Source organism: Blastococcus sp. SYSU D00695 (assembly GCF_054050555.1).
Map to the genome: position 1 here is coordinate 57424 of NZ_JBJGZP010000011.1, position 56527 is coordinate 113950.

Annotated in this window: 53 protein-coding genes, 1 tRNA gene and 3 pseudogenes (1 of these 57 cut by a window edge); 35 read left to right on the forward strand and 22 right to left on the reverse strand. The window is 77.3% G+C overall.

Features of this window, described 5'->3' with window-relative positions:
• A protein-coding gene (locus ACI781_RS09495) for a CynX/NimT family MFS transporter (protein ID WP_456565843.1) crosses the window boundary here: on the forward strand, nucleotides 1–543 show its final stretch. 783 nt of this gene lie to the left of the window's left edge; the window shows 543 of its 1326 coding nt (coding positions 784–1326); its start codon lies off the left edge, out of view; its stop codon occupies nucleotides 541–543.
• Here ACI781_RS09495 and dcd read toward each other — a convergent pair.
• A complete protein-coding gene (gene dcd / locus ACI781_RS09500) occupies nucleotides 509–1099 on the reverse strand; it encodes a dCTP deaminase (protein ID WP_456565844.1) in 591 nt (196 codons plus the stop codon). The genes ACI781_RS09495 and dcd overlap by 35 nt on opposite strands.
• Nucleotides 1100–1257: 158 nt before the next feature.
• Here dcd and ACI781_RS09505 point away from each other — a divergent pair, with 158 nt between their 5' ends.
• From ACI781_RS09505 to ACI781_RS09560, 12 genes and pseudogenes are all read left to right on the forward strand, one after another.
• Nucleotides 1258–4026, forward strand: coding sequence for a S8 family serine peptidase (locus ACI781_RS09505; protein WP_456565845.1), 2769 nt, complete (start codon nucleotides 1258–1260; stop codon nucleotides 4024–4026).
• A 192-nt stretch (nucleotides 4027–4218) separates the two neighbouring features.
• Nucleotides 4219–4797, forward strand: coding sequence for a PAS domain-containing protein (locus ACI781_RS09510; protein ID WP_456565846.1), 579 nt, complete (start codon nucleotides 4219–4221; stop codon nucleotides 4795–4797).
• 1 nt (nucleotide 4798) lies between these two features.
• Complete coding sequence (locus ACI781_RS09515) at nucleotides 4799–5755, forward strand: methyl-accepting chemotaxis protein (protein ID WP_456565847.1); 957 nt, start codon at nucleotides 4799–4801, stop codon at nucleotides 5753–5755.
• Between the two features lie 799 nt (nucleotides 5756–6554).
• A pseudogene (locus ACI781_RS09520) lies at nucleotides 6555–7631 on the forward strand (sensor histidine kinase); the annotation flags it as partial.
• Nucleotides 7632–7790: 159 nt separating this feature from the next.
• Nucleotides 7791–8129 (forward strand): annotated as a pseudogene (locus ACI781_RS09525) (response regulator transcription factor); the annotation flags it as partial.
• 186 nt (nucleotides 8130–8315) lie between these two features.
• Nucleotides 8316–8654: pseudogene (locus ACI781_RS09530) on the forward strand (ATP-binding protein); the annotation flags it as partial.
• Between the two features lie 93 nt (nucleotides 8655–8747).
• Nucleotides 8748–9668: a hypothetical protein gene (locus tag ACI781_RS09535; protein WP_456565848.1), complete on the forward strand. Its 921-nt coding sequence runs from the start codon at nucleotides 8748–8750 to the stop codon at nucleotides 9666–9668.
• On the forward strand, nucleotides 9665–10054 hold the full coding sequence (locus ACI781_RS09540; protein ID WP_456565849.1) for a GntR family transcriptional regulator: 390 nt from the start codon (nucleotides 9665–9667) through the stop codon (nucleotides 10052–10054). The genes ACI781_RS09535 and ACI781_RS09540 overlap by 4 nt, the downstream gene beginning before the upstream one ends.
• A gap of 186 nt (nucleotides 10055–10240) precedes the next feature.
• Nucleotides 10241–10311: transfer RNA gene (locus ACI781_RS09545), tRNA-Gly, on the forward strand.
• Between the two features lie 62 nt (nucleotides 10312–10373).
• Nucleotides 10374–11180: a putative protein N(5)-glutamine methyltransferase gene (locus tag ACI781_RS09550; RefSeq protein ID WP_456565850.1), complete on the forward strand. Its 807-nt coding sequence runs from the start codon at nucleotides 10374–10376 to the stop codon at nucleotides 11178–11180.
• 100 nt (nucleotides 11181–11280) lie between these two features.
• Nucleotides 11281–11703, forward strand: a complete 423-nt coding sequence (locus ACI781_RS09555) for a universal stress protein (protein WP_456565851.1) — start codon at nucleotides 11281–11283, stop codon at nucleotides 11701–11703.
• Nucleotides 11704–11748: 45 nt separating this feature from the next.
• Nucleotides 11749–13413: a sensor histidine kinase gene (locus tag ACI781_RS09560; protein ID WP_456565852.1), complete on the forward strand. Its 1665-nt coding sequence runs from the start codon at nucleotides 11749–11751 to the stop codon at nucleotides 13411–13413.
• A gap of 3 nt (nucleotides 13414–13416) precedes the next feature.
• Here the strand turns inward: ACI781_RS09560 and ACI781_RS09565 are convergent, their stop codons facing one another.
• The 4 genes from ACI781_RS09565 to ACI781_RS09580 all read right to left on the reverse strand — a co-directional run bounded on the left by ACI781_RS09565 (nucleotide 13417) and on the right by ACI781_RS09580 (nucleotide 16366).
• Nucleotides 13417–14070 (reverse strand): response regulator transcription factor, encoded by a 654-nt coding sequence (locus tag ACI781_RS09565; RefSeq protein ID WP_456565853.1) that lies wholly within the window; start codon nucleotides 14068–14070, stop codon nucleotides 13417–13419.
• Between the two features lie 89 nt (nucleotides 14071–14159).
• Entirely contained in the window at nucleotides 14160–15185 is a 1026-nt protein-coding gene (locus ACI781_RS09570; RefSeq protein WP_456565854.1) for a type III polyketide synthase, read from the reverse strand.
• A gap of 40 nt (nucleotides 15186–15225) precedes the next feature.
• Nucleotides 15226–16014 (reverse strand): methyltransferase domain-containing protein, encoded by a 789-nt coding sequence (locus ACI781_RS09575; RefSeq protein ID WP_456565855.1) that lies wholly within the window; start codon nucleotides 16012–16014, stop codon nucleotides 15226–15228.
• Between the two features lie 7 nt (nucleotides 16015–16021).
• Nucleotides 16022–16366: a DUF3140 domain-containing protein gene (locus tag ACI781_RS09580; protein WP_456565856.1), complete on the reverse strand. Its 345-nt coding sequence runs from the start codon at nucleotides 16364–16366 to the stop codon at nucleotides 16022–16024.
• An 82-nt stretch (nucleotides 16367–16448) separates the two neighbouring features.
• Between ACI781_RS09580 and ACI781_RS09585 the strand changes: the two genes are divergently transcribed.
• The 3 genes from ACI781_RS09585 (at nucleotide 16449) to ACI781_RS09595 (ending at nucleotide 18280) form a co-directional block, all read left to right on the forward strand.
• A complete protein-coding gene (locus tag ACI781_RS09585; RefSeq protein WP_456565857.1) occupies nucleotides 16449–17012 on the forward strand; it encodes a DUF6328 family protein in 564 nt (187 codons plus the stop codon).
• On the forward strand, nucleotides 17009–17185 hold the full coding sequence (locus ACI781_RS09590; protein ID WP_456565858.1) for a hypothetical protein: 177 nt from the start codon (nucleotides 17009–17011) through the stop codon (nucleotides 17183–17185). The genes ACI781_RS09585 and ACI781_RS09590 overlap by 4 nt, the downstream gene beginning before the upstream one ends.
• Before the next feature lie 138 nt (nucleotides 17186–17323).
• Complete coding sequence (locus ACI781_RS09595; RefSeq protein WP_456565859.1) at nucleotides 17324–18280, forward strand: ribokinase; 957 nt, start codon at nucleotides 17324–17326, stop codon at nucleotides 18278–18280.
• 12 nt (nucleotides 18281–18292) lie between these two features.
• On the opposite strand, the gene ACI781_RS09600 is transcribed toward ACI781_RS09595, so the two are convergent.
• Complete coding sequence (locus ACI781_RS09600; protein WP_456565860.1) at nucleotides 18293–19105, reverse strand: aldolase/citrate lyase family protein; 813 nt, start codon at nucleotides 19103–19105, stop codon at nucleotides 18293–18295.
• Between the two features lie 199 nt (nucleotides 19106–19304).
• Between ACI781_RS09600 and ACI781_RS09605 the strand changes: the two genes are divergently transcribed.
• The 10 genes from ACI781_RS09605 (at nucleotide 19305) to ACI781_RS09650 (ending at nucleotide 27000) form a co-directional block, all read left to right on the forward strand.
• Entirely contained in the window at nucleotides 19305–20234 is a 930-nt protein-coding gene (locus ACI781_RS09605) for a metal ABC transporter solute-binding protein, Zn/Mn family (protein ID WP_456565861.1), read from the forward strand.
• Nucleotides 20231–21049: a metal ABC transporter ATP-binding protein gene (locus ACI781_RS09610; protein WP_456565862.1), complete on the forward strand. Its 819-nt coding sequence runs from the start codon at nucleotides 20231–20233 to the stop codon at nucleotides 21047–21049. The genes ACI781_RS09605 and ACI781_RS09610 overlap by 4 nt, the downstream gene beginning before the upstream one ends.
• A complete protein-coding gene (locus ACI781_RS09615; RefSeq protein ID WP_456565863.1) occupies nucleotides 21046–21966 on the forward strand; it encodes a metal ABC transporter permease in 921 nt (306 codons plus the stop codon). The genes ACI781_RS09610 and ACI781_RS09615 overlap by 4 nt, the downstream gene beginning before the upstream one ends.
• Nucleotides 21967–22045: 79 nt before the next feature.
• Nucleotides 22046–22186, forward strand: coding sequence for a hypothetical protein (locus ACI781_RS09620; protein WP_456565864.1), 141 nt, complete (start codon nucleotides 22046–22048; stop codon nucleotides 22184–22186).
• A gap of 222 nt (nucleotides 22187–22408) precedes the next feature.
• Nucleotides 22409–23056 (forward strand): TetR/AcrR family transcriptional regulator, encoded by a 648-nt coding sequence (locus tag ACI781_RS09625; RefSeq protein WP_456565865.1) that lies wholly within the window; start codon nucleotides 22409–22411, stop codon nucleotides 23054–23056.
• A gap of 55 nt (nucleotides 23057–23111) precedes the next feature.
• The gene (locus ACI781_RS09630) at nucleotides 23112–23537 is read left to right on the forward strand and encodes a hypothetical protein (protein WP_456565866.1); all 426 of its coding nucleotides are present in this window, start codon (nucleotides 23112–23114) and stop codon (nucleotides 23535–23537) included.
• A 98-nt stretch (nucleotides 23538–23635) separates the two neighbouring features.
• The gene (locus ACI781_RS09635) at nucleotides 23636–23806 is read left to right on the forward strand and encodes a hypothetical protein (RefSeq protein ID WP_456565867.1); all 171 of its coding nucleotides are present in this window, start codon (nucleotides 23636–23638) and stop codon (nucleotides 23804–23806) included.
• A 106-nt stretch (nucleotides 23807–23912) separates the two neighbouring features.
• Nucleotides 23913–24353, forward strand: a complete 441-nt coding sequence (locus tag ACI781_RS09640; protein WP_456565868.1) for a lipopolysaccharide assembly protein LapA domain-containing protein — start codon at nucleotides 23913–23915, stop codon at nucleotides 24351–24353.
• A gap of 375 nt (nucleotides 24354–24728) precedes the next feature.
• Nucleotides 24729–26573 (forward strand): acyl-CoA dehydrogenase, encoded by a 1845-nt coding sequence (locus ACI781_RS09645; RefSeq protein WP_456565869.1) that lies wholly within the window; start codon nucleotides 24729–24731, stop codon nucleotides 26571–26573.
• Nucleotides 26574–26814: 241 nt separating this feature from the next.
• The gene (locus ACI781_RS09650; RefSeq protein WP_456565870.1) at nucleotides 26815–27000 is read left to right on the forward strand and encodes a hypothetical protein; all 186 of its coding nucleotides are present in this window, start codon (nucleotides 26815–26817) and stop codon (nucleotides 26998–27000) included.
• 21 nt (nucleotides 27001–27021) lie between these two features.
• On the opposite strand, the gene ACI781_RS09655 is transcribed toward ACI781_RS09650, so the two are convergent.
• From ACI781_RS09655 to ACI781_RS09670, 4 genes are read right to left on the reverse strand one after another with little or no spacing between them, the layout of a single operon-like run.
• Nucleotides 27022–27627, reverse strand: a complete 606-nt coding sequence (locus ACI781_RS09655) for a response regulator transcription factor (protein ID WP_456565871.1) — start codon at nucleotides 27625–27627, stop codon at nucleotides 27022–27024.
• On the reverse strand, nucleotides 27624–28826 hold the full coding sequence (locus tag ACI781_RS09660) for a sensor histidine kinase (RefSeq protein WP_456565872.1): 1203 nt from the start codon (nucleotides 28824–28826) through the stop codon (nucleotides 27624–27626). Before ACI781_RS09660 ends, ACI781_RS09655 begins: the two co-directional genes overlap by 4 nt.
• Before the next feature lie 44 nt (nucleotides 28827–28870).
• Nucleotides 28871–29674: an ABC transporter permease gene (locus ACI781_RS09665; protein ID WP_456565873.1), complete on the reverse strand. Its 804-nt coding sequence runs from the start codon at nucleotides 29672–29674 to the stop codon at nucleotides 28871–28873.
• 44 nt (nucleotides 29675–29718) lie between these two features.
• A complete protein-coding gene (locus tag ACI781_RS09670; protein WP_456565874.1) occupies nucleotides 29719–30714 on the reverse strand; it encodes an ABC transporter ATP-binding protein in 996 nt (331 codons plus the stop codon).
• Nucleotides 30715–30931: 217 nt separating this feature from the next.
• Between ACI781_RS09670 and ACI781_RS09675 the strand changes: the two genes are divergently transcribed.
• Complete coding sequence (locus tag ACI781_RS09675; RefSeq protein ID WP_456565875.1) at nucleotides 30932–31918, forward strand: 3-methyladenine DNA glycosylase; 987 nt, start codon at nucleotides 30932–30934, stop codon at nucleotides 31916–31918.
• Here ACI781_RS09675 and ACI781_RS09680 read toward each other — a convergent pair.
• Nucleotides 31828–34830, reverse strand: a complete 3003-nt coding sequence (locus tag ACI781_RS09680; RefSeq protein ID WP_456565876.1) for a glycosyltransferase family 2 protein — start codon at nucleotides 34828–34830, stop codon at nucleotides 31828–31830. The genes ACI781_RS09675 and ACI781_RS09680 overlap by 91 nt on opposite strands.
• Before the next feature lie 347 nt (nucleotides 34831–35177).
• Between ACI781_RS09680 and ACI781_RS09685 the strand changes: the two genes are divergently transcribed.
• Nucleotides 35178–36758 (forward strand): chitinase, encoded by a 1581-nt coding sequence (locus ACI781_RS09685; RefSeq protein ID WP_456565877.1) that lies wholly within the window; start codon nucleotides 35178–35180, stop codon nucleotides 36756–36758.
• Between the two features lie 70 nt (nucleotides 36759–36828).
• On the forward strand, nucleotides 36829–37662 hold the full coding sequence (locus ACI781_RS09690) for a tyrosine-protein phosphatase (RefSeq protein ID WP_456565878.1): 834 nt from the start codon (nucleotides 36829–36831) through the stop codon (nucleotides 37660–37662).
• 24 nt (nucleotides 37663–37686) lie between these two features.
• On the opposite strand, the gene ACI781_RS09695 is transcribed toward ACI781_RS09690, so the two are convergent.
• The gene (locus ACI781_RS09695) at nucleotides 37687–39051 is read right to left on the reverse strand and encodes a diguanylate cyclase domain-containing protein (RefSeq protein ID WP_456565879.1); all 1365 of its coding nucleotides are present in this window, start codon (nucleotides 39049–39051) and stop codon (nucleotides 37687–37689) included.
• A gap of 245 nt (nucleotides 39052–39296) precedes the next feature.
• Here ACI781_RS09695 and ACI781_RS09700 point away from each other — a divergent pair, with 245 nt between their 5' ends.
• Nucleotides 39297–39770 carry a DUF4396 domain-containing protein gene (locus tag ACI781_RS09700; RefSeq protein WP_456565880.1) on the forward strand — a complete coding sequence of 158 codons (474 nt, stop codon included), beginning with the start codon at nucleotides 39297–39299 and terminating at the stop codon, nucleotides 39768–39770.
• Nucleotides 39771–39791: 21 nt separating this feature from the next.
• Here ACI781_RS09700 and ACI781_RS09705 read toward each other — a convergent pair whose 3' ends face one another.
• The 3 genes from ACI781_RS09705 to ACI781_RS09715 all read right to left on the reverse strand — a co-directional run bounded on the left by ACI781_RS09705 (nucleotide 39792) and on the right by ACI781_RS09715 (nucleotide 44026).
• Nucleotides 39792–41852 carry a diguanylate cyclase domain-containing protein gene (locus ACI781_RS09705; RefSeq protein WP_456565881.1) on the reverse strand — a complete coding sequence of 687 codons (2061 nt, stop codon included), beginning with the start codon at nucleotides 41850–41852 and terminating at the stop codon, nucleotides 39792–39794.
• A gap of 221 nt (nucleotides 41853–42073) precedes the next feature.
• Nucleotides 42074–42205, reverse strand: a complete 132-nt coding sequence (locus ACI781_RS09710) for a hypothetical protein (protein WP_456565882.1) — start codon at nucleotides 42203–42205, stop codon at nucleotides 42074–42076.
• A gap of 129 nt (nucleotides 42206–42334) precedes the next feature.
• Nucleotides 42335–44026 carry a putative PEP-binding protein gene (locus ACI781_RS09715; RefSeq protein WP_456565883.1) on the reverse strand — a complete coding sequence of 564 codons (1692 nt, stop codon included), beginning with the start codon at nucleotides 44024–44026 and terminating at the stop codon, nucleotides 42335–42337.
• A 178-nt stretch (nucleotides 44027–44204) separates the two neighbouring features.
• Between ACI781_RS09715 and ACI781_RS09720 the strand changes: the two genes are divergently transcribed.
• The 4 genes from ACI781_RS09720 to ACI781_RS09735 all read left to right on the forward strand — a co-directional run bounded on the left by ACI781_RS09720 (nucleotide 44205) and on the right by ACI781_RS09735 (nucleotide 48523).
• Entirely contained in the window at nucleotides 44205–44972 is a 768-nt protein-coding gene (locus ACI781_RS09720) for a DeoR/GlpR family DNA-binding transcription regulator (protein ID WP_456565884.1), read from the forward strand.
• Nucleotides 44969–45985 carry a 1-phosphofructokinase family hexose kinase gene (locus tag ACI781_RS09725; RefSeq protein ID WP_456565885.1) on the forward strand — a complete coding sequence of 339 codons (1017 nt, stop codon included), beginning with the start codon at nucleotides 44969–44971 and terminating at the stop codon, nucleotides 45983–45985. The genes ACI781_RS09720 and ACI781_RS09725 overlap by 4 nt, the downstream gene beginning before the upstream one ends.
• A gap of 20 nt (nucleotides 45986–46005) precedes the next feature.
• Nucleotides 46006–48162 (forward strand): PTS fructose transporter subunit IIABC, encoded by a 2157-nt coding sequence (locus ACI781_RS09730; RefSeq protein WP_456565886.1) that lies wholly within the window; start codon nucleotides 46006–46008, stop codon nucleotides 48160–48162.
• Between the two features lie 100 nt (nucleotides 48163–48262).
• On the forward strand, nucleotides 48263–48523 hold the full coding sequence (locus tag ACI781_RS09735; RefSeq protein ID WP_456565887.1) for an HPr family phosphocarrier protein: 261 nt from the start codon (nucleotides 48263–48265) through the stop codon (nucleotides 48521–48523).
• 75 nt (nucleotides 48524–48598) lie between these two features.
• On the opposite strand, the gene ACI781_RS09740 is transcribed toward ACI781_RS09735, so the two are convergent.
• The 6 genes from ACI781_RS09740 to pdhA all read right to left on the reverse strand — a co-directional run bounded on the left by ACI781_RS09740 (nucleotide 48599) and on the right by pdhA (nucleotide 55419).
• Complete coding sequence (locus tag ACI781_RS09740; RefSeq protein WP_456565888.1) at nucleotides 48599–49066, reverse strand: SRPBCC family protein; 468 nt, start codon at nucleotides 49064–49066, stop codon at nucleotides 48599–48601.
• Nucleotides 49067–49156: 90 nt separating this feature from the next.
• The gene (locus tag ACI781_RS09745; protein WP_456565889.1) at nucleotides 49157–50656 is read right to left on the reverse strand and encodes a diguanylate cyclase domain-containing protein; all 1500 of its coding nucleotides are present in this window, start codon (nucleotides 50654–50656) and stop codon (nucleotides 49157–49159) included.
• Between the two features lie 55 nt (nucleotides 50657–50711).
• Nucleotides 50712–51917 carry an AGE family epimerase/isomerase gene (locus ACI781_RS09750; protein WP_456565890.1) on the reverse strand — a complete coding sequence of 402 codons (1206 nt, stop codon included), beginning with the start codon at nucleotides 51915–51917 and terminating at the stop codon, nucleotides 50712–50714.
• A 19-nt stretch (nucleotides 51918–51936) separates the two neighbouring features.
• Entirely contained in the window at nucleotides 51937–53301 is a 1365-nt protein-coding gene (locus tag ACI781_RS09755) for a dihydrolipoamide acetyltransferase family protein (RefSeq protein ID WP_456565891.1), read from the reverse strand.
• A 4-nt stretch (nucleotides 53302–53305) separates the two neighbouring features.
• Nucleotides 53306–54286 carry an alpha-ketoacid dehydrogenase subunit beta gene (locus ACI781_RS09760; RefSeq protein ID WP_456565892.1) on the reverse strand — a complete coding sequence of 327 codons (981 nt, stop codon included), beginning with the start codon at nucleotides 54284–54286 and terminating at the stop codon, nucleotides 53306–53308.
• A complete protein-coding gene (gene pdhA / locus ACI781_RS09765; RefSeq protein WP_456565893.1) occupies nucleotides 54286–55419 on the reverse strand; it encodes a pyruvate dehydrogenase (acetyl-transferring) E1 component subunit alpha in 1134 nt (377 codons plus the stop codon). Before pdhA ends, ACI781_RS09760 begins: the two co-directional genes overlap by 1 nt.
• 218 nt (nucleotides 55420–55637) lie before the next feature.
• On the opposite strand from pdhA, the gene ACI781_RS09770 reads away from it, so the two are divergent.
• Nucleotides 55638–56117: an Lrp/AsnC family transcriptional regulator gene (locus ACI781_RS09770; RefSeq protein ID WP_456565894.1), complete on the forward strand. Its 480-nt coding sequence runs from the start codon at nucleotides 55638–55640 to the stop codon at nucleotides 56115–56117.
• 71 nt (nucleotides 56118–56188) lie between these two features.
• On the opposite strand, the gene ACI781_RS09775 is transcribed toward ACI781_RS09770, so the two are convergent.
• A complete protein-coding gene (locus tag ACI781_RS09775) occupies nucleotides 56189–56482 on the reverse strand; it encodes a DUF3253 domain-containing protein (protein ID WP_456565895.1) in 294 nt (97 codons plus the stop codon).
• Nucleotides 56483–56527 lie beyond the last annotated feature (45 nt).

Genomic DNA, 56527 nt, shown 5'->3' on the forward strand with positions numbered 1-56527 from the left:
GCCCTCAACACGGCGGTCGTCATCCCGGTCAACGCCCTCGTGCCGGCGCTGACGGTGCGCCCGCGGCTGCAGCGACCGATGCTGCTGGCCTTCATGGCCTGCTACGTCGCGGGCTGGGGAGGGCTGTGGGCCGCGCCGACGGCCGCGCCGTGGCTGTGGATGTCACTGCTGGCGCTGGGCATGGGCACCTTCGCGATGGTCCTCACGCTGATGGGCCTGCGCGCCCGCACGCCCGAGACCACGGCCGCGCTGTCGACCGTCGCCCAGGGCTGGGGTTACCTGCTGGCGGGGGCCGGCCCGCTGCTGGTCGGCGTGCTGCGCGGTTCGTCGGGCAGCTACACCGGCATGTTCCTCGTCGTCCTCGCCGGCGTGGCGGGGCTGACGGCGACCGGCTGGCTGGTGACGCGGCAGCGCTACGTCGACGACGAGGTGCCCGGCTGGGCGCGGGCCGGGCACTGCGACGACGTGCTGGAGGTGGCCGGCGCGGAGCCGCCGGTCACCGCGCACGTCAGGGAGCCGGACGGCGGGTCTCGGCCCGCGTGAAGTTGCGGAACGAGCGCGACGGCGTGGGGCCGCGCTGGTCCTGGTAGCGGGAGCCGTAGACCGCCGAGCCGTAGGGGTGCTCGGCGGGGCTGGTCAGCCGGAACAGGCACAGCTGTCCGATCTTCATGCCGGGCCACAGCGTGATCGGCAGGTTCGCCACGTTGGACAGCTCCAGCGTGATGTGCCCGGAGAAGCCGGGGTCGACGAAGCCGGCCGTCGAGTGGGTCAGCAGGCCCAGCCGCCCCAGCGAGCTCTTCCCCTCCAGCCGCGCGGCCAGGTCGTCGGGGATGGTCACGACCTCCAGCGTCGAGCCCAGCACGAACTCCCCCGGGTGCAGCACGAACGGCTCGTCGCCCTCGGGCTCCACCAGCGTGGTCAGGTCGTCCTGCTGCTGCGCCGGGTCGATGTGGGTGTACCGGGCGTTGTTGAAGACGCGGAAGAACCGGTCCAGCCGGACGTCGATGCTCGACGGTTGCACCAGGGCCGGGTCGTGGGGCTCGATGCCCAGGCGCCCCCCGGCGATGGCCGCGGTGATGTCGCGGTCGGACAGCAGCATGGCCGGAGTCTAGGGACGGCGCCCCTCACCCCTTCGGGCCGTTCTCCCCGCCGGCCTCTCAAGCAGCCGCGCGGGGACGCCGTTCCGCTCGGGCCGGCCCATCCGCGGACCGGTCGCCGTCCGGGGAGCCGCCCCGGCCCCGAGGGGGAGAACCACTCGTGCCACGACCCACCCGACGGGTGCAGGCCGCCGTCCTCGTGACAGCCGCCGTCGCCGGCTACGCCGGAGCAGCCGCCTACACGGCGCTCGCCGCACCCGGCCTGCCCGAGGTGCCGATCGCCACCGACTTCGGCCCCGGGGACGGGCTGACCCGCTACGTGGTGACCGCCGCCGCGGGCGACACCACCCCGCTGCTGCCCGCGCTGCAGGGCGTGCCGGGCGTCGCCTCCGCGCAGCGGCTCGCCGACGGCAGCGCCCTCGTCGCCACCGAGGGGCTGACGCCCGACTCGCTGCGCACCGTCACCGGTGTCGGCGACGTGGCGCCCTCGCCCACCGTGCCCGTGCTCGGCACGGTGACCGACCCGTACTGGTCGGCCTACGGGTGGAACCTGGAGAACACCGGCGACAACGCCTACCAGCAGAGCGCGGTCGCCGACGCCGACGCCGACGCCACCGACGGCTGGGCGGCCGGCACCGGGGACGGCGTCGTCGTGGCCGTCGTCGACACCGGGTACGACTCCGACCACGCCGACCTGGCCGGCGCGCTGTGGACCAACCCCGCCGAGTCCTGCGGGACGGTGGACACCGACGGCAACGGCAAGGCCGGCGACTGCCACGGCTGGAACTTCACGACGAACTCCCCCGACGTCGACAACGGCGCCAACGGCACGCACGGCGCGAGCGTCGCCGGCGCCGTGGGCGCCCGCGCCGGCAACGGCCTGGGGACGGCGGGCATCGCGCCCGAGGTCACGATCATGCCGCTGGTGATCGGCAGCGGCAGCGGCGTCGACGTCATGCTCGGCGCCGAGGCCATCCGCTACGCCGCCGACCACGGGGCCGACGTCGTCAACGCCTCCTGGGGCGGCCCGGTCACCGGCTACCCGCTCACCGTGCTGCGCTCGGCGGTCACCTACGCCGCGTCCAAGGGCACGCTGGTGGTGGCCGCGGCCGGCAACGACGCGGCCGACCGCGACGCCGCCCCGCTGTACCCGGCGAGCCTCACCGAGGACACCGTGCTGACCGTCGGCGCCACCACCGCGTCCGACACCGTCAGCGACTTCTCCGCCTACGGCGCGACGTCGGTCGACGTCTTCGCCCCCGGCACGCTGGTGTTCAGCACCTGGAACGACGGCGGCTACCGGCTGACCAGCGGCACCTCGATCGCCGCGCCGCAGGTCGCCGGCGCGCTCGCGCTGTACCGCGCGGCCATGCCGACCGCCACGCCGCAGCGGGTGCGCCAGGCGCTGCTGGACGACGCCCAGCGCCTGCCCTCCCTCACCGGCAGGGCGGTGACCGGCGCCCGGCTGACCCTCGACGGGCTGGCCGCCCGCGGGTCGGGCACGGTCCAGTACGACTTCGCCGGGCTGCGCACCACCACCCCCGGGGCGGTGTCGCCGACCGTGACGGTGACCGGGGTGACGTCCCCGGGCACGTTCACCGTCACGCTGGGCCTGGGCATGGCCCAGGACGGCGAGGTGTGGGCGCTGGCCGACGAGCCGATCGGGCTCGCCGGCGCGACCGTGACCACCGACGACGCCGGCGAGGCCACCTTCACGCTGGGCAGCCGCACCTCGCTCGACGGGCTGGTCCTCGCCCCCGGGCTGGACCTGGCCGAGGGGCGCTACGTGCTGACGGTGCAGCTGCACCGCGACGGCGACCCGCTGGGCCGCACCACCGCGGCGCCGGTCCTCGTGGGCCGGCCGGCGGCCGAGGCCCCCGCACCCGACCCGGGCACCGGCGGCGGCAGCACCCCGCCCGGCACCGGCGGCGGCAGCACGCCGGGCGACGGCGGCTCCGGCGGCGGGAGCACCCCGCCCGGCACCGGCGGCGGCAGCACCCCCGGCGGGGGCAGCACGCCCGGCGACGGCGGGGGCAGCACGCCCGGCGGCGGCGGCACCGGCGGCGGCAGCACCCCCGGCGGCGGCAGCACCCCCGGTGACGGCAGCACGCCCGGTGACGGCGGCTCCGGCGACGGCGGGAGCACCCCCGGCGGCGGCAGCACGCCCGGCGACGGTGGCTCCGGCGGCGGGAGCACCCAGCCCGGCACCGGCGGCGGCAGCACCCCCGGCGGCGGCAGCACGCCCGGCGGCGGCGGGGGCAGCACGCCCGGCGACGGCGGCTCCGGCGGCGGGAGCACCCCGCCCGGCACCGGCGGCGGCAGCACCCCCGGCGACGGCGGCAGCGGCAACGGCCCCGGCGGCGTGATCACCTACCCGGGGACCGGTGCCTTCCGGATCACCTCGATCAGCCCGACCCAGGTCCCGGCGGCGGGCGGCACGAGCGTGACCGTCACCGGCCTGGCGCTGCCCGCGGGCGTGCGGGTCCGGATCGGCGACGCGGCCCCGGCCACCGTCGTCACCGCCTCGACGACGCAGGTGGTGTTCCGCACCCCGGCCCGGACGGTGGGCACCTACGACGTCCACCTGTTCGCCCCCGACGGCACCACGCAGGTGCTCGCCGGCGCCCTGGAGTACGTGGTCGGCTCGTCCGACACCGCTCCGCCCGGCACCGGCGGCGGCAGCACGCCGCCCGGCACGGACGACGGCAGCACGCCGCCGGGCACCGGTGGGGGGACGACCCCGCCGGGCACCGGGGGCGGCACGACCCCGCCGGGCACGGGCACCACGCCCGGCGGCGGCTCGGCCGGCCCGTCCACCGCGACCGGGCCGAACGGCGAGCGGCTGGTCCGCTCGACCCGCTTCGCCGGGCTGGGTGCCGCGTTCTGGGCGATGGACTGCTCGTCGTCCTGCTCGGGCACCGTGATCTGAGGCACCGTGTTCTGAGGCACCGTGGTCTGAGGCACCGCGCCCTCCCGGAGCGCCCGTCCCGCACCCGCGGGGCGGGCGCTCCGGCACGTCCGGGCAGGGTCGGAGGTCCCGGATCCGGGCACTCGGGTCCCGGCGGGGCCGGCGGCTGCCGATAGCGGACGCGACTGTTCCGACCGCTGCCCTGGAGTGCCCGTGCCCGCCACCACCGCGCCGACCCGCGCGGCCCGGACCGCGCCCCGCGCCGTCCGGCCCACCGGCGAGGAGCGCACGTTCTCCGCCGACGAGCTCATCGTCTCCAAGACCGACCGCCGGGGCGTGATCACCTACGCCAACGACGTCTTCCTCCGGGTGGGCGCGTACTCGCTGGACGAGGTCATCGGGCAGCCGCACAACCTGATCCGCCACCCCGAGATGCCGCGGGCGGTCTTCAAGCTGCTGTGGGACACCCTGGGCACCGGCCGCGAGCTGTTCGCCTACATCGTCAACCTCGCCGCCGACGGCGCCTCGTACTGGGTGCTGGCCCACGTCACGCCCTCCTACGACGAGGCCGGCCGGGTGGTCGGCTACCACTCCAACCGCCGCCGGCCCGCGCCGCGCGCGGTCGAGCGGGTGCAACCGCTGTACCGGCAGCTGCTGACCGAGGAGCGCCGGCACCCCAACGCGCGGGCCGCCGTCGCGGCCTCCTCGGCGCTGCTCGCCGAGCTGGTCGCGGCGCAGGCGGACTCCTACGAGGAGTTCGTCTGGTCCGTCATCGACGCCGAGGAGCGCTGAGGTGGGCAAGCGGGCGGCCGGGCGGCGCAGCGACGCCGAGGAGCTGGCCCTCTACCGGGCCTTCGTGGCCGGCCTGACGGCGACGTGCGCCGCCGCGGCCCGCGGGGACCTGGAGGCCCGGGCGACCGCGGTGGACGCGTCGGACGACGTGCCGGAGCTGCGGGCGCTGCGCGAGGGCGTCAACCGGGCGCTCGACGTCAGCGACGCGTTCGTCCGGGAGTCCTCCGCCGCGCTGGCGGCGGCCGCGGAGGGCCGCTACCACCGCAAGGTCCTGCTCACCGGCCTCGCCGGGGCCTATCGCAAGGCCGCCACCGACATCAACACCGCCCGCGAGGCGATGCGCGCCACCGACGGCCGGGTCAGCGAGGCCCACCAGGCCCGCCTGGCGCTGGCCGACGGCTTCGAGTCGGTGGTGCTGGCCATGTCCGAGCAGGTCGCCGCAGCGGCCACCGAGCTCAGCGCGACCGCGTCCGGGCTCACCTCGGCCGGCACCGCCGCCACGGCCGAGGTCGAGGCGGCGCGGGACACGATCGGCTCGCTGACCCGCTCCTCCGCCGAGATCGTGGAGATCATCGCCCTGATCGACGCCATCGCCGCGCAGACCCGGCTGCTGGCGCTCAACGCCACCATCGAGGCCGCCCGGGCCGGGGAGGCGGGCAAGGGCTTCGCCGTGGTCGCCTCGGAGGTCAAGGACCTCGCCGACCAGACCGCCCGGGCCACCGAGCGGGTGGCCGCGCAGGTCGAGCAGATCGGCCGCGCCTGCGAGGACGTCGCCGCGGTGATGAGCGGCATCGGCGGCACGGTCGGCGAGATGAACGGGCTCGGGGACGGCATCGCCGAGGCCGTGGACGGCACGCTGTCGGCCGGCCTGGCGGGCACGGCCGGCGCGGGCCTGTCGCGGATGGCCGAGCAGCTGCGGGCGGAGGCGATCTCCTTCCTGGGCGCGATGCGCCGCTGAGGCCGGCGCGCCCGGGGACGGCGGTCCCCGGGCACGCCGGCCGGGAGGGGCCGGCGGGCCGGAATCGGGGAGCGGCGGGCCGGGATCGGGGAGCGGCGGCGCCCGGTCCCCGCATGTACCGTGCGGAGGTCACGGAGCGGCCCCTCGGGCCGGTCACCGGTGGGCGCGTGACGGCTCCGCGTCCGCTCGAACGGGTCACGGCGCGAACCGGGGAGGGGTGTGCGTGTCTGCGGCGGACGCGGGAGCCCCCACGGGGGACGACCTCTTCTCCGGCGGGGGCCGCAACGGCCGCCTGATGGCCGCGCTCGACTGGTCCCGCACGCCGATCGGCCCGGTGTCCACCTGGCCGGCGAGCCTGCGCTTCGCCGTCCGGACCGTGCTCGCCTCGCGGTTCCCGATGATCCTCACCTGGGGTCCCGAGTACACCCAGATCTACAACGACGCGTACGCCGAGCTGATCGGCGCCAAGCACCCCGGCGCCATCGGCGACGACCTGCGGGTCACCCTCGCCGAGGGCTGGTCGGCCCTGCAGGGCCCGGTCGAGCACGCGATCGCCACGCGGGAGCCGAGCTGGATCCCGCAGCTGCTGCTGCCGCTGGAGCGCGCCGGCTACCGCGAGGAGGCGTACTTCACCGTCTCGCACGCGCCTGCGTTCGGCGACGACGGCGAGGTCGCCGGCATGCACGCGGTCTGCACCGAGGTGACCCGCCAGGTGCTCGCCGAGCGCCGGCAGGAGCTGCTGCGCCGCGTGGCCAGCTCGGGGACGCGGCTGGACGACGACGTCGCCGTCGCCCGCGCCATGTGCACCGCGATCGACGAGGACCTCGGCGACGTCCCGTTCGCGGCGGTGTGGCTGGCGCGGCCCGACGGCGGCGCGCTGGACCTGGTCGCCTCGTGCGGCTGCACCCCCGGCCGGCTGCCGGACGTCGCCGCCGGCCTCGACGAGCTGTCGGCGCTCCCGGCGGACGGGCTGGCCACCCGCCCCGGGCCGCTGGGCGACCCGGTCACCGGGTCGGTGCTGCTGCCGCTGACCGGCGGCGCGGACGGCGGGCCGGTGGGCGCGCTGCTGGTCGGGGTCAACCCCAACCGCGCGCTGGACGCGGAGTACCACTCGTTCCACGAGCTGCTGGCCGGGCAGGTCACCGCCGCGGTGGTCAACGCCCGCGCCTACGCCGCCGAGCGCTCCCGCGCCGAGGCCCTGGCCGAGCTGGACCGGGCGAAGACGGCCTTCTTCTCCGACGTCAGCCACGAGCTGCGCACGCCGGTCACCCTGCTGCTCGGCTCGATCGCCGACGTGCTCGCCGACAGCGCCGAGCAGCTCCCCGCCGACGTCCACCAGCGCCTGGTGGTGGCGCTGCGCAACGGGCAGCGGCTGCGCCGGCTGGTCGACGACCTGCTGGAGTTCGCCAGCATCGAGGCCGGGCGCTCCAGCGCCGTGCGGGTCCCGGTGGACCTCGCCGCGCTGACCGCGGAGCTGGCCGGAGTGCTGCGTGCCGCCGCCGAGCGCGCCGGGCTGCGGCTGACCGTCGACTGCCCGCCGCTGCCGCGGGCCGCGGCCGTCGACCCGCGGATGTGGGAGAAGATCGTCCTCAACCTGGTCGGCAACGCGGTCAAGTACACGTTCGTCGGCGGCATCGACGTCGCCCTGCGCGGCGACGGGGACCGGGTCGTGCTGACCGTGTCCGACACCGGCGTCGGCATCCCCGCCGACGAGCTGCCGTCGGTCTTCGAGCGCTTCCACCGCGGCGCCGACACCCGGTCCCGCAGCCGCGAGGGCACCGGCCTGGGGCTGGCGCTGGTGGCCGAGCTGGCGGGGCTGCACGGCGGCGCCGCGACCGTCACCAGCCGGCCGGGCGCCGGCAGCGCCTTCACGGTGACGCTGCCCTACGGGGAGCCGGACGCCGAGGCCGGGGAGGCGCCCGCGCCGATGGAGGCGATGTCGGCGGGGGCGCTGACGCCCTGGGACGACGACCCGGCCTCCACGCCGGCGCCCTCGCCGGCCGCGGACGGGGCGCTCGGCAGCGTGCTGGTCGTCGACGACAACGCCGACATGCGCGCCTACCTCACCCGGCTGCTGGCCCCGCACCACGTCGTGCGGACGGCGAACGACGGCCGGCAGGCCCTCGAGCAGATCGCCCGCGCCCGCCCGGACCTGGTGCTGACCGACGTGATGATGCCGGTGCTGGACGGCTTCGAGCTGCTGCGCGCCCTGCGCACCGACGAGGCCACCCGGACCATCCCGGTCGTCATGCTCACGGCGCGCGCCGGCCAGGAGGCCGCCGTCGAGGGGCTGGAGGCCGGCGCCGACGACTACCTGCCCAAGCCGTTCGAGTCCGCCGAGCTGCTGGCCCGCGTGCGCGCCGTGCTGGACCGGACGGCCGGCGGCGCCGGGGCCGGCACCCACCACCAGCCCGGTGGCGGCCCGCCCCCGCCGGTGGACACCGCGCCGGTGGTCCCGCCGCGGCCGCGCGCCGCCGTCCCGGCCGCCGTCCCCTCGCCGGTCGCGCCGCCGGCCGCCCGGACGGGGGCGCACGGCGAGCGCTGGCGGCTGCCCTCGGCCCCGGCGTCGATCCCGGTGCTGCGCCGGCGGCTGCGGGCCGTGCTCGCCGACGCCGGCCTCGACGAGGACCTCGCCTACGACCTGCTGCTGGCCGCCTGCGAGGCGGCGACGAACGCCGTCGAGCACGCGCAGCGGCCCACCGAGCCGTTCGTCGACGTCACGGTGCGGGTCGAGGAGGACGAGGTGGTCGTCTCCGTGCGCGACCACGGTCACTGGCGCGAGCGGGTGCCGAGCATGGACCGCGGCCGCGGGTCGATGCTGATGAGCGCCTTCGCCGAGGTGACCGCCACCCCCAGCGCCGAGGGCACCACCGTGGTCATCCGCACCCGCCGCGCCTGACGCCGGCCTTCCCGCGGGTGGGCCCCGGGCGGCGCTTGACACCCGGGTCGGCACGGGTGTTCTGTGTTGACACAACAACACGAGGAGCGATCCGTGCTGGTCCCCGCGCTGCTGGTGCTCGCCCTGATCGCCACCGCCTGCCTGATGGGGACGGTGACACGGCGCCCCACCGGCCTGCCCCCGGACGCCGACCGCGGCCTGCGGCACGAGCGCCGGGTCCACGCAGCAGCCCTGGCCGGGGCCGGGGCGGCAGCGCTCGTCGCCGGGCTGGCGGCGATGGACCACCCGCTCGTCCGCGGCGAGCTGGCGGTCCCCCTCGCCGTGACGTTCGGGGCCGGCATCGGCTACCTCGGCGTGACGGCGGTCGGTCAGCTGGCCTGGCCCCGAGCGGCCGTGGGCCGGCTCCGGCGCGCGGCGCTGGTCACCCGCGATGTGTCCGACGTGGCCGGCCGGCGGACCCGCCGGCAGGTCGGACTCCCGCTGGCGGTGCTGGTGCTCGCCGTGGCCGCACCGGCGCTGCTCGCACCGCTGGACGGGCCCTCGGCCGGCAGCCGCGCCGTCTACCGGGCGGCCTGGGACGAACCGCCCAGCGCCGTGGTCACCGTCCGCGACGCCCTGGGCCTGGGCTGGCCGGGACCGCGGTACGGCCTGCCGGCGCTGCTCGCGGCCGGCGTGCTGATCGTCCTGGCGTGGCTGGCCCTCCGCGCGGTCGCCGACCGGGCGACCGTGACCGGCGCCGGGGCCGGGTGGGACGCCGCCGCGCGGGCTGCCGCCGGCCGGCGCGTCGTGGCCGTGACCGCCGGCGTGCTCACCGTCGCCGGCGGCTGGCTGGTCCTGGCGGCCGGCAGCCGGCTCGTGGAGACCGGTGCGGGAGCGACGGTCCCGGTCGGGGGCGTGCTGCTGGTCGCGGGCACCCTCTGGGCCGGCGTGGGCCTGGTGTCGGCAGTCGTCGAGGTCCTGCGACCGGTCGGCGCGGAGCCGAGGGGCCGCGCAGGGGCGGGGACCCGCGCGTGACCGGCACCCGCACCCTGGAGATCGTCCTCGACCTCGGCCGCACCGAGCCTCCCTACGAGCAGATCCGCGCGCAGGTGGCCGCGCTGGTGCACGACGGGACGCTGGCGCCGGGTGACCGCCTGCCCACGGTGCGCGCGCTGGCCGCCGACCTGGGGGTCGCGGCGGGCACGGTCGCGCGCGCCTACACGGAACTGGAGACGGACGGTCTCGTGGCGGGCCGCCGCCGGTCCGGCACGGTGGTCCTGGGGAGCTCCGGCGACCCCGCGCGGGCGCGCCTCCAGGCCGCCGCCGGCCGGCTGGTCACCGCCGCCCGCGCCGACGGCCTGGACGACGAGACGGTCCTCGAGGCCGTGCGCGGCGCGCTGGGCGCCACGCGCACCGCCTGACCGCGTCGCGGGCGATGCCCGCCGAGCCGAGGGGCTCCTCCCTCCGTGGCGCCACGCGCTGCGGCCTGGAGGGCGTCGTCCCCCCGGGACCACACGTCCGCGCCCGCACCGTGTACTCTCTCCGAGATCGCCCGATCGACCCCGGACTCGGGGTCTGCGGAGAGAAACCGCAGGTCAAGGCGTCACGCGGGTGTAGTTCAATGGTAGAACATCAGCTTCCCAAGCTGACAGTGCGAGTTCGATTCTCGTCACCCGCTCTCCGCGCCTCCCCCAGGTGGCCGCACGGCGGCCCCGCACCGCCGTCGGGCACACTGCCCCGGTGCCGCCCATCGCCAGCGAGGACGAGCTCGTCGCGAGGCTGCGCGCCGCCGGCTGCGTCTTCGCCGAGGACGAGGCCGCCCTCCTGCGCGAGGCGGCCGGCGACCCCGCCGCCCTGGCGGCACTGACCGCCCGCCGGGTGGCCGGCGAGCCGCTGGAGCAGGTCCTCGGCTGGGCCCAGTTCGGCGACCTGCGGGTCCCCGTCGAGCCCGGCGTGTTCGTGCCCCGGCAGCGCACCCGCCTGCTGGTGGACCTCGCGCTGGCCGCCGTCCCCGCCCCGGCCGTCGTCGTCGACCTCTGCTGCGGCACCGGCGCCCTCGGCGCCGCGGTCGCCACCGCGCTGCCCGCCCCCGGGCCACGGGAACTGCACGCCGCCGACATCGACCCGGCCGCGGTCCGGTGCGCCACCCGCACCCTCGCCCCCCTGGGCGGGGCAGTGCACCAGGGGGACCTGTTCGCGGCGCTGCCCGCCCGGCTGCGCGGCCGGGTCGACGTGCTGCTGGCCAACACCCCCTACGTGCCCACCGCGGCGATCGGCCTGATGCCACCCGAGGCGCGACTGCACGAGCCGCACGGGGCGCTGGACGGCGGCACGGACGGCCTCGACCTGCACCGCCGCGTCGCCGCCGGCGCGCCGGAGTGGCTGGCCCCCGGCGGGGTGCTGCTGCTGGAGACGAGCGAGGAGCAGGCGGCCGGGACCGTCGACGCCGTCCGCGCCGCCGGGCTGACCGCCCGCGTGCACGTCTCGGCGGACCTCGGCGCCACCGCCGTCGTCGGGACCCGGGACCGGCCGACACCTCCCCGGTAGCCCTGTCCCCGTTCCGGAACACGACCGACCCGAAGAATCCCCAGGTGGGGCGGGCCCTTGGTCCCTGTACGCACCGTTGCCGCGCGGCCACGATGACGCCATGGCAGACGTCGAGCCGCTCCGGATCGGGCGCCTGCGGCCCCGCCGCGAGCCCCCCAGCCTCGTCGTCGACGTCGACGGCTCCCCCGACGCCCAGCGCTCGCTCGCCTGGGCCCTGCGCGAGGCCGCCCGGCGCGAGGCGACGGTGGTGGCCACCTGCGTCCTGGACGAGGGACCCGAGCCCCCGAGCGCCGCCGTCCTGGCCGCCGCCCGTGACCGGCTCGACGCCCTGGTGCTGCGGGCCATCGCCGAGACCGGCGTCTCCGGCCGCGTCCGCACCGCCGTCCTGGAGCGTCCGGTCTTCGACGCCCTCACCGGCGCCGCCCACGGGGGCGACCTCGTGCTCGTCACCGCCACCGGCAAGACGCTGCTGCGCCCGGCGGTGCCGCGCCCGCCCGCGCGGCGGCTGGCCCGCGGCGCCTGATCGGCGGCGCGTCCCGTCGTGTCCTCCCCGCCTCCCGATCGGGCCGTGCCCCCGCCCGATCGCGAGGTCCCCTCCGACAGCGAGCCCGCCTCCGATCGCGAGGTCCCACCCGACCGCGCCGCCGCGTCCGGCGGGCGGTTGGAGGAGACGCTGCACGCGCTGGTCCGGGCCGCGGTCGAGCACGCCGGCGCCCGCTACGGCGCGCTCGGGGTGCTCAGCCCGGACGGGCGGCAGCTCGACCGGTTCGTCGTCGTCGGCACCAGCGACGCCGACGCCGCGCGGATCGGGCGACTGCCCTCCGACGGGGGGACCATGCGGGTCCTCGTGGAGGACCCGGCGCCCCCGCTCCCGGACGGCGGGGCGGCGCACCCGGCCCCGGTCGGCGGCCCGCCGGGACAGCCCCCGATGCGGGCCTTCCTCGGCGTCCCCGTCCGCACGGGCGAGTCCGTGTTCGGCCACCTGTACCTGACCGACAAGCGCGACGGCGGCGACTTCACCACCACGGACGAGGAGGTCGTCCTGGCCCTGACCGCCACGGCCGGCCTCGCCGTGGAGAACGCCCGGCTGGCCGAGGAGGCCGACCACCGGCGCGCGTGGGCGACCGCCGGCGCGGCCGTGGCCACCTCCCTGCTGTCGGGCGGCGACCCCGAGCAGGTGCTGCGCGAGGTCGCCGAAGGGGTGGCCGAGCTCGCCGGCGCGGACCTGTGCGGCGTCGTGGCCCCGGTGGAGGACGAGGAGGACGTGTTCCGCGTCGTCGCCGCCGCCGGCGAGGCGGGCGCCGACGCCGAGGGGGTGCGCCTGCCCCTCGCCGGCACGCGCCTGGAGGAGGCGCACCGGGCGGGCGTGCCGGTGCTCATCGACGACATCACCGCGGTGGCCGAGCGACAGGCGTACGCGCCGGTGGTGCGCGAGCTGGTGGCGGCCGGCTACGGGCCCGGGCTGATCGTCCCACTGGGCGGCCGGCCCGCGGCGGCGACCATCGTCGCGCTGCGACGCGAGGGGCGGCCGGCCTTCGACCGGCCGGCGCTGGAGGGGGCCGCCGCCTTCGCGTCGCGGGTCGGCGTCGCCCTGGAGCTGGCCCGCAGCCAGCGCCGGGAGCGGGACCTGCGGCTGGTCGCCGACCGCGACCGCATCGCCCGCGACCTGCACGACCACGTCGTCCAGCGCATCTACGCCACCGGCCTGGCGCTGGACCGGATCGGCCGGTCGCTGACCGAGCAGGCCCCGGAGGCGTCCGCCCGGATCGCCGAGCGGGTCGACGAGCTGGACGAGACGATCGCGCGCATCCGGGAGGCGATCTTCGAGCTGCACGACGGGGAGACCACCCGGCCGGCCGCGCTGCGCGCCCGGCTCGCCGAGGTGGTGCGCTCGGTGACCGAGGGCCGCGGGCTGCGCGTGACCCTGCGGGTGCGGGACGGCTCGGCCGACCTGCCGGCCGCGCTGGTGCACGACGTGGTGGCGGTCGTGCGGGAGCTGGTGACCAACGTCGTCCGGCACGCGGCGGCCACGCGGGTGACGGCGGAGGTGCGGGTGGACAGCGAGGTCACCGTCGAGGTCACCGACGACGGCCGCGGCATGCCCGCGGTCGCGGCGCGCAGCGGCCTGGCCAACCTCACCGACCGGGCCGAGCGCCGCGGCGGCGGGCTGACGGTGACGGCCGGGCCGCCCGGCACCGCGATCCGCTGGTCGGTCCCCCGGTCCGAGAGCTGACCGTCAGCGCTCGCGCAGCTCGGTGGCGAGGATGGCCGCCTGCGTGCGCCGCTCGAGGCCGAGCTTGGCCAGCAGGTGGCTGGTGTAGTTCTTCACCGTCTTCTCGGCCAGGCCCATCCGCTCGCCGATCTGGCGGTTGGTCAGCCCCTCGCCGATCAGCCGCAGCACGGTGCGCTCCTGCTCGGTGAGCGTCCCCAGCCGACGGGTGCGCTCGGGGTCGGCCGGACTCGGCTCGGCCCGGCGGGGCGGCGGCACCCCGTAGTGGGTGCCCCCGGCGGCGACGGTGCGCACGGCGGAGACCAGCGCCGCCCCCCGCACCTGCTTGAGCAGGTAGCCCGCGGCGCCCGCCTCGGCCGCGGCGGCCACGGCGTCCTCGTCGGCGTAGCTGGTCAGCACGAGGCAGCGCAGCCCGGGCACCCGATCGCGCAGCCGCCGGCACACCTCGGCCCCGTCGCCGTCGGGCAGGCGCATGTCGACGACGGTGACGTGCGGGCGGGCCGCGGGCACCCGCGCCAGGGCCTCCGCCACCGACCCGGCCTCGCCGACGACGGTGATGCCGGGGTCGTCCTCCAGCACCTCGGCGACACCGCGGCGGACCACCTCGTGGTCGTCGACCAGGAACACCCGCACCGGGGGACCGCTGCCGGGCACACCCACCACCTCTCCTTGTGAGGGGCGTCACACCGACGCGTGTCACGCAGAGTAGTGCCTGCAGGTGGGTCGCACACCTCCGTGACGCAATGTGACTAGGCGGGCATGAGGAGTGCTGCGTAGAGGGTCAGGCCCGGGCCGAAGGCCATCACCACCACCGGTCCGTCGACGTCGGCCAGCTCGTCGAGGACCAGCAGCACGGTCGCCGAGGAGCAGTTGCCGTGCTCGGCCAGCACGCGGCGCGAGGGGCCCATCTGCTCCTCGGTCAGCCCCAGCTCGTCGCGGACCACGTCGAGGATGCGGGGGCCGCCCGGGTGCACCGCCCAGCCGGCGACGTCCTCGACCCGCAGGCCGGACGCGGCGAGCAGCTCGTCCACCACGCCGCCGACGTGCCGGGACAGCACGTCGGGCACCCGCGGGGACAGCCCCATCCGGAACCCCAGGTCGGTGACGTCCCAGGTCATGTGGTCGGCGGTGGAGCTGTCGGTGCGGGCGACGACTCCGGCCAGCCGGCGCCCGCGCCCGGCCCCGGGCTCGACGACGACGGCCGCCGCCGCGTCGGAGAACAGCGCGTGCGCCACCACCTGGCCGAGGTCCCGCTGGGCGGGCTGCACGTGCAGGCTGGTGAGCTCGCAGCACAGCAGCACCGCCGGCCGGCCGCGGGCGGTCACGAAGTCCCCCACGGCGGCCAGCCCGGGCAGCGCCGCGTAGCAGCCCATGTGCCCGACCAGCAGCCGCTGCAGCCCTGCGGGCATGCCGAGGTCGGCGGCCAGCCGGATGTCCAGCCCCGGGGTGGCGTACCCGGTGCAGGTGGCGACGGCGAACATGCCGACGTCCCCGGGCGCCAGACCGGCGCTGTCCAGCGCCCCGGCGACGGCCTGCTTGCCCAGCGGCAGCGCCTCCTGGACGTAGCGCGCCATCCGGGCGCCGGTGCCCCAGCCGCTGAGGTCCTCGTCGACCGGGTTGGCCACGGCGTGCCGGGTGCGCACACCGGCCGAGTCGAAGATCCGGCGGGCGGACCGCACCCCCTCGTAGTGCCGCGCGAAGAAGCCCTCCCAGGCCGCGTCCTGGTCCAGGGACGCCGGCAGCGCCTGCCCCGAGCCGGTGACGGCGGCGCTCACCGCTGCGGCTCCCGGGCGTCCGCGCTGCTCACCGAGGGGGTCATGCCTCGACGGTAAGGGGGTCGGGCGCTCCGTGCTCCCCCACCGGGTCGTGCACCGCCGTCCCCTCCCCCGGCCGCGACGCCCGCTTCACCCCGTAGCCGGCGAACAGCACCGACGTGAACGGCAGCCGGCGCATCCGCACGCCGCTGCGCCGGCCCAGCCGCCAGGCCACCAGGTCGCGCACCGACGGGCGCAGCCCGACCAGCCGCAGGTCCAGGCCCAGCCGGTCCGCGGCCGCGAGCAGCCGGCGCCGGTCGACGAACAGCGCCGGGTCGTGGATGCCCGTCGGGGGGCCGCCCGGGATGCGCTCGAACAGGTCGACGGCGACCCAGCCGGCCAGCCGGGTGGCCGCGATCGCGTCGATGACCAGCGTGCCCCCGGGGCGCAGCAGGCGGGCGCACTCGGCGAGCACCGCGACGTCGTCGGCCACGTGCTCGAGGACCTCGCCGGCGACGACGACGTCGGTGCACCCGTCGGCCAGGGGCACCTGCAGGACCGACCCCCGCACCGGCAGCACGCCGTGCTCGGCGGCCACGCGCAGGGCCGGCAGGTTCAGGTCGACCCCGACGTGCCGGTACCCCAGCCGGGCCGCGTGCGGCGCCATCAGCCCGCCGCCGCACGCCAGGTCGACCAGCAGCGCGCCCGGCTGCGGGGCCGGCGGGACGTGCTCGGCCCGGGCGGCTGCGAGCCAGTGCAGCATCGCGAAGCCCCCGGACGGCTCCCACCACTGGTCGGCCAGCTCGTCGTACTGCGCGGGGTCGTTGCGCCGGGGGTCGTCTCTGCGCATGCGGCTCCTAGCGGCCCTTGAGGGGGTCGTGCCCCCAGTTCATCAGCGAGTGGCGCCAGCGGGAGGACTCGAGGTCCTCCTTCGCCGGCTCCTGCGCCAGGTGCCGCTGGACGTAGCCGTGCACCGTGCGCATGTGTGCGAGGTCGTCGTCGGTCAGGTCGGCCTTCTTCGTCCTCAGCAACTCCACGATCCGGCGGCCCGACGCGTGCCCGGTCGACTCCCCCGCCCCGTCGCGCTTCTGCCCGACCGCCTTCGACTCGTCGGTGTCCAGCCACTCCTCGAGCTCCTTGGGCGTCATGTTGACCGCCTCCGCGAAGTCGCGGCGGATGGTGTCGCTGTCGTCGTCGGCCATGTGTCCTCCCCGGGTCGTGGTCGGTGCCGCCCTACCCGGCCGTGCGCCACCGGGAACCGCGCCGGTCGGGCAGGGTGGGGGCGTGGAGGACGATCCGGACGGGATCTTCGACGTCGCCGCCGCGCGGCGCAGCGCGCTGGCCCGCGGCGAGACCCTGGACCAGCTGCTGGACCGCAACCTGGCCGAGCTGCTGCAGGAGCTCCGGGTGGCCATCACCGGCGTCCAGGTGCTCTTCGCCTTCCTGCTCGGCCTGGCCTTCACCCAGCGCTTCGCCGACCTGGACGACTTCGGCATCGCGGTCTACACGGTCACGCTGCTGACCACCGCGCTGGCCACGGTGCTGCTGATCGCGCCGGTCCCCTTCCACCGGCTGGTCTTCCGGCGGCGGCAGAAGGGCACGCTCATCCGGGTCGCCGACGTGATGCTGCGGGCGGGGCTGGCCATGCTCGTGGTCGCCATCAGCTGCGGCACGCTGCTGGTGCTCGACGTCGCGATCGGGCGGGGGGCCGCCATCACCGGCGGGACGGTGGTGCTGGTCACCGGCGTGGTGACCTGGTACGCGCTGCCCCTGTGGCTGCGCCGCCGTTTCCCGGCCGGGCCTGCGGATACAGCCTCGACGTCGACCCCGAGGGAGGACCCACCATGAGCGAGCCCGGCAGCGGCCGCACGCCGCACCCCGACCAGCCCGCCGAGAGCGGGGCGCAGGAGCCCGGGTCCTCGGGGAGCGGCCGGACGCCGCACCCCGAGGAACCGGCCGAGGGCGCGGAGCGGATCGACGGCGAGGAGGTGGGCGGCCAGGGGGCCGACACGCCCTCCTGACCCGCCGCCGCGGCCCGGGGCTCCGGGCCGCGGGCCCCTCCCCCCGCCCGTCGCGGCGGCGGCCCCGGCAGGATGGGCCCCCACCACCGCGGCAGGCGCTCCCCCGGCCCCCGCCGCCCGTCCGCCCCGGAGGTCGCGTTGTCCGTCACCGTCGTCGGCAGCCTCAACGAGGACGTGCTCGTTCCCGTCGACCGGCTGCCCGGCCGCGGGGAGACGGTCGTCGGCGGCGCGCCGACCACCGCCGCCGGCGGCAAGGGCGCCAACCAGGCCGCCGCCGCCGGCCGGCTGGGCCCGGGGGTGCACATGATCGGCCGGGTCGGGGACGACCCCGCCGGCGCCCGCATGCAGGCCGCGCTGGCCGAGTGCCGGGTCAACGTCAGCCGCGTGCTGCGCACCGCCGGCGTCCCCACCGGGACGGCGACGATCCCGGTCGAGCGCGGCAGCGGGGAGAACCTCATCGTCGTCGTGCCCGGCGCCAACGCCGCCCTCGCACCGGAGGACGTCGAGGTCGCCCCGGTGCAGCGGGCCGAGGTCCTGCTGCTGCAGCTCGAGGTGCCGATGGACACCGTGGTCGCCGCCGCGCGCGCGGCCGCGGGCACCGTCGTGCTGAACCCCGCGCCGCCCGCGCCGCTGCCCGCGGACCTGCTCGCCCGGGTCGACGTGCTGGTGCCCAACGAGCACGAGCTGGCCGGGCTGGCCGGCGTCCCGGACACCGAGCGCCCGCCGGCCGAGGTCGCCGCGCTCGCCCGCGGCCTCGCCGGCCCCGGGACGGCGGTGGTGGTCACCCTGGGCGCCCGCGGCGCGGTCCTCGTCCCGCCCGGGGGCGCCCCGGCACTGCTGCAGGCACCGCCGCCGGTCGACGCGGTGGACACCACCGGCGCCGGCGACTGCTTCTGCGGCGCGCTGTGCCAGGCGATGGCCCGCGGGCAGGAGCTCGCCGAGGCCGTGCGCTACGCGGTCACCGCGGCCGCCCTGTCGACGACGGGTCCCGGCGCCCGCGGGGCCCTGCCGGCCAACCGCGACGTCCAGGCCGCCCTCGAGCGGACCCCCGCGGCCGAGCCGGTCGCGGTCCCCGCGGCGGCGACGGCCGGCTGACCGGCGGGCCGCTCAGGCGGTCCAGGGGGACGGCGGGGCGGCCTCGCCGGGCACGGCGAGCGGGTGGACCGGGGCCGCGGCGCGCAGCGCGCTGCCCAGGAACTGCAGGTCCGAGCCGACCACCAGGTACCCCGCGGACCCCAGGCCCAGCTCCTCGGCGACCTCCGGGCGGGGCGACCAGCCACCGAAGCCGACGCCCCGCGCCCGCGCGGCGGCCGCCACGGCGGCGACCGCGGTGCGGATCCCGTCCGCGTCCGACGGGTCCAGGCCCAGCGCGACGGTGAGGTCGGTGGTCCCGACGAAGGCGACGTCCAGACCGTCCAGCACCTGCTCCAGCGGGTCGCTGGTCCGGCCCTCGATCTCGCCCACCACCAGCGGCGGCTCGGCGCGCTCCATGGCGAGGTAGTCGGCCAGCCCCATGGCACCGAAGCCCGCGGCGGCGTGCGCGAGGCCCACCGACCGCCGGCCCGCCGGGCCGTAGGTCACCGCCGCCTGCAGCTCCCGCCGCTGCGCGACGGAGGTGAGCCTCGACAGCTGCACGCCGACCGCGCCCGCCTCGAGCACCCGGTTCACCAGCGCGGGGTCCACGCTCGCCACGCGGGCCAGCGCCGGCAGGCCGAGCGCGTCGGCGTACCGCAGCAGCGCGAACGCCTCCACGTCGGCCAGCGCCGAGTGCTCCAGGTCCACGACGACGAAGTCGAACCCGGCGGAGGCGGCCAGCTCGATCACGTCGGGGCAGGGCAGCTTCACGAAGACGCCGGTCACGCGCTCGCCGGAGGCCAGGGCGGCCCGCAGCCCCGCCCTCGCCCGGTGGACGTCGCTCACCGCGGCCTCCCGTCGATCGGTGGGTACTGGGCCGGGACGGCCCGCGCACACCCTGCCAGTTCGCGGCACGGAGCCGGGCAGGGCGGCGGCGGAGTTGCGTCACACCCCGCCCGGTCCCGGGCGCAGCGCCTGCGGCGACCGGGGACTGGACGGCGTCCGCCATACTCGTACGCAACCGATAACCATTCTCAGGAGCCTCGTGTCCCGCGCCCGCACGCCCGCCGCCGCGCTCGCGGTCGCCACCGTCCTCGCGGTCGCCGGCTGCTCCGACGGGGACGCGGGCCCGGTGACGGCGACCGGGGACCCGGCCAACTGCCCGGGTGAGGTGCTCGACGTCGTCGTGTCGGTCGCCCAGTGGGGCTCGATCGTCGACCAGCTCGGCGGCGACTGCGCCACCGTCACCACCGTGCTGGGCTCGGCGGCCGGCGACCCGCACGACCACGAGGCGAGCACCGGCGACATCGCCGCGTTCGAGGACGCCGACGTGGTCGTCGTCAACGGCGCCGGGTACGACCGGTGGGCCGCCGACGCGGCGGCCGACGTCTCCCCCCGGCCCCTGGTGGTCGACGTGGCCGCGCTGGGCGACGTCGCCGACGGCGAGGACCCGCACCTGTGGTACGAGCCGGAGCTCGTCCCGCGGTTCGCCGACGCCGTGACGCAGACCCTCACCGACCTGTCGCCCGACGCCGGCCCGTACCTGCAGCAGCAGCGGGCGCTGTTCACGACCGAGCTGCAGCCCTACGTCGAGGCGCTGGCGCGGCTGCGCGCCCTGGCCCCCGGCCGCGCCTACGCCGCCACCGAGCCGGTGTTCGACCGCACCGCCCGGGCGGTCGGGCTGGCCGACGCCACCCCGGCCGGCTACCGCTCCGCCGTCGGGAACGAGGGCGAGCCGGCGCCGGGTGACCTCGCGGAGTTCGAGGCGGCGCTGGCCGGCGGCCGCGTCGACGTCCTGCTGTTCAACACCCAGACCGCCGGCAGCCTGCCCGATCGGCTGCGCGCCGCGGCCGAGGACGCCGGCGTGCCGGTCGTGGAGGTCACGGAATCCGCGCCCGAGGACGCGGGTTCGTTCGTCGAGTGGCAGGTGGACCAGCTGGAGCGACTCTCCGACGCCCTCGAGGACGCCGCGTGACCGCGGGCGCGACGGCGCCGCCGGACCCCGCGGCCCCGCGCCCCCCGGCCCTCACGCTGACCGACGTCAGCGTCGTCCGCGCGGGACGGACCGTCTGGTCACAGGGCACCCTGGCCGTGCCGACCGGCGCCGTCGTCGGCGTGATCGGGCCCAACGGGGCGGGCAAGACGACGCTGTTCCAGGTCGCCCTCGGGCTGCTGCCCGTCGCCGGCGGCCGGGTGGAGGTGCTCGGCGCCCCGCCGCGGCGCGGGGACCGGCGGATCGGGTACGTCCCGCAGAACTACACCGCCGCGCTGGGCGACGCGATCCGCTGCCGCGACCTGGTCGCCCTGGGCGTCACCGGGCACCGCTTCGGCCTGCGCCGCACCACGGCCGCCGAGCGCGCCCGCGTGGAGGAGGCGCTGCGCCGGGTGGGGGCCCTGGAGTACGCCGACCGCCGCATGTCGGAGCTGTCCGGCGGCCAGCAGCAGCGCGTGGCCATCGCCCAGGCCATCGTCGACGACGCCGAGCTCCTCCTGCTCGACGAGCCGCTGGCCAACCTCGACCTGCGCAACCAGCAGGAGATCGTCAGCCTGCTCGGCGACCTCCGCCGCGAGCGCCCCGTGACGATCATGATCGTCGCGCACGACCTCAACCCGCTGCTGCCGGTGCTCACCGACGCCGTCTACCTGCTCGACGGCCACCCCCACCACGACCCGATCGGCGAGGTGGTGCAGGAGGACCTGCTCACCCACCTGTACGGCACGACCGTGCGGGTCGTGCGGACGGCGCAGGGCGACCTGTTCACCCGCGCCACCGGACCGGACGTCGCATGACCGCCCTCGCCGCGTCCGTGCAGTTCCAGTCCGACTGGTGGCAGGTGCTGCAGACCGACTTCATGCGCAACGCGCTGATCGGCGGCTCCCTGGTCGCCGTCGCGGCCGGGCTGCTGGGCTACTTCGTCATCACGCGCAGCAACGCCTTCGCCGCGCACGCGCTGGCCCACATCGGCTTCCCCGGGGCCACCGGCGCGATCCTCGTCGGCGCCCCGATCACCCTGGGCCTGGCGGTGTTCTGCGTCGGCGGCGGGCTGCTCATCGGCCTGCTGGGCCGCCGCGTGGCCGAGCGCGAGATCGCGACCGGGACCGTGCTGGCCTTCGCCACCGGCCTCGGCGTGCTGTTCGGCTCGCTGGCCAGTGCCAACGCCAGCACCACCACGTCGGTCCTGTTCGGCAACCTGCTCGCGGTCTCCGACGACGAACTCCTGGTCTTCGGCCTGTTCACCGCGGCGGTGGTGGTCGTGCTGGGGCTGATCGCCCGGCCGCTGGTGTTCGCCTCGGTGGACCCCGCGGTGGCCGAGGCGCGCGGCGTTCCGGTGCGGGCGCTGGGGGTCGCGTTCGTCGTCCTCCTGGCGCTGACGATCACGATGGCGGTGCAGGTCGTCGGCACGCTGCTGCTGTTCGGCCTCGTGGTCACCCCGGCGGCGACCGCGCTCCGGCTGACCGCGCGGCCGGGCCGGGTGGCCGCGATCGCCGTCGCCATCGCCCTGATCTCGGTCTGGGTGGGGCTGGTGCTCGCGGCGATGGTCGACCTGCCCCCGAGCTTCTTCGTCGTCACCGTGTCCGTCGCGGTGTGGGCGGCGGTGCTCGCCGGCACCCGCCGCCGGTCCGGCCGGCCACGGACCGGCCCCCGCCCCGGTGACGGCCACACCGCCGACGCCGTCCCCACGGCAAGCCGCCCGCCGGCGTTGTGACGCACATCTCAGCCGATCGGACGCATCTCACTCCCGCGGGGCTGTTTCCCGCGGGTGTCGGCCGGGGACCCTGTGTCCCATGGAGGACACGCAGCGCGACGCCGGGGTGACGACCGAGGACGCCGTCGAACAGTTGGTCGACGAGGCCCGGGACCAGCAGTCGTCCGCCGGGCCCGTCTCCCGGATGCTGGCCAACCCCCGCCGGGTCCGCCGCTCCTGACGCACTCCCCCAGGTCCCGCCGCGCGCACGTCCGCGGCGGGACCCGGCACGTCGGCCCGGGGCGGGCCGCCCGCGGCTGACCCGCCGCGCACCACAGGTGTCCCACCGATCCCCGGCGCCCCGGGCCACCCGCCCGCCTCTCGTCACCCAGTGCAACCAACCTGGGGCCGGGGACGGCGTGCCGCGAACTGCTCCGTCACGCCCCGGTGCACGATCCGGGACGTGACCGCAGCCGCCCTCTCCCTCGCCGCCGACGCCTCCGGCACCGACGGGGTCCCCGTCCGCCGCAGCCGCGCGGAGCGGCAGGCCATCGTCCTCGACACCGCCGAGCGGCTGTTCGCCGCCCGCAGCTCGCGGAGCGTGGGGATGGACGAGCTGGTGCGCGAGACCGGCCTGGGCAAGATGACCGTGTACCGGCTCTTCAAGAGCAAGGACGAGCTGGTCGGGGCCTACCTCGCCCGCAAGGCCGCCACCGTGCTGGCCGCCGTCGACGCCGACCTGGTGCGCCTGGACGGCGACCCGCGCGCGGCACTGCTCGCCGTCGTCGACATCGTCGAGCGGGACGTGACCCGCGCCGGCTTCCGCGGCTGCCCGTTCACCAACGTCAGCAGCGAGTACGACGACGCCACGCACCCCGCCCGCAGCGCTGCGGCCGACTACAAGTTCGAGCTGCACGCGCGCCTGGAGCGCCTGGCCGACCAGCTGCTCCCGGGCGCCGGTGACGACCTGGCCGCGCAGATCCACCTGGTCATCGACGGCATGTACCTGTCCGGCGGCCTGCTCGGGCCCGACGGCCCGGCGTCGCACGGGCGCCGGCTGGCCGAGCGGCTGATCGACGTCGCGCTGGGCGCCGCCCCCGTCCCGGCCTGACGCGGGCGCCGCCACTGGGGGAGCGCCGCCGCCGTTCCCCCCGCAGGATGCAGGGGTGACCGACGACCGCAGCCGCCCGGACCTCGACGACACGACGGTCGAGGGGCTGGGCAAGCTCTCCGAGGCCCTCGAGACCATCGAGCAGGCCCGCGGCCAGCTCTACGGCTTCCACCAGCACTCCGGCAAGGCCGACCTCCTGCTCCAGGACGCCGTGCGGCTGTTCCGGGAGGCCGGTCACACGCAGCTGGCCGACGACCTCGACCAAGACCTCGTGGGGCGCAACGTCATCGCCGACCGGTGGACCTTCCAGATCGTCGAGGACTACGACGCCGGCTACTGGTCGGTGTTCCGCGCCTTCGACGAGCGGGCCCGCACCGAGCTCGCCGACGGTGACCGGCACGTCTACGAGGCCCGGATGAAGCAGCGCGAGCGCACGGCAGGCCACCCGAACCACCAGGCCGGCCCGGCGCTCGCCGACTGACCGGACCACCGTCGACGCGGCGATGCCGTCGCCGTCCGCCCCCGTCGCCCGCCGGTCCCCGCGGTTTCCGGCCGGCCGCAGCCGGGCACCGCTGGCGGATGACGATGCCGAACGCCGACGACGCCGGCTCCCCGCGCGAGGCGCGCCCCCTCGGGGCCGAGAAGGCGCCCGGGGAGGACCGGGACTCCCTCGGGGCGACGGAGGGCCCCGCCGACGGGATCGCCGGCCCCGCCTGGCCACCGGCCGACACCGAGCCCGACGCGCACTGACCCCCGCGCACCGACCCCGCGCACCAGCCCCAGGCACCGACCCCGACGCGGCCCGGCCCGGGCGCACGGCCGTTTCACCAGCGCGATCGCGGGCAGACCTGACGACGTGACCACGCCAGGCCAGCCCGCCGACCCCTATCCCGGCGCCACCCCCGGCGCTCCGCGCGCCCCCGGGGTCCCGGGCACCGGCACCCCGCCCGGGACGGCGCCGGGGACCGCGCCCCGGGCCACTCCCGGGACGACGTCCGCCGCCACGGGCGGCCCGGGCACGAGCGCCGGTCCCGCACGGGGCGCGGGGACCCCGGCCGGGCCGCAGCGCAGCACGGGCCGCGCGATCGGGCGCACCCTCGCCCTGGCGCTGCTGCTGTTCGTGACGGTGGTGCTGGTCCTGTTCGTCGTCTTCAACACGCAGAGCGTCGACATCAGCCTGGTGTTCGCCGACGTCAACGCGCCGCTGGTGCTGGCCCTGCTGATCGCGGCCGTGCTGGGTGCCCTGGTGTCGGGCCTGGCCGCCGCCGTCCTGCGTGCCCGCCGCCGCAACCGCTGAGCACTCCGCCCACCCAGCACCCCGCCCACCCAGCACCCCACCCGCCACTCTGCGGGCGAACTGCAGACCGTGCCGCCGGGATCCCGTCCGCACGGTGGGGAAACCGCCCGCAGAGTGGTGACGCGGCGTACCCCTGCGGCGCGCACCCGCCCGCGGGGCGCCCCCGGGGCGCCCCCGCGGCACCCCGTCCGCTGAGCGCCCCGTTCCGCTGAGCGCCCCGTCCGCTCGGCACCCCGCCCGCCGCGCTCCCTCCTCCGGGGCACGCCGGGGCGTGTCGGGGCTCCGTCGCTTGCCGTTGTTACCGGCCGGTAATAGCGTTTGTTACCGGCTGGTAGGAACCGCCGGGACGGCACGGAGCACGGGAGCCACGCGCGCATGAGCCACTACACCGCGAACCTGCGGGACCTCGAGTTCAACCTCTTCGAGTTCCTCGACACCAAGGACCGCTTCGGCACCGGGCCGTTCGCCCAGATGGACGCCGAGACCGCGCGCGGGGTGCTCGCCGAGATCCGCCGCCTCGCCGAGGGCCCGATCGCCGCGTCCTTCACCGACGCCGACCGCAACCCGCCGGTGTTCGACCCGGCCACGTCGTCGGTGACGCTGCCCGAGTCGTTCAAGCAGTCGGTGCGCGCGCTCGACGACGGCGAGTGGTTCCGCCTCGACCTGCCCGAGGAGCTCGGCGGCGTCGGTGCACCGGTGGCGCTGCGCTGGGCGGCCTTCGAGATGGTCCTCGGCGCCAACCCCGCCGTGTTCATGTACGGCTCGGGCCCCACCTTCGGCAGCGTGCTGTGGGAGCTCGGGACGCCGGAGCAGAAGAAGCTGGCGCAGCTGATGATCGACCGCCGGTGGGGCGCCACGATGGTGCTCACCGAGCCCGACGCCGGCTCCGACGTCGGGGCCGGCCGCACCCGGGCGGTGCCGCAGCCCGACGGGTCCTGGCACGTCGAGGGCGTGAAGCGGTTCATCACCTCCGCCGAGCACGACCTGTCCGACAACATCGTCCACCTGGTGCTGGCCCGCCCCGAGGGTGCGAAGCCGGGCACGAAGGGCCTGTCGCTGTTCGTCGTCCCCAAGTTCCACGTCGACGTCGAGACCGGCGAGCTGGGCGAGCGCAACGGCGTCTACGTCACCAACGTCGAGAAGAAGATGGGCCTCAAGGTCTCCACGACCTGCGAGGTCACCTTCGGCGACGGCCCGGTGCCCGCGAAGGGCTGGCTGGTCGGCGAGGTGCACGACGGCATCGCCCAGATGTTCACGATCATCGAGTACGCGCGGATGTTCGTCGGCACCAAGGCGATCGCCACGCTGTCGGCCGGCTACCAGGTCGCCCTCGACTACGCGAAGAACCGCGTGCAGGGCGCCGACCTGGCCGCGACCGCCAAGGACGCCCCGCGGGTGACCATCACCCACCACCCGGACGTGCGCCGCTCGCTGATGCTGCAGAAGTCCTACGCCGAGGGCATGCGGGCGCTCTACCTGTACGCGGCCAGCTTCCGCGACCAGGTGCTGGAGGCCCAGGCCGCCGGCCGGGGCGACAGCGAGGAGGCCCGGCTCGCCGCCCGCGTCAACGACCTGCTGCTGCCGGTGGTGAAGGGCTTCGGCTCCGAGCGGGCCACCCAGCTGCTCACCCAGGAGTCGCTGCAGACGCTCGGCGGGTCGGGCTACCTGCAGGACTACCCGGTCGAGCAGTACATCCGGGACTCCAAGATCGACACCCTCTACGAGGGGACGACGGCGATCCAGGGCCAGGACTTCTTCTTCAGGAAGGTCGTCAAGGACGGCGGGGTCGCGCTGACCTGGCTGGCCTCCCAGATCCAGGCCACCGTCGACGGCGCGACCGGGGACGGCCGCCTGAAGGAGGAGCGGGCCCACCTGGGCAGCGCGCTGGGCGAGGTCCAGGCGATGGTCACCGCGATGTCCGGCCACCTGACCGCCGCCCAGGAGGACATGGCCGACGTCTACAAGATCGGCCAGAACACCTCCCGGCTGCTGCTGGCCGTGGGCGACCTGGTGACCGCCTGGCTGCTGGTGCGCCAGTCCGAGGTGGCCCTGGCCGCCCTGGCCGGCGCGGTGAGCGAGCGCGACCGGCACTTCTACGAGGGCAAGCTCGCCGCGACCCGTTTCTTCACCTCCCAGGTGCTGCCGCGGCTGGCCGGCGAGCGGGCGATCGTCGAGGCCACCGACAACTCCCTCATGGAGGTCGACGAGGCCGCCTTCTGACGGAGGACCCCCGTGCTGCCCACCGCTCGCGAGCTCGCGGCGGGCCCCTGCACGGGGGCCGTTCCCGGACGTCGCGCACGGCCGTCTCCCCGCCCGGGGAGGCGGCCGTCGCCGTGTGTGCGGCCGGCCGGAGCGGGCATGGACGACGTCGACCCCACCACGGGACCGCCGGCCGGGACCGGCCGCGACCGCCCCCGCGCGGCGCAGCCCCCGCCCGCGGACGAGCGACCCAGGAGACGACATGAGCGAGCCCCAGCGCACCGGCTACGGCGAGTCCCCCGACACCGCCGACAGCGGCGGGGACCTGGTCGACGGCACGACCGGGCACACCCCGGGCGACGGCGGCGAGCGCGACACGACGCTCACCACCGACGACGAGGCGCAGCGCGACGACTCCGTCGTCCGCGGCGGCAACGACGCCGGCTGACGCCTCCCGGGACCGGGCCGGCTAGATCCAGCCGTGCCGCTGCGCGGCCGCCACGGCCGCGTGCCGGTTGGCGGCGCCCAGCTTCGCCGCGGCCGCCGACAGGTGGTTGCGGACCGTCCCCGGCGACAGGTGGACCCGCGCGGCGATCTCCTCCACCGGGGCGCCGGTCGCGGCGAGCTCCAGCACGTCGGCCTCCCGCGGGGTGAGCGGGCTGTCCCCGGCGCTGATCGCCTCCGCGGCCAGCTCCGGGTCCACGTAGCGGCCGCCCCGGTGGACGGTGCGCACCACGTCGGTGAGCACCGACGACTGCACCGTCTTGGGCAGGAAACCGCGCACCCCGGCGGCCAGGGCCCGCTTGAGGTGCCCGGCCCGGCCGTGGCCCGTCACGATGACGCAGGCGCACCCCGGCAGGAGCCCGGCCAGCTCGGCGGCGACGGAGATCCCGTCGCGGTCGGGCATCTGCAGGTCCAGGACGGCGACGTCGGGGGCGTGCGCCCGGGCCATCGCCAGCGCCTCCGCGCCGGACGCGGCCTGGGCGACCACCTCGACGTCGTCCTCCAGGGCCAGCAGGGCGGCCAGCGCCGACCGGATCAGGTTCTCGTCGTCGGCCAGCAGGACCCGGATCACGGCGCCTCCTCCACGGGCAGCGCGGCGGCGAGGGTGAACCGCCCGCCCGCGCCGGCGGCGGTCAGCGTCCCGGAGGCGGCGGCGAGGCGCTCGGCGAGCCCGGTCAGGCCGCTGCCCCACCGCGGCTCGCCGGGCCCGGCCCCGTCGTTGTCCACGGTCAGGACCGCGCGGCCGCCGTCCACCGCGAGGGTGATCGCGCACGTCGCCGCCCGGCTGTGCCGCAGCACGTTGGTCACCGCCTCCCGCACCACCCAGCCCAGCGCCGTCTGCACGCGCTCGGGCAGCTGGGCCCCGCACTCCTCGCCCGCCACCGTGCAGGCCACCCCGGCCGCGCGCAGCACGGACCGGGCGCCGGCGAGCTCCCCGGCCAGGTCCGCTGTGCGGTAGCCGCGCACGACCTCGCGCACCTCGCGCAGCGACTGCTCGGCGATCCGGCTGATGTCGGCCACCTCGTCGGCCGCCTCGGGCCGCCGCCGGCGCACGAGCTCGCCGGCCAGCTGGCTCTTCACCGCGATCGCCGACAGGTTGCGGCCCATGACGTCGTGCAGGTCGCGGGCGAACCGCAGCCGCTCCTCGGCGACGGCCAGCTGCAGCTGCACGCCGCGGTTGCGCTCGGTCTCCACGACGACGTCCAGCACCCACACCGAGAAGCGGAAGGCCAGCGCCAGGCCCACCAGGGCGAGGCCCATGGCGACCGCCTGGGCCACCGCCGCGGGCAGCGACCGGCCGGCGACGACGGCGGCCCCGCCGACGAGCACGCCTGCCCCGGCGCCGGCCGCGGTGAGCACCCGGGAGGACCACAGCGGCGCGCACGCGGTCAGTGCCATGGCCAGCGGCAGGCCGACCACCCACGCCACCGCCTCCGGCGTCGTGCTGCCGCGCAGGCCGACGAGCCCCACGAGGGCCGCGGCGAGGGCGGCGGCGACCAGGGCGCCGACGAGCCGGTACGGCACCCCGGCCCCGCGCTCCGGGACCGCCAGCCCGGCGCGGACCACCGCGATGCCGAGGGCCGCGACGGTGACGCAGGTGAGGACGTAGCCGGCCACCACGGGCGGGCCGGCCTCGGCCGCGACCGGGGACAGGGCGAGCAGGGCCAGCAGCGGCGTGAGGGCGAGCCAGCAGTAGAAGGACCAGCGGGTGTACAGGTCCAGGCGCTGCGGCGCGGTGCGGCTCTCCCACCACCGCGAGACGGTCGGCACGGCGAGGATGCTGCCGTACCGGCCGTCGGCGTGCGCCGCGTGCGTCACCGCCGGGGCGCCCAGCGGAAGACGCGGGGCGCGACGAGCGCGCCGGCGACCAGCCACACGGCCAGCACGGCCAGCGGCACGGGGGCCGCCGCCCACGCACCGGCGAGGTCCACCGCGTCGCCGGCGGGGGTGCGCCCGGCCAGGCCCAGGCGGGCCAGCTCGACCACCGGGGTCAGCGGCAGCAGGCGGGCCACGTCGGCCAGCCCGTCGGGCAGCGCCGACAGCGGGAACAGCAGCCCGGACAGGGCCGTGGTGGCCATCACCAGCGGCAGGGTGGTGATCTGCGCGCTCTCCGGCGTGCGGGTGAACGCGGTGCTGGCCAGCGCCAGCAGGACCATGAGCGCGGCCCCGCCGAACAGCGCCAGCACCGGCAGGACGACGTCGACCGGCGCGGCCCACTCCCCGATCACCGCGACGCCCGCGGTCACGACGGCGACCTGCCCGACGGTCACCAGCAGCGTCGGCGCGGCCGTGCCGAGCAGCACCTCGGCGTCGGTGAGCTCGCCGGTGCGCATCCGCTGCAGCACCAGCTCCTCGCGGCGGGCGACGTACGTCGTCACCAGGTTGTAGTAGGTGAGGAAGACCAGGGTGATGCCGACGGCGGCCACGAGCAGCTGGGGGCCGGCGGGGTCGTCGTCGGAGCCGATCCCCAGCGTCGGCACCGCCGCGACCAGCAGCAGCGGCAGCAGCACGGAGTTGACGAGGGCGGTGCGGTTGCGCGTCAGCAGCCGCGTCTCCGCGGCCGCGAGGACGAGGGTGCGCCGCACGGGGGCGGGCGCGCGGGTGGCGAGGGTGGTCACGGTGCGGTCCTCCGGGGTCCGGGTGGGCGGGCGGTCGGGCGCGGTCAGGCGGCCGCGGGCGCGGGGTACGGCTCCAGGTGCGGGGCGTCGTCCGGGGCGTCGGCGACGGCGAGGAAGGCCTGCTCGAGCGTCGCCGAGCGGGCCTGCAGGCCGACGAGCTCGACGCGCTCGCGGTCGGCCCACGCCAGCAGCTGCGTGAGCGCCGGCTGCAGCGCCCGGGTCTCCAGCTCGACGCGGGCCCCGGTCCCGGCCGACCGGGTGGCGGGCAGCTCCGGCAGGTCCGGCGCGCCGGGGCGCAGCTCGAACCGGATGGTCGCCGGCTGCGTGGCCGCGAGCTCCCCCGCGGTGCCGCTGAGCACGATCCGGCCGGCGCGCATGATCGCGATCCGGTCGGCCAGCTCCTCGGCCTCCTCCAGGTGGTGGGTGGTGAGGACGACGGCGGCGCCCTCGGCCACGTGCCGGCGGACCAGCCCCCACACCGCGCGCCGGCTCTCGGGGTCCAGGCCGGTGCTCGGCTCGTCGAGCACGACGACCCGAGGCCGGCCGAGCAGGGCCAGGGTGAGGTCCAGCCGGCGGCGCTCCCCGCCGGACAGGCTGCGCACCGCCACGTCGGCCCGGCCGGTGAGCCCGACCTGCGCCAGCGCCTCCGCCAGGGGCAGCGGGGAGGTGAGCGTCCCGGCCCAGGTGCGCACCGTCTCGGCGACGGTCAGGTCGCCGGGCAGCCCGCTGGCCTGCAGCAGCACCCCCAGCGACGGCCGGACGGCGGCCCGCTCGGCGATCGGGTCGTGGCCCAGCACGCGCACGGTGCCCGCCGCCGGTGCGGCCAGCCCCTCCAGGACCTCCAGCGCCGACGTCTTCCCCGCGCCGTTGACGCCCAGCAGCGCGAACACCTCGCCGGGCCGGACCTCGAAGGAGATGCCCCGGACGGCCCGGAAGCCGCCGTAGCGGCGCTCGAGGTCGACGACCTCGACGGCGGGGGCGCCGGGGTCGGCGCCCGGCGGGGAGGACGGCGCGGGGTGCGGGGACGGCGCGGGCTGCATGCGGGCTCCTCGGGTGGGCGGGGGCGGCCGCGGCGCGACCGGGGTCCTCGGGACACCTCCGAGGCTGCCGCCGGACCGGGCCGGGCACAGGTGCCACCGCTCACGACCGCGGCGGCTCCCGGCACGGGTCGCCCCTGACACGTGTCACGGGTGCGCCCGGACACGGAGCCGCCGCCGTCCGGGGTGGGGAGGGTGCACCGGCGCCTACCCTGGGCCGGTGCCGACCGCGTTCCCGACCGCGCTGGCGGCCGGCGAGTGGCGGCGCCGGGCCGCGGCGCACGCGGAGCGGGCCGACGCGCTGACCGCCGGGCACCGGGCGCGGCGCTCCCGCGGCGAGCGGCACGCGGTCGAGGACTTCCTCTACACCTACTACGACACCCGCCCGGCGGTGCTGCGCCGCTGGCACCCCGGCGCGGGGGTGGCACTGCTCCCCGGCGACGACGGGACGCCGGCCCCGCAGGCCGGCACCCGCTGGTACGCCACCGACGCACGCGGCGCCGTCGCCCTGGACACCGGCGCCTTCCTCGCCGACCGGGGCGACACCGTCCGCTTCGTGGCCCGCCTGCTCGCCGCGACCGCGGGCCGGCCGGCCTTCACCGGCTGCTTCGGGCTGCACGAGTGGGCCATGGTCTACCGCGCCGACGAGCGCCGGCACGCCCTGCCGCTGCGGCTCGGCCGCGCCGGCACCGACGCCGTGGTCGAGGCCCACCCCATCCGGTGCAGCCACTACGACGCGTTCCGCTTCTTCACCCCGGAGGCGGTCGGCCGCAACGCCCTGCAGCCGACCCGGGCCACGCAGGTCGACCACGAGCAGCCGGGGTGCCTGCACGCGGGCATGGACCTGCACAAGTGGTCGCTGAAGCTGGGCCCGGCGGTGCCCGGCGAGCTGGCGCTGGACTGCTTCGCGCTCGCCGCCGACGTCCGGGTGCTGGACATGGAGGCCTCCCCCTACGACCTCTCCGCCCACGGCCGGACCCCCGTCCGGATCGAGACGCCCGAGGGGCGGGCGGAGTACGCCCGCCGGCAGCGGGCCCTGGCCGAGCGCGGGGCCCGGCTGCGGGCCCGCCTGCTCGACGTCTGCACGGCGGTCCTGGCGGGCCCGCCGGCGGCACGTCACACGGCCGGGCCGGGGGCCGCGGTCAGCGGGTCGGCGGGCGCCGGGCCCGACCAGCTGGCGGCCGGGGAGGGCAGCCCCAGCAGGTAGCCCTGGGCCAGCAGGACGCCGCAGGACCGCAGCGCGTCCCGCTCCGCCTCGGTCTCGACGCCGGAGGCGACCACCTGGCAGCCGCGCTCGGCGGCGAAGGGCACCAGGGCCTGCAGGAGCGCCCGCCGCGCCGGGTCGTCCTCGAGCCCCGCGGTGGTCTCGCGGCCCAGCTTGAGGAAGGCGGGCCGGTGCTGCTCGACCCGGCTGAAGCTCCCGTAGCCGACCAGCGGGTCCTCCAGCGCGACGCGCACCCCGGCCGGCACGCCGGTGGGCGACAGCTCGCGCCCCTCCACGAGCGGGCCGGACTCCAGCACCACCGGCCGCGGGGAGGAGCCCACGAGCGCCGACAGCACGTGCCGCTCGTCCCACATCGCGCCCGACACGTTGACCGAGACCCACGCCCCCGGGGGCAGGTCGTCGGCGGCGGCGAGCGAGGCGCGGATCATGGCGCCGTCGAGGTCGACCCCGACGCCGCGGAAGGTCGCGGCGTCCAGCCGGTCCTGCGGCGGCCGGCCGTCGGCGAAGCGGCACAGGGCCTCGAAGCCCACCGGCGCGCCGTCGGCCAGCCGGACGATCGGCTGGAACACCGTGAAGAAGATGAAGTCGCGGAACGCGGCCACCCCGCCGCCGTCGTCGGCTGCGCCGCCGGCCGGCCGCAGGGCCGGGACGGCCCGGTGCTGCCCGCCGGGGTCCGCGGCAACGGCCGGGGCGGTGCCCTCCGGGGTGCCGGCGTCCGGGGTGCCGGCGTCCGGCAGGCCGTACTGCAGCACCGCCGCCCAGTCGGGCGCGGACGTGCCGGTGGCCGCCCGCCGCTGACCCGCGCCCCCGCGGCTCGCGGCGCGCCGGGGACGGCGGGGCCGCAGCGCGGCGACCGGGGGGTACAGCCAGTCGCGCAGCTGCACCCACAGGTCCACGGCGCTGTTGCCCAGCCCGACGAAGGCGACCATGGCGTAGGTGGAGAGGACGCCGTTCAGCAGCGCGAACACCAGGTGCGACCAGCGCGCCTGCTGGATGTCGACGACGACGTTGTAGACGCACAGCGCGATCAGGGCCAGCGGCGCGAGGATGAACACGGCGCCGGCGGTGGTCCGGTCGCGGACCTTCGGCGTGCGCTTGAAGGCGCTCTTCTCCCCGGTGATCAGCTGCAGCACGGACGCGAACGAGCCGGACAGGTTCACCGGGAGCAGCACGAGGTTGAACCCGTAGATGCGCAGCACGTCGGTCCGCCGGTAGCCGGTGGCGCGCAGGTCACCGGCCATGACCAGGAAGTAGGGCACCGACACCAGCAGCAGCAGCGGGTTGAGCAGGTCGGCGTTAAACGGGTAGACGAGCATGGTCAGCAGGCAGACCGAGCTCCAGGCGATCGAGGCCATGTAGTTCACGCGGAGGAACAGCTCGCCGAAGCGGTTGCGCTCGCCGCGCTCCCGCCGCGCCCGCATCTGCCGGCGCAGCTTGGGCAGGATCAGCAGGCCGCCGTTGGCCCACCGCTGGCGCTGGATGCACAGCGAGCCGAAGTCCGGCGGGGTGGCCGAGTACGCCAGGCGCTCGGGGTAGTTGACCAGCGACCAGCCGTGGACGCCGAGGTCGATCGTGGACTCGGTGTCCTCGATGACCGTGCGGTCGGAGATGTAGCGCCGGATCTCGAAGTCGCCGTCGTAGTCGATCTGGACGATGTCGTCGAGGGCCCGCTTGCGCAGGACCGCGTTGGCGCCGACCCAGAACGTGGCGTCGTACTGCGTCATGCCCTGGTGGACGATGTGCTGCAGGTCGGTCGAGGCCCCCGAGATCCGCTCCAGGCGGGTGGCCGCCCCCGGGAACGAGCTGTACGGCGTCTGCGCGACGGCCACCCGCGCGGAGGCGCTCTGCTCCAGCAGGTGCACCATCCGCAGGGCGTACTCCGGCAGCAGCATGCTGTCGGCGTCCAGGGTCAGCACGTACGCCGGGTCGGCGACGACCAGGTCGGCGGCGCGGGCCGAGGAGGGCACGAGCGTCCGCCCCACGGGCGTGTCCACCTCCTGGTAGCTGCCGCCCATCAGCCCGATGTAGCTGTTGAGGTTCATCGCCTTGTTCGGCTCGTGCGACAGCGACCGGTAGCGCTTGCGCTCGAAGCTCGTGAGGCGCGCCGAGAAGGTCGACACCAGCCGCCGGTGCAGCTGCCGCAGCCGCTCGGGCGGCAGGACGACGCCCTCGTCGACGCCGGTGTCCAGGGCGCGGGCGACGGTCTCGAGGTCGGCGGCCAGCGCGCCCACGACGTGCCGGGTGAAGAAGACGTCGGTGTGGTCGAGGACGACGTGCCGCGCGGCCAGGTCGCGCAGCCACTGCACCGCGAAGCGGTGGTGACCGGCCAGCTCGCGCAGGTCGTCGGTCGTCGGCGCCCGGCCGGCCCCGTCGCCCACCTCGGCCTCGAAGGCGTCGAGGGCGGCGCGGAACCGGCCCGCGGGGACCGCCAGCTCGGCCGCGATGGCCCCCGGCAGGGCCCGCGCCTCCTCCAGCAGCGTGCGGGCGCGCCGCGTCGTCGGCTGCTGCGGGTCGTCGATGAGCAGGACGACCTCCAGCTCCGGGTACTCCTGCAGCGCCGCCGACAGCAGCGTCGTCCGGATGACCCGTTCGTCCTCCTGGTAGGAGGGCACGAGCACGGTCACCGGGCGTGCCGGCTGGTCGGAGAAGGCGTCGAGGACCGACCGCGGGGCGCGGGTGTGGGCCCGGCTGCGGTAGAAGAAGCCGATCCGGGTGATCAGGTAGGCCATCGCCGAGGTGGCCAGGCCCGTCACCATCAGCAGGTAGACGATCGCCTCGATCACCAGGCGGGCGCTGTGCGCCCGGCCCTCGATGAACTGCTGCTCGACGGTGACGGCGGTGTAGACCGCCCAGGCCGAGACCGTCAGCACGATCGCCATCCGGCCGATCGCCATCCGGCCCTCGGAGACCCGCGGCGGGACGAGCGGCAGGGGGCGCTGGCGCCGGTCGGCCCCCCACTGCCGTCGCGTGGCCGGAGCTCTCCGGTCGTTGGTGCCGTGTCGCATCGTCGAGAGCCGCCTTCGTGTCGTCCCGGAGGCGGCGGGCGACCCACCCGCGCCACGGGGACCATCGGCCATCGCGGCGGGGATCCTGCGCCCGGCGGCCGGCCGGGTCACCCCTCGGGATGAGGACGGCGCCGCGCCGCGGCCCCGGCGGTCAAGTCCCGGGCAGGGTGTGTCGAGGTCCAGCGCAGGGACCCGGCCCGAGCCGGTCCCGCACCGACGAGAGCGAGGCCTCCCCCATGGGCGCACTGCCCGCAGCACCCCCCGGCGCGCCGGAGGACGACGAGCCGGCGGTGCCGCGCCGGCTGTCCTGGCGCCGGCTGGGCCTGCTGGTGGGCGTCGTCGCGCTGGCCGGCGCCGGCGTCACCTACCTGTCGGCCGACCGTTCGGCGGAGGCGCAGGACCCGCCGACGGCGTCGACCGTGCCCTACGTCGACGTCACCCTGACGCCGTCCTTCCCGTTCCAGGACCCCGCGGCCAACCCGGCCCGGACGGTGGCCCTGGCGTTCGTGGTGGCCGACCCGGAGGACGGCTGCGCGCCCAGCTGGGGCGGCTACCACTCCCTCGAGGAGGCGGGCAGCGCCCTCGAGCTCGACCGGCGGATCGCGCAGCTGCGGTCCGCCGGCGGGGACGTCGTGGTCAGCCTCGGCGGCCAGGCGAACGACGAGCTCGCGGTGAGCTGCACCGCCACCGCCGACCTGACGGCCGCCTACCGCGAGGTCGTCGAGCGCTACGACCTGACCGTGGTCGACCTGGACGTGGAGGGTGCGGCGCTCGCCGACCGGGCGGCCAGCGCCCGCCGCGCGTCCGCGCTGGCCGCGCTGCAGCGCGAGCGCGCCGCCGCCGGGTCGCCGCTGGACGTGTGGCTCACCCTCCCCGTGGCCCCCACCGGGCTGACCGCCGAGGCGGTGGACGTCGTGCGGGACACCCTCGCCGGTGGCGTCGAGCTGACCGGCGTCAACGTGATGACGATGGACTACGGCGCGGCCAAGCCCGCCACGCAGACGATGCTGGACGCCACCCGGCAGGCGCTGACGGCCACCGCCGAGCAGGTCGCGGACCTGTACGGCGAGCAGGGGACGCGGCTCGACGACGCCGAGGCCTGGGCCCGCGTCGGCGCGACCCCGATGATCGGCCAGAACGACGTCCCCGGCGAGGTCTTCACGCTCGCGGACGCGCAGGCGCTGGCCGCCTTCGCCCGCGACCACGGGCTGGGCCGGCTCTCGCTGTGGTCGCTCAACCGCGACGCGCCCTGCAGCGCGACCTTCACCGCGGTCGCCGTGCTGTCGAACACCTGCAGCGGGGTCGACCAGGAGCCGCTGGCCTTCACGGCCGCCCTCGCCGACGGCGACGGCGACGGGGCCACGGTGCGGGTCGGCGACACGGACGACCGCGCCGACCGGGAGGTCGTGGTCGACGACCCGGCGACCAGCCCCTACCCGGTCTGGCGGGTGGAGGGCCACTACCCGGCCGGCTACAAGGTGGTCTGGCAGGGCGACGTCTACGAGGCCCGGTGGTACGTGACCGGGACCGACCCGGCGATGCCGGCGGTCGCCGGGAGCCCGTCGCCGTGGACCCTGCTCGGTCCGGTGACCACCACCGAGGCCCCGCCGGAACCGGTGCCCACCGTCACCGACGTGGTGGCCGCGTGGAGCCCCGACGTCCTGTACCAGCGCGGCGACCGGGTGCTGCTGGAGGGCCTGCCGTACGAGGCCCGGTGGGCCAGCCGCGGCGCGGCGCCGGGGACGCTGTTCCCCGTCGGGCCGGACGAGGCCTGGGCGCCGCTGTTCACCCTCCCCGGCGAGCCGCCCGGTTCCTGACCCCCGGGTCGACCGGCCCCGGCCGCCCGCCCGTTGCCCGATCGTCACGGGGCCGCCGTACCGTCGGGGGGTGACCTCCCGCTCCGTGCGCACCGACCGCTGGCTCACCCTCGACGGGACGACGAACACGCGCGACCTGGGCGGCCTGCCCACGGTCGACGGCGGGACGACGCTGCCCGGCCGGGTCCTGCGCAGCGACAACCTGCAGACCCTCAGCGAGGGCGACGTCCGCCGGCTGGTCCGGGAGGTGGGGCTGCGGCAGGTGATCGACCTGCGCAGCATCGCCGAGGTGCTGCTGGAGGGCCGCGGGCCGCTGCGCGCGGTCCCCGAGGTCACCCACCGGCACTTCAGCCTGCTCCCCGAGCGCGGCCACCACACCGACGTCTTCGCCGTCGAGGAGGCCGACGTGCCGGAGCTGCCCGGCGGCTGGGTGGAGTCGCTGCTGCCGCGGCAGGTCGGCGAGGTGGACCAGGGCGAGCCGCCGGCCGTGCGGTCCTACCTGGGCTACCTGGAGCACCGGCCGGAGAACGTCCTGGGCGCCCTGCGGGCGCTGACCGCCGCCGACGGCGCGTCGGTGGTGCACTGCGCGGCCGGCAAGGACCGCACCGGCGTCATCGCCGCGTTCGCGCTGGCCGTGGCCGGCGTCCCCGACGAGGAGATCGTCGCCGACTACGCGATGACCGCCGAGGTCATCGAGGCGCTGGTCGCGAAGCTCGCGACGTCGGAGACCTACCGCGAGGACATGGACGAGGACGACCTGGCCCGGCACACCCCGCGCGCGGAGACGATGGAGCGCGTGCTGACCGTCCTGCGCGAGCGCCACGGCGGTCCGGCGGGCTGGCTGTCCGAGCGCGGCTTCGGCGCCGACGAGCAGCGGGCGCTGCGGGCGGTCCTGCGCGGCTGAGCCGGGCGGCGCACCCCGGCCGGGTCAGGCCGGGGGGCGCCGGTCGGACTGGGCCGCGCGCAGCAGGTCGTCGGCCACGCCCCACTCCCCGGAGTGCACCGCCACGCCCACCGCGGTCGCGACCGCCACCGGCCGCCGGGAGAGCCGGAACGGCTCGGTGAAGCAGGCCCGGACACGGGTGAGCACCGCCCCGACGTCGGCGGGGTCGCCGAGCCCGGGCAGGACGACGGCGAACTCGTCGGCGCCCAGCCGGGCGACGGTGTCCGCGGGCCGGACGGCGGCCCGCAGGCGGGCGGCGACCTGGCGCAGCAGCTCGTCGCCGGCCTGCGCGCCGTGCTCGGCGTTGACCGCGGCGAACCCGTCGAGGTCGCAGCTGAGGACGCCGACGTGCTGGTCGGCGCGGACGGTGGTCAGCGCCGCCTCCAGCCGCTGGCGCAGCAGCTCGCGGTTGGGCAGCCCGGTCAGCGTGTCGTGGGTGGACCGGTGGTGCAGGCTGTCGGCCAGGCGGGCCCGGTCGAGCGCGACGGCCACCTGGTCGGCGGCGCCGCGCAGCCGGTCGAGCAGCTCGCCCTCCAGCCCCGGCGGGGTGCGGCCGGCCGGCCAGCTGGCGGCGACCGCGCCCAGGAACACCCCGCCGGCCACCAGCGGGACGACGAGCGCGTCGGTCACGCCGACGGCCCCCAGCAGGTCGCGGACGGCGGGGCTGCAGGTCTCCCAGCGCAGCACCCGCGCGGCGCGGTCGGTCAGCATGCCCACCAGCTCGGGCGCGTCCTCCGCGTGCACCTCCAGCGGCAGGTCGCCGGTGGCCCCGCTGCCGGCCGCGGCCCGCAGCAGGCCCGCGCCGGTCTCCCACAGCAGCAGGGTCACCCGGTCGCAGCCCACGACGGCGGGCAGGGCGGCGGCGGCCTCCTGGCAGACGGCGGCCGCGTCGGGGGCGGCGGCGACGGCGGCGCCGAGCGCGGTCAGCGCGGCGGCGCGGGCCGCCTCGCGGCGGGCGTCCTCGCCGGCGGCGCAGAGCTCGAGGACGGCGGCGGCCAGCCCGGCGTAGGCGCGCAGCACCGCCGGGACGCCGGGCGGCGCCACCCCGGCGTCCGGGACGGCGGCCAGCCGGCCGTGCCAGCGGCGGCCGCAGGCCACGTCGACGACCACGGCGCCCGGTCCGGGGGTGGCGCCGGACAGCACGACGGCGGCGAGGCCGGCCACCTGCTCGGCCGGGAGCCCCACGGCGCGGGCGAGGACCTCCTCGCCGCCGGCCGGCGTCACCGCGAGCAGCAGGCCGCAGCCGGGCAGCGCCTCGGCCGCGCGCGCCAGCAGGGAGTCCAGCGAGTCCGTGAGCGCGGCGCCCGCGGCGAGGCCCGCGGCGGCGTCCTCGAGCGCGGCGAGCCGCACCTCCACCGTCCCCGCGGCGTCGGCGGGCGATGGGGCGGTGCCGCGCCGGCGTCCGGGCCGGAGCCATCCACCGCGGTCGGGAGTCCTCACCTGCTCCCGATCGGCACGCGGGGGCCTGCGGTTGAGCCGGACCGACCCGTGCGGGGGAGGCCGCGCGGCTCGCACCGGGGGGAGGCCTTGACGGGGGCACCACGGCGGCGTACACCTGTGGATACCCCCAGGGGGTATCCACGAGGAGGTCGACCATGGACCACGCACACCACCACCCGGCCGGAGCGACCGGCGCGGTCGGCTGGCCGGACGCCGCGCGCGCGACGCTCCACTGCCTGACCGGCTGCGCCATCGGCGAGGTCCTGGGCATGGTGATCGGCACCGCGCTCGGCCTCTCCACGCTCAGCACCGTCCTGCTGGCCGTGGCGCTGGCGTTCGTCTTCGGCTACGCCCTCACCGTCCGCGGCGTCCTGCGCGCCGGCCTGCCGCTGCGGGCGGCCGTCCGGGTCGCGCTCGCCGCCGACACCGTGTCGATCGCCGTCATGGAGCTCGTCGACAACGGCGTCATGGTGGTCGTCCCCGGCGCGATGGACGCCGGCCTGACCAGCGGGCTGTTCTGGGGCGCGCTCGCGTTCTCCCTCGCCGTGGCGTTCGTCGTCACCACGCCGGTCAACCGGGCGCTGATGAGCCGCGGCCGCGGGCACGCCGTCGTCCACGCGGTGCACTGACCGTGACCGCGGGGCGGGGCGTCAGCCGGCGCCGCGTCCCGCGGTCCGGCCGCGGGCGCTGCGCTTGTGCCGGTACATGTCCGCGTCGGCGGCGACCAGCAGGTCCTCGGCCACGCCGCCCCGGCCGGCGTGGACCGCGGTCCCGATGCTGGCGCCGACCTCCGCCCGGCCGCGGCCCAGCCGGAAGGGCTCGGCGAAGCAGTCGTGCAGCCGCGCGGCCAGCTGCCGGGCGTCGTCCGCCCCGGCCAGGCCGGGCAGGAGGACGGCGAACTCGTCCCCGCTCAGCCGGGCGACGACGTCCCCGGGGCGGATCGCACCGCGCAGCCGCGCCGCGACCTGGCGCAGCAGCTCGTCCCCCGCGGCGTGCCCGAGCGTGTCGTTGACCTGCTTGAAGCCGTCGAGGTCGCAGAAGAGCACCGCGACCGAGCGGTCGGGCGCCCCGGCGGCCAGCGCGCCGGACAGCAGCTCGACGAACAGCCCGCGGTCGGGCAGCCCGGTCAGCCCGTCGTGGGTGGCCTGGTGGCGCACCGTCTCGAGCAGCCGCGCTTTCTGCAGGGCGGTGGCGCCCTGGTCGCCGACCCCGCGCAGGCGGGCGAGGACGTCGCTGCGGTCGCGCGCGCCCGGCGCCCCCACCCGCCACGAGGCGGTGGCGACCCCGAGGAAGACGTTGCCGGCGAGGAGCGGGACGGCGACGACCTCGCCGATCCCCAGCCGGGCCAGCAGCTCACCCAGGAGGGGGCTGGACGCGCCGGCGGTCAGGAACCGCGGTTCCCGGTCGCCCAGCATCCCGACGAGCTCGGGGACCTCCTCGGCGGCGAGGTCGCTCGCGGCGAGCAGCTCGGCGCGCTCGGGGTCCAGGCCGTGGGAGGCGACCAGGCGCAGCCGGCCGGCGGCCGGGTCCCAGAGCATGACCGAGGCGCTGGTGCACCCGACGACGCCGGGCAGCGCCCCGGCCATCTCCCGGCTCACCGTCTCGGCGTCGGTCGCGGCCGACAGCCGGTGGGCCAGCCCCAGCAGCGCCTCGGCCCGCCGCGCCTCCAGGCGCGCCTGGTCCAGGGCCAGCACGAGGTCCAGCGCGGCGGCGGCGTGCCCGGCGTAGGCGGCGAGCATCTCCCGCTCCGTGCCGAGCGCCCCGTCGCCGGGCCGGTCGAGCGCGGCGAGCCGGCCGTGGGCCCGGCGCGCCGACCGCACGTCGACCGACACCACCCCGGGCCCGAGGTCCTCGCCGGCCAGCAGCCGCCGGGCGAGCTCCGGAACCTGCTCCGCGGGGACGCCGGACGCGTGCACGAGCGGCTGCCCGCCGTGCGGGTCGGCGACGGCGATGAGGTAGCCCGGCGCCAGCACGGCCGCGGCGGCCCGCTCGACGATCCGGCGCAGCACCGCGTCGAGGTCGTCGACGGCGACGAGGTCGGTCGCGGCCGACTGCAGGGAGCGCAGCTGGGCGCGCAGCGCGACCAGCTCCGGGTCCCGGCCGGGCACTCGGCGCCGTCCCCACCGGCGCCGGCGCTCCCAGGACAGGTGGTAGACGCAGGCCGGGTGGCCGTCGGACTCGCACTCCTCGTGCACGACGGTCGCCGCCGGGAGGCCGAAGATCGGCGGGACCATCGAGAAGAGCCCGCGGGCGTAGTCGCAGTCCAGCCGGGAGTGCCGGTACCCCTCGTGGAGGCGGTACCGGATCGTGGCGGTGGTGGCGCCGCAGCTGAGGACCTCCATCGTGGAGGTGGTGCTGTAGTTGCCGACGGCGCGCGGCAGCTTGCGGAACACCTGGCGCGGCGAGCCCAGCGCACGCAGCAGCAGCAGGACCGCGGGGTTCATGCCCGACGACCCCAGGGACTCCGCGCCCACCCGGTACATCGTGTGCGGGTCGCCGAGCACCTCGGTGGCGGCGGTGAACAGCCGGATCCGGGTGTCGTAGCTGGTCCACCGGGACGGCTGGCACAGCTCCTCGGCGGTCAGCGCGGTGCCGGCGCGGCGCAGGACCTCGCGCACGGCGTCCTCCCCGCCCCGCTCACGCACGTGCGCGAGGACCAGGGTGGTCGTGACGCCGGAGGTCTCGCGGGCCTCCTCGCGGGCAGCGGGCACGGGCGGGCCGGCCGGGTCCGCCGGACCCGCGCCTCCCGGAACGCCTCGGTGCTGCTTCTCCACGGACCCGACATCGGCACGCGGGGCCGCCGACCGCAGCGGTGCCACCCTCGAAGGGGGGAGCCGGCCTGGACCGGACCGCGCCGATCACCCCCCGGAACGGCAGCGACCCCGGCCTCCGGCGGAGGGCGGGGTCGCTCGCTTCGGTGTGCTGCGGGTGCTCAGCGCCGGTTGGCGATGGTCAGCAGCTCGTCGCGCATGGTGGGGCTCGCCGAGCCGAACGCAGCACGCTCCAGGGCCCGGCGGGTCCGCACGGCCCGTCGCCGCTGACGCCAGGTGGACACGGTGCTCATGGTGCTCTCCGGTTGTCGTGGTGGAAGCGAACACCCATGACAATGCAGGTAGAAGCACCAGAATTCCGTTCATCCGTAGGCGGCGTTGCTCACACACCTACGGAAGTTCCCCCTTCCGAGGGATGCCGGTCACCCCCCGGACACCGCGGCACGGGCGGCGGCGCGCGCCGCGGCGGGGTCGGCGGCGGCCAGCGCCGCCTCCGCCGCGCGCCGGCACGCGGCGAGGTCGACGGCGGCCAGGCGGGCACCCACGCCGGCGATCGAGGACGCCGCACACGACAGCGAGGTCACCCCGAGCCCGACCAGGACGCAGGCCAGCAGCGGGTCGGCGGCGGCCTCCCCGCACACGCCCACCGGCCGCCCCGCACGCCGGCCGGCGTCGGCGGTGTGCCGGACCAGGGCCAGCAGCGCCGGCTGCCACGGGTCGGTCAGGTCGGCGAGCTCGCCCGACAGCCGGTCGGCGGCCAGCGCGTACTGGGACAGGTCGTTCGTGCCCAGCGACAGGAAGTCCACGTGCCGCAGCAGCCGGTCGGCCAGCAACGCCGCCGACGGCACCTCGACCATCACCCCGGGCACGAGCCCGCGGGCCCGCACGCGGGCGGCGAAGTCGGCGGCCTCGGCCTCGGTGGCGACCATCGGCGCCATCACCCACGGCACCTCGCCGGTGCGCCGCGCGGCCTCGGCGATGGCGTCCAGCTGGCGGTCCAGCAGGCCGGGGTCGCGGCGCGCGACCCGCAGGCCGCGCACCCCCAGGGCCGGGTTGGCCTCCGCGGGCGGCGTGGCGAAGGCCAGCGGCTTGTCGGAGCCGGCGTCCAGCGTCCGGACGACGACCCGGCGCCCGGCACACGCGGCCAGGACCTCGGCGTAGCCGTCGGCCTGCTCGGCGACGGTGGGCTCCTCCGCGCGACCGAGGAAGGCCAGCTCGGTGCGCAGCAGCCCGACCCCCTCGGCCGCGGCGTCCAGGGCCAGCCGCGCCCCGGCGCCGTCCTGCACGTTGGCCAGCAGCGGCACGGCGACCCCGTCCGCGGTGGTCGCCGGCCCGCGGTAGGCGGCGAGCGCGGCAGCGGCCCCGGCCGCCTCCGCCACCCGCGCGCGGGCCTCGTCCTCGGCGGGGGCGACGGTCACCGTCCCGTGCTCGCCGTCCAGCAGCACCGTCGCGCCGGCGGGGACGGCGTCCAGCCCGGCCACGGCGACGACGCAGGGCAGGCCGAGCTGGCGGGCGATGATCGCCGTGTGGCTGGTGTTGCCGCCCTCGGTGGTCGCCAGACCCAGGACGCGGGCCGGGTCGAGCCCGGCGGTGTCGGCCGGGGCGAGGTCGTCGGCGAGCAGCACCGAGGGGACGGCGGGCGCCGGCACCCCGGGTTCGCCCTGCCCGGTCAGCTCGGCGACGACGCGGTCGCGCACGTCGCGGACGTCGGTCACCCGCTCGGCCATCACGCCGCCGAGCCCGGAGAAGAGGTCGACGAACTGCTGCGCCGCCTCGACCGTCGCGACCGCGGCCGGCGACCCGGCGGCGATGCGCTGCTCCACTGCGGCGAGCAGCCCGCGGTCACGCGCGAGGGCCGCCGTCGCGGCGAGCACCTCCGCGCTCGCGCCGGTCGCGGCCGCGGCCCGCGCGGCCAGCCGGTCGGCGACCGCCCCGGCGGCCGCGGTGAAGCGCTCCGCCTCCCCGGCCCGCTCCTCCGGCGCGACGGGGCGGCCGGACCCGTCGGGCAGGACCACGGCGCCGGAGGGCCGCACGACCGGCCCCCACGCGACGCCGGGCACGACCGGGGTGCCGGTGAGCACGGTGCGGGAGGAGGCGGCAGCGGGAGAGGACATCGGTACCTCGAGACGGCGCGGGGACGGGGGACCGGGCTGGGCCGGGGGCGGCGGAGCACCTGCACCGCCGTGGTGACCAGACTCACGAATTGGTGTTGACTTGTCAACGGAACCAACGTAGAACAACACCAGCACAGATCGGAAACCAACGAATCGGGCAGACCGGCGAGGGGGGACCGTGTACGCGGAGGAGCGCCAGCAGGCGATCGCGGGGCTCGTGGCCGACCGGGGCCGCGTCGCCGTCACCGCCCTCGCCGACGACCTCGGGGTCACCACCGAGACCATCCGCCGCGACCTCGCCGTCCTCGAGCGGGCCGGGGCGCTGCGCCGGGTGCACGGCGGCGCCGTCCCGGCCGGGGCGCTCACCCTCGCCGAGACCGCGCTGGGCGAGCGCTCGGCCACCCACGCCGAGCAGAAGCGGAAGATCGCCGCCGCCGCGCAGGACCTGCTGCCCGACACCGGCGGCAGCCTCCTGCTCGACGGCGGCAGCACGACGGCCGCCCTGGCCGAGCTGCTGCCCCCCGACCGCCGGCTGTTCGTGGCCACCAACTCGGTGCCGATCGCCGCTCGGCTCTCCACGGCGGCCGGCCTGACCCTGCACCTCCTGGGCGGGCGGGTCCGCGGCATCACCCAGTGCGCCGTCGGCGAGACGCCCGTCCGGGCGCTGGCCGACCTGCGCCTGGACGTGGCGTTCCTCGGCGCCAACGGCGTCACCGCCGCGCACGGGTGCACCACACCGGACGAGGCGGAGGCGTCGGTGAAGCGGGCCATGGTCCGCGCCGCGCAGCGCGTGGTGGTCCTCGCCGACGGCAGCAAGCTCGGCCGCGAGCACCTGGTCCGCTTCGCCGCCCCCGACCAGGTCGACGTGCTGGTCACCGACGACGGGGCCGACCCCGCCGCGGTCGCCGCCCTCGAGGGCGCCGGCGTCGAGGTCGTGGTGGCGTGAGCGGCCGGGTCGTCACGCTCACGGCCAACCCCAGCATGGACCGCACCCTGGTCCTGCCGGGCGCCCTCGAGCGGGGCGCCGTCGCCCGCCTGGGCACCAGCTCGACCGAGCCGGGCGGCAAGGGCGTCAACGTCGCCCGGGCCGTCGCCGCGGCCGGGGGCGAGGTCGTCACCGTGCTGCCGGCCTCGCTGGACGACCCGATCGTGCTGGCGCTGCGCCGGATGGCGCTGCCGATGGCGACCGTCGACGTCCCCGGCGCCGTCCGCACCAACTACAGCCTCACCGAGCCCGACGGCACGACCACCAAGCTGAACGAGCCGGGCGCCCCGCTGGACGCGGGCACCCGCGCCGCGCTCACCGACGCGCTGCTGCGGGCGGCCACCGCCGCGGCCTGGGTCGTGCTGGCCGGGTCGCTGCCGCCGGGCACCCCCGTCGACTGGTACGCCGACCTGGTGCGGGCGCTGCGCCCGACCGGCGCGCGGGTCGCCGTCGACACCTCCGAGGCGCCGCTGCTGGCGCTGCTGGCCGCCGGACCGGCGTCGGCCCCGGACCTGCTCAAGCCCAACGCCGAGGAGCTCGCCCAGGTCGCCGGCACCACCGAGGCGGCGCTGGCCGCCGACCCGGCGGCGCTGCGGGCGGCCGTGGACGGCCTGCACGCCGGCGGCGTCGGCGAGGTGCTCCTCACCCTGGGCGCCGACGGCGCCCTCCTGTCGACCGCGGCCGGCGAGCGGTTCACCGCCCGCCCGCCGCGGATCGCCGTGCGCAGCACGGTCGGTGCCGGGGACTGCAGTCTCGCCGGGCACCTGCTGGCCGGTCTGGCCGGCGCACCCCCGGTGGAGCGGCTGCGCCGCGCGGTGGCCTCCGGCGCCGCCGCGGCCGGCCTGCCCGGCTCCGCCGTCCCCACCCCGGCGCAGGTCGACAGCGTGGCCGCCTCCGTCGTCGCCGGTCCGCTCCCGCCCGCGGAGCAGACCCCCGCCCCTCCCGTCGCGCCCGCCGGACGCGACGCCTCCTGACGTACCTCGGAGAGGTCCGCATGCCCGCTCTCATCACGCCCGACCTGGTCGCGCTGGACGCCGCCCTCGGCACCGACAAGGAGGCCGTGGTCCACCGGCTGGCGGCGCTCGTCGCCGGCGCCGGCCGGGCCACCTCGGCCGAGGGCCTCGCCGGGGACGCCCTGACCCGCGAGGGCCAGGCCGCCACGGGACTGCCCGGCGGCCTCGCCATCCCGCACTGCCGCTCCGGGGCGGTCACCGAGGCCGCGCTGGCCTTCGCCCGCCTCTCCCCCGGCGTCCCGTGGGGCGCGCCCGACGGGCCGGCCGACCTCGTCTTCCTCATCGCCGCGCCCGAGCACGGCGACGCCGACCACCTCACCCTACTCACCGCGCTGGCCCGGGCCCTCGTGCGGCCGGAGTTCGTGGCCGCGCTGCGGGCCGCCGGCTCGGCCGACGAGGTGGTCGCGCTCGTGGGCGAGGTCGTCTCCCCCGGTGGCGGCTCCCCCGGTGGTCCCGTCCCCGCCACGACCGGGGCCGGCGCCGCCCCGGCCACCGCTCCCGCCGCCCCACCCGGCGCGGCCCCCGCGGCGCGCAGCCTGGTGGCCGTCACCGCCTGCCCGACGGGCATCGCGCACACGTACATGGCCGCCGACAAGCTGGCCGTCGCCGCACGGGCCGCCGGCGTCGTCCTGCACGTGGAGACGCAGGGCTCCTCGGGCTCCACCCCGCTCGCCCCGGAGGTGATCCGGGGCGCGGACGCCGTCGTGTTCGCCGTCGACGTCGGGGTGCGGGACCGGGACCGGTTCGCCGGCAAGCCCGTCGTGCAGTCCGGGACCAAGCGGGCGATCAACGAGCCCGACGCGCTGATCGGCGAGGCGCTGGCCGCGGCCGACGACCCGCAGGCCCGCCGCGTGCCCGGCGCCGCCGGGGCGACCGGGACCGACGCCGGGCCGGGCACCGCCGGCCACCGCCCCGGCACCGGCGCCGAGGTCCGCCGCTGGCTGCTGACCGGCGTCAGCTACATGATCCCGTTCGTCGCGGCGGGCGGCCTGCTCATCGCGCTCGGCTTCCTGCTCGGCGGGTACAAGATCGTGACCGGCAACCCGGACGTCGAGGGGCAGAGCTACGCCCTGAGCTGGGTGCTGGACAACTCGCTGTTCGACCTGCCCAGCGCGCCTGGCGTCGACTACCTCAACGACGGGCTGCTCGGCTACCTCGGCGCGGTCGCCACGGTGCTCGGCCAGGCGGCGTTCAGCTTCCTGGTCCCGGCGCTGGCCGGCTACATCGCCTACGCGATCGCCGACCGCCCGGGCCTCGTGCCCGGCTTCGTCGTCGGCGCCGTCTCCGTCACGGTGGGCGCCGGCTTCATCGGCGGCCTGGTCGGCGGCATCCTCGCCGGGTTCGCCGCGCTGTGGATCAGTCGCTGGCGGCTGCCCGCCGGGATGCGCGGCCTCCAGCCGGTCGTGATCATCCCGCTGCTGGCCACGATCATCTCCAGCGGCATCATGGCCGTCCTGCTCGGCCGCCCGCTCGCCGCCGCCCTGGACGGCCTCGGCACCTGGCTCAACAGCCTGACCGGCACCTCCGCGGCCCTGCTCGGCATCATCCTCGGCCTGATGATGTGCTTCGACCTCGGCGGCCCGGTCAACAAGGCCGCCTACGTCTTCGCCACCACCGGCCTCACGGCGGCCGCCACCGGCACGCCCCTGGTGATCATGGCGACGGTCATGGCCGCCGGCATGGTGCCGCCGCTGGCGATGGCGCTGAGCACCGCGCTCCGGCCGGGGCTGTACACCCCCGCCGAGCGCGACAACGGCAAGGCCGCCTGGCTGCTGGGCGCCTCGTTCATCTCCGAGGGCGCCATCCCGTTCGCCGCGGCCGACCCGCTGCGGGTGATCCCGTCGATGATGCTCGGCGGGGCGACCACCGGCGCGATCGTCGCGGCCGCGGGCGTGGAGCTGCGGGCCCCGCACGGCGGCGTCTTCGTCTTCTTCGCGATGAGCAGCGCGCTGGTGTTCTTCCTCGCCGTCGCCGCCGGCACCGTGGTCGGGGCGGTGGCGGTGACGGTGCTCAAGAGCATCGGGCGGGCCCGGGCCGGCGCCGTCCCCGAGGACGCCGTCGACCTCGCCCACGCCCACGTCCCCACCGCCACCGCCACCGGGAACGGCCCCGCTCCCACCCAGCCGGCCCGCACCTGAGCACGCACCTCGCCGCCCCCAGCGCTCGCGAGCCCGCGGTGGGACCCTGCAGCGAGGCCAGTCGAACCCCCCACGTCCCCAGCAGCGAGGAGAGGCACCGATGCCCAGTCAGACCGTCACCGTCGGGTCCCGCGTCGGGCTCCACGCCCGCCCCGCGGCCCTCATCGCGGAGGCCGTCGCCACGAGCGGCGTCCCGGTCACCCTGGCCACCCCCGGCGGCGCGCCCGTGGACGGCGGCTCGGCTCTGATGATCATGACGCTCGGGGCGAAGCAGGGCGCCGAGGTCGTGGTCACCAGCGACGACGAGGCCACCCTGGCCCGGATCGCCGACCTGGTCGCCGCGGACCTCGACGCCGACTGAGTCACCCGCCCCGACGCCACGGCGCCCGCCCCCTCGGCCGAGGGGACGGGCGCCGTCGCCGTCCTGGGGGTCGGCTCAGGGCTGGTCGGGACGGGAGACGTCGCCGCGCCAGGCGCCGGTCTCGGTGCCGCGGCTCTCGATGAACTCCTTGAACCGCTTCGCGTCGGCCTTCACCTGGCGGTCGTCGAAGCCGAGGGCCGCGCCGGCCTTCTCCACGATGCCCTGCGGCTCCCAGTCGATCTGGATCATCACGCGGGTCTTCGCGTCGTCGAGCCGGTGGAAGGTGACGACGCCGGCGTGCTTGGCCTCACCGCCGGTGCTCGCCCAGGCCACGCGCTCCTCGGGGTGCTGCTCGGTGATCTCGGCGTCGAACTCCCGCTTCACCCCGTCGATGCTGGTGACCCAGTGGGTGTGGGTGTCGTCGAGCTGGGTGATCCGCTCGACGCCGCCCATGAACTGGGGGAACGACTCGAACTGCGTCCACTGGTCGTAGGCGACCCGGATCGGGACGTCGACGTCGACGGACTCCTGCACGCTGGCCACGGGACGGCCTCCTCTGACTCGGGTTCTCGGTCCCCGGCCGCTTACCCAGCCGCACCGGACCGACACCCCGCCCCGGGCCGTCCCCGCGGGTCAGGAGCGCGCGGGCGCCCCCAGCCGGCGCCGGCCCTTGTCCTCGTACATCGCCGCGTCCGCCTCGCTGAGGAGGGCGGCCACCGAGCCGCCGGGGCCGTGCTGCACCGCCGTCCCCACGCTGGTGCCGACCGGGACCTCGCGCCCGTCGAGCCGGAACGCCGGCGCGAAGGAGCCGGCCACGCGGGCGGCGAGCGCGGCGGCGTCCTCGGCGCGGGCCAGGCCCGGCAGGAGGACGGCGAACTCGTCGCCGGACAGCCGGGCGACGGTGTCGACGCCGCGCACGGTGCCGTTCAGCCGCGCGCCGACCTGGCGCAGCAGCTCGTCCCCGGCGGCGTGCCCGAGCGTGTCGTTGACCTGCTTGAAGCCGTTGAGGTCGCAGAAGAGCACCCCGAGGCGCTCGTGCGGGGCGAGGCCGGCGAGGGCCGCCTCCAGCCGCTGGACGAACAGGACGCGGTTGGGCAGGCCGGTGAGCGGGTCGTGCGTGGCCTGGTGCTGGACGGCCTCCAGCAGCTGCGCCTTGTGCAGCGCCGACGCGGCCTGGTCGCCGACGGCCCACAGGCGCATCAGCTCGTCGCTGGCCGGCGTGCCCGGGCGCTCGTCCGCCGACCACCAGACCGCCGCGGCGCCCAGGACCGTGTGGCCGGCGCGGAGCGGGACCAGCGCGACGTCGGAGGCGCCGACCGCCTCCAGCAGCGCGGCCAGGCCGGGGCTGCTGCCCTCGACGGAGAAGACCTGGGGCACCCGGTTGGTCAGCAGCCCCAGCACCTCGGGACAGTCCTCGGCGCGCAGCGGGGAACCGGCCACGAGCCCGATCGCCTCGCCCTGGACCACCTCGCCGCCGGGCGTGAGCGCCGCGGCCGGCCGCAGCAGGCCCTCGGCGGGCTCCCACAGCAGGACGCCGCCCCGGGCGGAGTCGACGAGGGCGGGCAGCGACCGCGTGACGACGGTGCAGACGGCCGCGGCGTCGGGAGCGCAGGCGAGCTCGTGCGCGAGCAGCAGCTGGGCGGCGGCCCGGTCCGCCTCCGCCCGCGCGTCGGCCAGGGTGCCGACCAGGTCCAGCGCCGCCGTCGCGTGGGCGGCGTAGGCGGCCAGCTGCGCCCGCGCCTCGTCGGGGACGGCGGTGCCGGGCGGGTACAGCGCGGCCAGCCGGCCGTGGGTGTGCCGGGTCGAGGCGAGCTCGACGACGACCGCGTCGGGGCCCAGGTCGCCGTCCACGGCGAGCCGGTCGGCCAGCGCGGACACCCGGTCCTCGGGCAGCCCGGCCGCCAGCGTCCGCCGGGGGCCGCCGGACCGCGGGACGACGGTCAGCAGGTGGGCGGGGGCCGGTGCCGCGTCGACGGCACGGGCCAGGACCTGGTGGAGCACCGTGCCGGGGTCGTCGGCCGCCGGCTCGCCGGCCGCGGACTGGAGCAACCGCAGCTGGGTGCGCAGGGCGGCCACCTCGTGCCGGAGGTCGGCAGCGGCGTGCTGGTCCTCACGGGGATCGGTGGTGGTCACGGTGCCTCATCGGCAGGTCGGACCGGGGGGTTGAGCACCCTCCGGCCGGCCGGTCTCACCCCTCGGGGTGGGGCGGCACCGGCCCGGCCCCGCGCAGCGCCGCGGCCACGCTGCCGCGCACCGGCCGGCCGGCCAGCAGCAGCATCTGCGCCAGGTGGTACGCGTCGGGCTGCCCGGTCCACGTGCCCCCGGCGACCTCCCCGCCGGGGCCCAGCTCGTGGTGCCAGCTGCCGGTGGCCGGGTCGGCGAAGCGCTCCTCGCCGTGCGCCCGCCACGCGCCGGCGAGGTCGGCGTACCGCTGCCGGCCGGTGACGGTGTGCGCGACGGTCGCCGCGGCGACCGCCTCGCACAGCACCCAGTGCATCCGCGCCCGCACGACGGGACGGTCGTCCCAGTCGAGGGTGTACGGGAACCCGGGCTCGCCGTCGGCGGCCCAGCCGCGGGCGGCCGCGGCGTCGAACAGCGCGAGGGCGTCGTCGAGCAGCCAGGCCGGGGCGTCGTCCGCCAGCGCCGCCCGCAGGTTCAGGCACAGCCGCGCCCACTCGAACTGGTGGCCGACCGTGACGCCGTAGGGGCGGAACGGGTCGGCCGGCCGGTCGCGGTGGAACCCCGGCAGCGGCTCCCAGCCGGCGGTGAGGTGCTCGGGCAGCCGCCAGTCGCGCTCGCGCGCCCAGCCGTGCACCACCCGCCCGGTGCTGCGCAGCGCCCTGCGGCGGAGGAGGGCCGCGGTGGCCGGGTCCTCGGGGAGCAGCGCGTCGGCCGCCGCGAGGGTGGCCTCGACGCCGTGCATGTTGGCGTTGACCCCGCGGTAGTCGCCGCACGCCGACCAGTCGCGGGTCCACTCCTCCACCGCCAGGCCGGCGGCGTCGTCCCAGAAGCGGCCGTCCCACACCGCGAGCGCCTGGCCCAGCAGCTGCCGGCCGCCGGTGACGCCCGCGGCCGTGGCGGTGGCCCCGGCGAGGACGACGAAGGCGTGCGCGTAGGCGGTCTTCGCGTCGTCGTCCTCCGCCGCCCGCCAGCCCCCGTGCTCGGCGTCGTGCAGCGGACCGTCCAGCAGCGCGGCGACGCCGTGCCCGGCCGCTCCGGCCGCGCCGGGGCGGCCGAGCAGGTGCGCGAGCCCGAACACGTGCGTCATCCGGGCGACGACGTAGGTCTCCTGCGGCCGGTCCTCCAGGGCGCCGTCCGCCGCCAGGTGGCCGAAGCCGCCCTCGGCCACCCGGGAGCGGGCGGCGAACGCCAGCAGCCCGTCGAGGTCGGTCACCGCCGCCCGCTCCCCGGCCTCAGAACGCCAGCGCCGCCGCCGGGTCGTGCAGCACCGCGCCGACGTCGGCGAGGACGCGGCTGCCGAGCTCCCCGTCGACGACACGGTGGTCGAACGACAGGGCGAGCGTGGTCACCTGCCGCACCCGCACCCTGCCCTTGTGCACCCACGGCATCTCGCGCACGGCGCCGAAGGCGAGGATCGCCGACTCGCCGGGGTTGAGGATCGGCGTGCCGGTGTCGACGCCGAAGACGCCGACGTTGGTGATCGTGATGGTGCCGCCGGCCATGTCCGCGGGCGTGGTGCGCCCGGCGCGGGCGGTCTCGGTGAGGTCGGCCAGGGCCTGCGCCAGCTCGGGCAGCGACATCCGGTCGGCGTCCTTCACGTTGGGCACCAGCAGCCCGCGCGGCGTGGCGGCCGCGATGCCGAGGTTGACGTGCCCGGGGACGACGATCTCCCGCGTCGCCTCCTCCCACCGGCTGTTCACCATCGGGTGCCGACGCACCGCGAGCAGCAGCGCCTTCGCGACGAACAGCAGCGGGCTGACCTTCACCCCGACGAACTCCGGGCGGCCGGCCAGCCGGGTGCGCAGCTTCATCGTGCGGGTCACGTCGACGGTGAGGAACTCCGTCACGTGCGGGGCGGTGAACGCGCTGGCCACCATCGCCGCGGCGGTGTGCTTGCGGACGCCGGAGACCGGGATCCGCTGCTCGCCGCGCGGCTGCCCACCCGGCTGCGGGACGGCGGCGGCCGGGGCGGCGTCGGGGGCGGCCGCCGCGACGTCGGCCCGGGTGATGACGCCCCCGGCGCCGCTGCCGCTCAGCAGCGTCAGGTCGACGCCGAGGTCGCGGGCGAGCTTGCGCACCGGCGGCTTGGCCAGCGGGCGCGGCCGGCCCGTGCCGTGCGGCAGCGCGGCCGCGGGCACCTCCGCGGCGGGCGCCTGGGTGGGGGGCGCCTCGGCGACCCGGGCCGCCACCGGCCCGCCGTGCCGGACGGGCTCGGCCGGGACGGCCGCCGAGGGGACGGCCGCCGCCGTGCGGCGGGGGCGGCGGCGGGCCTCGGTCGTGCGCGGCCCGTAGCCGACGAGGTTGGGCGTGCGCTCCGGCTCGCCGGGCCCGCCGTCGTCGTCCGCGTGCTCGCCGGCGACGTCGATGGTGACGATCGGCGACCCGACGTCCACGGTGGCGCCCGCCTCGTGCAGGAGCTCGGTGACGACGCCGGCGTACGGCGAGGGCAGCTCGACGGCGGCCTTGGCCGTCTCCACCTCGCACAGCGGCTGGTTGACCGTGACCTCGTCGCCGACGGCGACCAGCCACTGCAGGATCTCGCCCTCGGTCAGGCCCTCACCGACGTCGGGCAGCCGGAACGAACGCAGCACCGTCATCCTCCTAGAAGCCCATCGCGCGGTCGACGGCATCGAGCACCCGGTCCAGGTCGGGCAGGTACTCCTCCTCCATCCGCGCCGGCGGGTAGGGCACGTCCCAGCCGCCCACGCGCAGCACCGGGGCCTCCAGCGAGTGGAAGCACTCCTCGGTGACGCGGGCGGCGATCTCCGCGCCCAGGCCGAGCGAGACCGGCGCCTCGTGCACGACGACGCAGCGCCCGGTGCGCCGGACGGAGTCCACCACCGGGCCGAGGTCCAGCGGCGCGAGCGTGCGCAGGTCCACGACCTCCAGCGACCGCCCCTCCTCCGCCGCGGCCGCCGCGGCCTGCAGCGCCGTCCGCACCATCGGGCCGTAGGCCAGGACGGTGACGTCGTCCCCGGCGCGGACGACCCGGGACCGGTGCAGCGGCTCGGGGGTGGCGTCGAGGTCGACCTCGGCCTTCTCCCAGTAGCGGCGCTTGGGCTCGAGGAACACGACCGGGTCGGGCGAGGCGATGGCCTGCTGGATGCCCCAGTAGGCGTCGACCGGGTTGCTCACCGCGACGACCTTCAGGCCGGGGGTGTGCGCGAAGTAGGCCTCGGGGCTCTCGCTGTGGTGCTCCACCGCGCCGATGCCGCCGCCGAAGGGGATGCGGATGACGACGGGCATCCGCTGGCGGCCGCGCGAGCGCGCCGACAGCTTCGCGACCTGCGTGATGATCTGGTTGGCCGCCGGGAAGACGAACCCGTCGAACTGGATCTCGCAGACCGGCCGGTAGCCGCGCATGGCCAGCCCGACCGCGGTGCCGACGATCCCGGCCTCGGCGAGCGGGGTGTCGACGACGCGCGCCTCGCCGAAGTCCTTCTGCAGCCCGTCGGTGATGCGGAAGACGCCGCCGAGGCGGCCGATGTCCTCCCCCATGAGCACGACCTTGGCGTCGTCCTCCATGGCGCGGCGCAGGCCGAGGTTGAGCGCCCGGCCCATCGTGAGCACCTCGGTGGCCATCAGTGACTCCCCTCGAAGGAGGCCTGGTAGGTCACGAACTGCTCGCGCTGGGCGGCCAGCGGCGGCGGCTGGTCGGCGTAGACCTCGTCGAACATCGACTCCGCCGGCGGGGGCTGCATGCGCACCGTGCCGCGCCGCACCCGCGCGGCCAGCTCCTCGGCCTCGGCGTCGACCTCGGCGAAGAACGCCTCGTCGGCGACGCCCTCGGCCGCCAGGTACGTGCGCACCCGCGCGATCGGGTCGCGCTGCGCCCACTCCGCCAGCTCGTCGGCCAGCCGGTAGCGGGTCGGGTCGTCGGAGGTGGTGTGCGCGCCCATGCGGTAGGTGAACGCCTCGATGAAGACCGGCCCCTGGCCCTCGCGCGCGGCGGCGAGGGCCGCGCGGGTCACGGCCAGGACGGCGAGGACGTCGTTGCCGTCGACCCGGACCCCGGGGAAGCCGAAGCCGGTCGCCCGGTGGTGCAGCGGCACCCGCGACTGCCGCTCGATCGGCGCGCTGATCGCGTACTGGTTGTTCTGGCAGAAGAAGACGACCGGCGCCTGGAACGACGACGCCCAGATCATCGCCTCGTTGACCTCGCCCTGGCTGGTGGCGCCGTCGCCGAGGAAGGCGAGGACGGCGGTCTCGGCGCCGTCGCGCTGGACGCCCATCGCGTAGCCGGTGGCGTGCAGGGTCTGCGCGCCGATCACGATCGTGTACAGGTTGAAGCCGGTGGCCGCGGCGTCCCAGCCGCCGTTGTCCACGCCGCGGAACAGGCTCATCACGTGCAGCGGGTCCACCCCGCGCACCCACGCCACCCCGTGCTCGCGGTAGGTGGGGAACGCCATGTCCCCCGCCTCCAGCGCGTGCCCGGCGCCGACCTGGGCGGCCTCCTGGCCCAGCAGCGAGGCCCACAGGCCGAGCTCGCCCTGCCGCTGCAGCGCGGTGGCCTCGGTGTCCCAGCGGCGGACCAGCACCAGGTCCCGGTAGAGCGCCCGCAGCTCCTCGGGGGTCGGGTCGATCGAGTAGACCGGGTCCGTCACGCGCCGCCCCTCGGGGGTCAGCAGCTGCACGAGGTCGGGCGGGGCGGGCAGGTGGGGCGCACCGGCGCCGGGTACCGGGCCGGCCACCTCGGGGGTGGGCACCGTGGGCATGGGGCTGCTCCTCGACGACTCCCGCGTGCCCGGGGTGGCCGGAGACGCGGTCGGTGGGACGTGCGGTGACGCCGGGGTGTGGCGTCACTCACATCATCGTGGCACGACCCGCCCCGTGCGCGAGCACATCACCCCGTGGGAGGACTGCGCAAGGATGCTCGGACGTCCAACGCAGATCGCTCACTCATTGGACGTCCAGGCATGCCAGACTGCGCACCGTGCCGGCCCTCGACGCCACCGACGCCCGCCTCCTGCAGGCCCTGGCGGAGGACCCCCGCGCCTCGGTCATGGCGCTGTCCCAGCGGCTGGGGCTGGCCCGCAACACGGTGCAGGCGCGGCTGGCCCGCCTGGAGACCGGCGGGGCGCTCGCGCCGTTCACCGCCCGGGTCCGGCCGGAGGCCCTCGGCTACCGGCTGGAGGCGTACATGACCGTGCAGGTCGTGCAGCGCAGCCTGACCGACGTCGGGACCGCCCTGGGGGAGCTGCCCGAGGTGCTGGAGGTGACGGCGCTGTCGGGCGTGGCCGACCTGCTGGTGCGCGTCGCCGCCGTCGACGCCGACGACCTGTGGCGGATCAGCGAGCTGGTGCTCGGGATGCCGGGGGTGGAGCGCACCGACACCGCCCTGGCCATGCGCCACCTCGTCGAGCACCGCGTGGACCCGCTGCTGCGTCGCGTGGCGGACGGCGCGACGGACTGAGCGCGCGGCCCGGTCCGGCGCGGCCCGCACAGCGGGCGGGCTCAGCGGGCGGACGGGCTCGGCGGGCGGGCTCAGCGGGGCCGTCGCACCCGCACCGGTCCGCGGGCGGTCGCGACGTCGACGACCGCACCGCCCTGGGTGACCTCGACCTCCCCGGCGGCCGCGAGCCGTCCCGCTGCCGCGCGCGCGGCCGGCATCAGCTCCCGCCAGCCGCCGGGGTCCACGGCGCGGGCGGCCTCGGACGGGCAGATCGAGGCGCCGGCGGCCCGGGCGTCGAGGAGTTCCGCGATCCGCCGCTCCAGCCGTAGGTCGAGGTCGGTCCCGTCGCGGTCCCCGTCGCCGTCCCCGCCGTCCCCGTGGCCCACGCCCGCCAGCGTCCGCCCGCGCCGCCCCGGCCGCCAGCCGGCGGT

Coding starts and splice junctions, on each gene's coding strand:
- ACI781_RS09755 (WP_456565891.1), bottom strand. CDS start 53,301: ATGACGGTGCTGCGTTCGTTCCGGCTGCCCGACGTCGGTGAGGGCCTG.
- ACI781_RS09650 (WP_456565870.1), top strand. CDS start 26,815: ATGAGCGAGCCCCAGCGCACCGGCTACGGCGAGTCCCCCGACACCGCC.
- ACI781_RS09645 (WP_456565869.1), top strand. CDS start 24,729: ATGAGCCACTACACCGCGAACCTGCGGGACCTCGAGTTCAACCTCTTC.
- ACI781_RS09710 (WP_456565882.1), bottom strand. CDS start 42,205: ATGAGCACCGTGTCCACCTGGCGTCAGCGGCGACGGGCCGTGCGGACC.
- ACI781_RS09615 (WP_456565863.1), top strand. CDS start 21,046: ATGACCGCCCTCGCCGCGTCCGTGCAGTTCCAGTCCGACTGGTGGCAG.
- ACI781_RS09680 (WP_456565876.1), bottom strand. CDS start 34,830: ATGGCGATCGGCCGGATGGCGATCGTGCTGACGGTCTCGGCCTGGGCG.
- ACI781_RS09590 (WP_456565858.1), top strand. CDS start 17,009: ATGAGCGAGCCCGGCAGCGGCCGCACGCCGCACCCCGACCAGCCCGCC.
- ACI781_RS09685 (WP_456565877.1), top strand. CDS start 35,178: ATGGGCGCACTGCCCGCAGCACCCCCCGGCGCGCCGGAGGACGACGAG.
- ACI781_RS09635 (WP_456565867.1), top strand. CDS start 23,636: ATGACGATGCCGAACGCCGACGACGCCGGCTCCCCGCGCGAGGCGCGC.
- ACI781_RS09700 (WP_456565880.1), top strand. CDS start 39,297: ATGGACCACGCACACCACCACCCGGCCGGAGCGACCGGCGCGGTCGGC.
- ACI781_RS09735 (WP_456565887.1), top strand. CDS start 48,263: ATGCCCAGTCAGACCGTCACCGTCGGGTCCCGCGTCGGGCTCCACGCC.
- ACI781_RS09580 (WP_456565856.1), bottom strand. CDS start 16,366: ATGGCCGACGACGACAGCGACACCATCCGCCGCGACTTCGCGGAGGCG.
- ACI781_RS09575 (WP_456565855.1), bottom strand. CDS start 16,014: ATGCGCAGAGACGACCCCCGGCGCAACGACCCCGCGCAGTACGACGAG.
- ACI781_RS09670 (WP_456565874.1), bottom strand. CDS start 30,714: ATGCAGCCCGCGCCGTCCCCGCACCCCGCGCCGTCCTCCCCGCCGGGC.
- dcd (WP_456565844.1), bottom strand. CDS start 1,099: ATGCTGCTGTCCGACCGCGACATCACCGCGGCCATCGCCGGGGGGCGC.
- ACI781_RS09715 (WP_456565883.1), bottom strand. CDS start 44,026: ATGTCCTCTCCCGCTGCCGCCTCCTCCCGCACCGTGCTCACCGGCACC.
- pdhA (WP_456565893.1), bottom strand. CDS start 55,419: ATGCCCACGGTGCCCACCCCCGAGGTGGCCGGCCCGGTACCCGGCGCC.
- ACI781_RS09555 (WP_456565851.1), top strand. CDS start 11,281: ATGGCAGACGTCGAGCCGCTCCGGATCGGGCGCCTGCGGCCCCGCCGC.
- ACI781_RS09620 (WP_456565864.1), top strand. CDS start 22,046: ATGGAGGACACGCAGCGCGACGCCGGGGTGACGACCGAGGACGCCGTC.
- ACI781_RS09730 (WP_456565886.1), top strand. CDS start 46,006: ATGCCCGCTCTCATCACGCCCGACCTGGTCGCGCTGGACGCCGCCCTC.
- ACI781_RS09760 (WP_456565892.1), bottom strand. CDS start 54,286: ATGGCCACCGAGGTGCTCACGATGGGCCGGGCGCTCAACCTCGGCCTG.